Here is a 57,671-nt window from a genome sequence, read left to right as displayed (position 1 = left end):
AGCGCCTTGGCCGTGGCGATCGCGTCCTCGGGGGTGGAATAGAGCTTGTCGTTGATCTCGTTGGCGACGCCGTCCTCCTCGCCGCCGACCACACCGATCTCGACCTCGAGGATGATCTTCGCCTCCTGGCACAGCTTGTGCAGTTCCTTGGCGATCTCCAGGTTCTCCTCCAGCGGCACCGCGGAACCGTCCCACATGTGCGACTGGAACAGCGGGTTCTGCCCGTTCTTCACCCGCTCGGCGGAGATCTTGAGCAGCGGGCGGACGAACCCATCCAGCTTGTCCTTGGGGCAGTGGTCGGTGTGCAGGGCGACGTTCACCGGATACTTCTCGGCCACGATGTGCGCATATTCGGCGAGCGCGCTGGCCCCGCTGACCATGTCCTTCACGGTCGGGCCGGAGAGATATTCGGCACCGCCGGTGGACACCTGGATGATGCCGTCCGATCCGGCCTCGGCGAAACCGGCCAGGGCGGCGTTCAGCGTCTGGGAGGAGGAGACGTTGATGGCCGGATAGGCGAAGCCGTTCTGCTTCGCCCGATCCAGCATCTCGGCGTACACCTCGGGTGTGGCGATGGGCATGACTTGCTTCCTTCTGTCGTTCGGGCAGGCCTCGGCCCCAGTCTTTCACCCGCGGGTACGCCGCTGTCAGCGGGCCGGGCGTTCAGTCGTCGACGACGGTCAGGTCGACCCCGTGCCGTCCGGCCGAGTAGGCCCGAGTGGCCGAGTCGAGGCTGCCGGGCAGCAGGTTCAGCCCGTCCAACGGGAACGCGCACGCCCCCCGGTCGGCGGTGACGATGTCGAGCCGGTAGCCGTGACCCGGGCGGCCGTTCGCGACCGCGACCCGGGTGATGTCCTCCCACGGCATCGCCCCGTCGGCGGTCTCGATCCCGCGGTGGGACAGCAGCATCGCGAGCCCATCCCCCACCTCACGGCGGGCCGCCCGCAGCCGACGCAGCCAGAGCAACTGGATCAGCAGCATCACCAGGCCGATCACGGCGCCGAAGGTGAGCACGTATCGCAGCATCTGGCCCACCTCACCCGGCTGACCCTTGGCCACCAACCAGCTGTGCAGGAACAGCACCGCCAGGGCGGCCACCGACAGCCCGGCGCTGACGGCCTGCCAGATCACCCGGCGGCGGTACGCCCCGATGCGCTGCTCGACCCGCTCGGGGTCATAGAACACGGGTAGCTGCTGCACGGGAACAAGTGTAGTTTCCATCCGCTCATCGAGTGGTCGAGTTGAGATCAACTGGACCCGGTCGGCGTCACCGACATGTGGATCCGATACCGGTCCCCGCGATAGTGCGAGGTGGCGAACTCGATCACCTGCGTACCGGCCCAGGTGACCCGCTCCTGGACCAGCAGCGGCGCCCGCCGGGCGATCCCGAGCACCTGGGCGTGGGTGTGGTCGGCCGCGTCGGCCCGGATGGACTGCACCCCGGACGTCACGCGTACGCCGTAGTCGGCGGCGAACACGTCATAGAGCGAACCCAACGGCTTGTCCAGCAACCCAGGGAAGGAAGCCGCGGGATAGAACCCGACCTCGTACGCCATCGGGGTGTCGTCGGCGAGCCGCAGCCGCTCCACCCGCACCACCGGCTCCCCGTCGGAGAGCTGCAGCTGCTCGGCCACGGCGTCGGTGGCGGACACCTCGGTCGCCGACAGCACCTCGGTCCGCGGCTCCAGCCCGCGGGCACGCATCTCCCGGGAGAAGGACATCAGGTGCAGCCGGCTGTCGATCCGCGGACCGGTCACATAGGTGCCCCGCCCGTGCACCCGCTCCAACCGGCCGGCCGCGACCAGGTCGGCGATCGCCTGGCGTACCGTCACCCGCGACACCCCGAGCTGCTTCACCAATTCCCGCTCCGAGGAGATGGCGTCACCGGGCCGCAGCCGCGCGGTGATGATCTGATCCAGCAACTCGCGGACCTGGGCGCGCTTGGTGGTGGCGGGCACGATCGGCACGATCGTCGGTTCGAACGGGGCGGCCTCCAGGCCCTCGTCCTCGATACCCGGCACAGCTCCACCTTCCACGCGTCGAGGACCAGTATGTACCACTGAGCCCAGTGGTCTGGTCCGGCCGGATAGCGTGTGCCCGTGACCGAGCCGACCATGCCCGCCGAGCTGCTGCGCCACGCCCGGGCCGCCCGCGGGTTCCTGCCCGAGGACGAGGCGCTGGCACTGTTCGAGGAGGCGGCCGCCCGGTCGGTACGCCGGTCCTGGCTGATCGGGTGGTGGATGGTGGTCACCAGCGGCAGCACTCGCTGCACCTCGAGCAGCCCGCGGCCGAGCGTCTGGTTGTCGTGCACGACGTCGATCCGGCGGCCGGCGGCGAGCTGGTCGCGCAGCAGCCGGGCGACCCGCAGGCTGAACGTCATCGGCTCGGGAAACCCGCCGGTGAGCATGGTGGCGACCTCGAGGACGTCGATCGGGTCACGGTATTCGCGCGGGTGTGGCAGCCGGAACGGATCGGGTTCGCGATAGAGGTCGAGGCTCGGCACCTTGATCAGCTCGATCGAGCCGGGGCCGTCGGCCGGCGCGGGGTCGAGGTCGGGATAGGGCTGTCCGGAATAGACGGTCACCCGGTGGCCGAGGGCGGCGAGCTCGCGCGAGAGGTGGCGTACGTAGACGCCCTGACCGCCACAGTGCGGCTTGCTCCGATAGGACAGCAGCGCCACCGCCAGCCCACTCATTCCCACCACCCTCCGGTCGACCGTTGGGACCCAAGGTAGCGGGGCCGTGTCGACAAACGTCAGCTGACCAAGCGCTGCAGCCGCCAGGCATACATCGCGATCGCGGCGGCCGCGCCCGCGTTCATCGACCGGGTCGACCCCTGCTGGTCGATCGCGACCAGCTGCTGGCAGCCGACGACCAACGGCTCGGTCAGCCCGGCCCCCTCCGACCCGAACACCAGACAGCAGCGCTCGGGCAGCACGGCCGTCTCCAGCGGGACCGAGCCCGGCAGGTTGTCCACGCCGACGACGGCGTACGCCTCCCCCGCGGCCCAGGCGAGGAAGTCGGCCTCGTCCGGATGGTGCCGCACGTGCAGGTAACGGTCGGTCACCATCGCCCCGCGCCGGTTCCAGCGCCGCCGCCCGATGATGTGCACCCCGGCCACGTTGAACGCGTTGGCGGTGCGCACGATGGAGCCGATGTTGAAGTCGTGCTCCCAGTTCTGGATCGCCACCCGCAGCGGCGTACGCCGGGTGTCCAGGTCGGCGACGATCGCCTCCAGGCGCCAGTAGCGATAGCGGTCCACCACGTTGCGCCGATCCCCCGCCGCCAACAGCTCCGGGTCCAACCGCTCGTCGTCCGGCCATTCCCCGACCCACGGCCCCACGCCGTGTGTTGCCGGCTCGCGCGCAGCGCCATCACCGGCTCGGTCACCGGCGCGCGAAAGTTCGGTTTCCACAGGGTGGACGGTATCCTCAACGCGTGCTAGCCCTCACCACCAACGCCCTCATGCCGCTGCTGCTCCCGGAGTGGTTCAAGCCGGAGAACATCATCAACGCGGCCGGGCCCTGGGCCCTGTGGGTGGTGGCGCTCATCGTGTTCGCCGAGTGCGGCATCTTCTCCCTGCTGCCGGGCGACTCGCTGCTGTTCACCGTCGGACTGTTCATCAAGGTCCCCGTGGTGGCGGGTGCGCCTCCGGTGATCCACTACTTCGGCTCCGAACCGCTGACCCTGGTGTTCTGCTGCGCGGTGCTCACCGTCGCCGCGGTCCTCGGCAACATCTCCGGATACTGGATCGGTCAGCTGATCGGGCCGCCGCTGTTCAAGCCGCGCACCGGCTTCATGGGCAAGGTGTTCAACCCGGCCTACGTCGAGAAGACCCACGAGTTCTTCGAGAAATACGGCGCCAAGGCGCTGGTGCTGGCCCGCTTCGTGCCGATGGTGCGCACCTTCGTCACCCTGGTCGCCGGTGTCGCGAGGATGAACTTCCGCACCTTCATCATTTGGACCGCCCTGGGCGGCGTGCTCTGGGCGTGCGGGGTCACGGTGCTCGGTTATTTCCTCGGTCAGATCCCGTTGGTCCGGGACAACCTGGAGGTGGCGATCCTGCTGATCGTCTTCGTCTCGGTGCTGCCGATGGTGTTCGAGTTCGTGATGGCCCGCCGCGAGAAGGCTCGCGAGGGTGCTCAGGCCTGAGCCGGCCCTCGGCCGGGACCCCGACCGCGGGCTGACCCCGGCATCCACCAGAATCGCGTTCTGGCCGAGTTCTCCCCCCGGAAGCTGAGCGATGACCGAGCGACGAGATGGATTCCCCCGACCGGCCACCGGTCCCGGGAGCGATTCCCCTCGTCCCGGCGACCCCGGGTACGCCGAGGCCGCCCGCGCCCGTGAGGGCGGCGGCGAGGACTCCACCGTGCTCCGCTCCAGCCTGCGGCAGGGCCGTCCCCAGGGACCGGGTCGGCCCGGGCAACCCGGCCAGCCGCCCCAGCCCGCGCCGCGGCGTACCAGCGAGGACCACTGGGCCCCGCCCGCCCCCGGCGCACCGGCCAACCCGAACCCGCACGGCATCCGCTCCGGCAGCGCTCGGCTCCCTGCGGGGTACGCCGGAGCCGTCCCGCCCGGTCCGCCGCGCCAGCCCGGTCCGGTCGGGCAGCCCCCGATGAGCCAGGCGTCCGCCCCGATGAGCCAGGCGTCCGCCCCGATGAGCCAGGCGTCCGCCCCGATGAGCCAGGCGTCCGCGCCGCACCACGCGCCGTCCCAGCCCCCCGCGTCCCAGCCCCCCGCGTCCCAGCAGACCAAGGCCCCGCTGTTGCCCGAGGTGGAATTCGACGAGGACGACTCGGTCCCCCGCGGCTCGCACCGGGTGCGCACGAAGAGCGGTTACGAGCTGGTGGTACCGCTGCCGGGTCGTCGGCTGTCGGACGCCCGCAGCACCGCCAAGCTGTTCCGCACCGTGGCCGTCACGGCGCTGGTCCTGTCGGTGCTCGGCGCCGCCGTGCTGGGCGGGTTCCTGGCCGTGCTCGCCACCCGCGGGATGCCGACGGGTGGGCGTACCCAGGCCCAGGTCGACACGTTCAACGCCGACGCCGCCGCCGTCTTCGGCGGCCAATACCTGCGCGCCTGCCTGGCCCGCTCCGGCACGGCCGACGACCAGAACCGGGTGTCCACCGCCCGCGCCATGAGCACCGTCGAGGACCCGGCCTGTGCCGGCGGCACCGACACCAAACCGCGGCGGATCGACCAGGTCATCTTCAACGGCACCATCCAGTCGATTCCGGGGATGACCCGGGCCCGCTACGTCGGCTTCCTGACCACCGGCAGCGACGGCGCCGCGGCCTATCTGGTGCCGATCTATCTGGACGACCCGGCCACCGGAGCCGGCCCCAGGGTTACCGGCAGCATCGGCCAGATGCCGATCGGCGGCTATGGACAGCCCGTCGGCGACGAGGCCAACCCGGCTCAGCCGCTGACCGACCTCGACCTGGCCGCCCAGATGAAGAGCAGCTTCCTGCCCGAGTTCATGAGCGCCTGGACCGCCAGCGCGGACAGCCTGCCGCAGTTCCTCACCCCACGGGCCAGCGAACCGGCGCGGACCGGCCTGCGCGGGGGGCTGCGCCAGGTGCAGGTGACCGACGTGCTGGCGCTGCCGCCGAAGTCGGCGCACCGCGGCGGGCAGAACTTCGAATATGCCAACGGCACCCAGGTCACCCTGCAGGTGCAGGTCAGCGCGGCCAGCCAGACCCAGACCAACCAGCCGTACGCCTATCGGGTGGTGATTGAGCAGAACGGCGGGAAGTGGTTCGTCGCTGACGTCCAGGCCGGCATCGCCAAGGTACCCTCGGGCACGGCCCCCACCCAGACGATCCGCCCGAGCCGCACCGCGACCCCGACGTCGACCGGGACACCGACCGGGACGGGGACCCCCCGATGATCGCCATGCCTGAGCCGACCGGATCAGAAGGAGCCGCATGACCCAGCTGATCGACAACCTGTCCTCGCAGATCGCCGCCCTCGGCGGGGCCATCGCGACCCTCGCGTTCATCCTGCTCGGGATCAAGCTGATCATCACCTTCCACCGCGGCGGTGGCCTGCGCGAGGCGCTCTCCGGCGCGGGGGTGATCTTCCTCGGCCTGATGCTGATCGGCGCGGCCGGCGTCCTCGTTGGCGCGATCCAGCAGATCGTCAAGGGTCTCGGCGGTTGAGCCGCCGTCCGGACGCCAACCTGGACCGGGCCGATCCGGACCCGGTCTCTGGAAGGATCGGCCCTGATGCGTTCGAGTGACTACACCCGCCTGAAGCAGCGGGAGAACAAGCTCTGGGAGTTTGGCGGGATCGCCATCCCGGGGGGCCTCTCCACGACCCGGGCCGCCGTGGCCGGGGTCTGCTTCGCGCTCGGCGCCATCGTCGCCGCGATCGCGGGACGGGTCAGCGGCTCCCCACTCGTCGGCGTCGTCGGGATGCTGGGTGCCGTTGCGGCCGCTGCCGTCGGCTATCTGTGGGCCGGGCGCCCCAGCGTCGACCGGATGACGCTGCCGCAGCGGCTGTCGGTACTGCTGGACTACACCTTCTCCCAGCCGCGGCGGATCTCCGGGTTCAGCCGCGACTCCGAACCCGACCGGATCCACTGGCAGGCGATCATCTGGGAACCCCGCGACGACGCCTGGTTCGGCACCCGCGAGGTGTACGCCGACCACTACCGTTCCCTGCGCGAGCGAGGCACCCCCACACGTTCCCTGAGCGAGCGAGGAACGAGCGAGTCGAAGGGTCACCGCGGATGATCCAGACGATCCTGATGGTGCTGCTCGTCATCGCCTTCCTCGTCGCGGTCGGCGTGATCTGGTCGGCGATGACCGCCGGGCGGCGGCGTACCGCCTCCCGCGGCGGCGACTCCGGTACGCCGAAGCGGCAGGCCCGCGAGGATCTGCGGCTCGGCTACCGCTATGACGACGGGTCGGTGTTCGTGCACCAGAACACCGTGTGGACCGGGTTCCGGCTGGAGCCGGTCGGCGACATGTACATGGGCGCCGAGGACGTCGAGTCGCTCGCCTACCAGGCCACCCAGGCGCTGGTGCACACCGCGGCCGACGGCGAGCCGGTCCAGGTGCACTATCGGCTCACCCACCAGCCGTTCAACGTCGACGAGTGGAAGCACCAGCTGCTGCGCAACTCCTGGAACCCCTCACGGCTCTATCGCACCTATCTCGACGCGACCGCCTTCTTCCTGCGGCACACCCGCACGGTACGCCCGGTGGCCTACCTGCTGATCCAGATCGACACCCTGCCCACCTCCTCGCTGAACGAGATCAAGCAGTCCGCGAACGCCGCGCTGATGGGCGGGCACGACGAGTTCATCCCGCCGGATCTCGCTGCCCGCTGGGAGGTGATGGCCCAGCGCGTGCTGCGCAACGTCGCCAGCCTGGGTCCGGTGCAGCCGATCACCCGCGCCGACCGGATGTGGCTGATCCGCAAGCCGCTGGCCGGCCACTTCGCCCCGACCATGAACGACTTCCCGCAGTCCAAGCCGTGGGGTGAGGGAGAGTTCGCGCTGTGGGTCGACTTCACCGCCGAGAACCGCCGGCAATACCTGCACATCTCCACGCTGAACGAAAACGTCGCCGAGGCCGACCGTTCCGACGAGTCGGACGCGCTGGACTCCTACACCGCCTGCCTGGCGGTGGCCGAGTGGCCGGAGGAGACCGCCACCAACGCCGGGCAGGCGTGGATCCGGCACTTCGCGAACGCGGGTGTCGAGGTGTCCTATCGGATGGAACTGCTGCCCCCACGCAAATTCCGCGAACAGCTGGAGAAGATCAACAACAACCTGCGCGGTGAGCTGAAGAACATGGGCACCGCCACCGGCGGTCAGATCACCGACATCCTGGTCGCCGACGAGCAGGTGCGCGCCGAGGACGCCCTGGCGCGGGTCCGGCAGACCCCGAAACCGGGCGTGCTCGGGCAGATCATGGTGCAGGTGTCCGCCCCCACCCTGGAGGAGCTGAACGCCCGGGTCGAGTCGCTGGTGATCGACACCAAGAACACCCTCAACGACGCGATCCTGGTACGCCCCAGCCGTTACCAGTGGCGGATGCTCGCCTCCTTCCTGCCGGGAACGGGACCGAAGCTGCTGTCGGTCCCCTACGTCCGGCTCACCGATCCGGAACACTTCGGGGTGGGTTTCCCGCGCGCCGGTGTGGTGATCGGCGATCGCGAGGTGCGGTCGGCCGAGGGGCGCTCGCTGGGGTGGATGGGCAACTACATCGGGGAATCCCAGGGCGTACCGGTGTTCCACTCCCCGCACTCCGGGGTGGCCCGCAACTCCGGCGGCGGCGTGTTCATCGTCGGCGGATCGGGTGGCGGCAAGTCCTCGCTCGCCCTGCTGATGTTCTTCCAGGCCAGCGAATCCGGCGTACAGACCGTCGTCCTCGACCCGAAGGTCGACTTCGCCCAGTTCTGCTACTACCTGGCGTTCGGCCCGCAGGTGAACCACCCCGGCTTCCAGGCCGAGGCGGCGGCCGGAGTGCTCGGTACCGGGCGATCCCGTTTCACACCGGTGAACCCGGAGTTCTGGGCCGACACCGAGGTGATCGACATCGTCGCCTCCGCACCCGGCGTGCTGGACCCCTGGCAGGTGGAACCCAACCTCGAGGCCGGCGCCCTGCTCGCCGACGAGATGATCACCATGTTCCTCGGGCAGAAGGTGCGCGACCGCTTCGACGACGTGATCGTGCCGGCCATCGAAACCGTCAAGCAGCGCTACCAGATCCGGATCAACCAGCGGATGGCCGAGGTGCAGGCGCAGCGCCCGGTCGCTGACCACGAACGCGGTGAGGTGGCCGAGAAAGTGGCCCGCCAGGTCCGCCGGCCGACCCTGTGGGAGGTCGTGCAGGTGGTCGGCGAGGAGACCGCCCGGATCGAGCAGATGGCCGATGTCCCGTTCGAGATGAAGCGGGAGTTCTCCCGCGCGGCGATCCAGCTGCGGCAGCTGCTCGGCCTGCCGTACGCCTCGCTCGCCTTCGCCGAGGAGCCCGTCGGGTTCGCCCGGTTGCGCAAGCGGCGTACCGTTTTCACCTTACGTGGCATGAAAACTCCGAAATCGCAGATGGGCGAGGACACCTGGTCCAAGGAGGAGCGACTGGCCGCGGCGATCATGTATGTGCTGGTGAAATATGCCGCGCAGATGCTCGACAACAAGCAGACGGTGAACCCGGTCACCGGGCGCTCGGGTGACATCCAGCCGAAGATGCTGTTCGTCGACGAGTCCTATCTGGTCACCTCCACCAAGGGTGGCCGCGAGCTGCTGCTGACCACGCTGGCACAGGGCCGGTCCTACGGGTTGATCACGGTTCTGATCGATCAGCTCGCCTCCCGGCTGGGTCAGATCGAATCCTCCAGCCGCGAGGGTGGCGACGGACCGTCGGCCAACCAGGTGCAGTCGGTGTTCGCTTTCCTGCAACGCTCCGAGGGCGACGCCCGGCAGGTGGCCCCTCTGCTCACCCGGCACAACAGCGACGTGATCTCCACCGCCCTGCTGCCGGTCGGCATGGGCGGTCACCTGGAGACCGGCCGGTGCCTCTTCCGGGACATGGACTTCCACGTCGCGTTGACCGAGATCGACCTGCTGTTCAAGGAACTGCTGCGCGCCTCGGACACCAACCCGACCACCCGGGCGGGCTCGCAGCGGCACCCGATCTCCGCCGACCCGTGGGAGTGGGAGTTCATCACCAACGACGAGCGTGAGGCCGCCGTCGCCGAGGCCGGTGTGCTCGGTGCCGCCGAGGACGCCGAACAGCGGGCCGAACCCGTCGGCGGCCAGTCGTGACCGCCCCCCGGCTAAGGAAACTCCTGCTCGGAGTGGTGTTCGCGGTGGTCGCCGTCCTCGCGGTGCTGCCGACCGGCACCTCGCGCGCCGCCGAACCGCCGGAGTGCACACCACTGCCGCTCTTCTCCGCCAACCAGCCGTACGCCCAGGACGCGGCCTCGATGATGGCCGTCGGCCAGCTGTTCAACCCCCGCGACCGCCAGGTCGAGGTCTGGGACACCGCCCGCGGGCGCCCGGTCCCGGCGTACACGCTCTATGAGGCGATGGGCATGTCGGGGGCGACCTGGTCGCACACCAAACTCGCGCAACAGGAACAGTTCAAGGATTTCCCGCCGCGCACCGAATACGTGTGCGCCTATCTGCCGTCGGCGCTCAACATGGTCGCCAACTCCATCTTCGACCTGTCCAAACTGATCGGCGCCGGGGCGATCTCGTTCCGCTCCCTGGCCGCCAACCCGCAGCTGGTGGTGAACCTCCTCGACCAGGCCGCGGCCCCGGTGAATTCCCTGTCCACAGGGCTGTTCCTGTCGATGTCGGTGGTGATGATCATGCTCACCGGCCTGCTGGTCATCTTCACCGGCGGCATGCGCGGACCGGGCAAGCAGCGGGAAACCCTGCAGGCGTTGATCGGCGTGGGCATCTTCATGGTGATCGGCACCTTCCTGGTGCTGCCCTCCACCCAGGGCGGCACGGCCCAGTCGAAACCGAACTACTACTGGCTGACCACCTCGGCGTTGAACACGATCAACGACGCCAACGGCCAGCTCTCCTCGGTGCTGCTGCCCAACCAGACCAGCCCGTTCTGCTCCACCACCAGCCGTGATGCGCGCCGCAGCTTCGACTGCCTGATCTATCAGAACGTCGTGCTCGACCCGTGGGCCACCGGCCAATTCGGCACCTCGCTGAACACCTCGATGCCGTTCAAGACCGACGAGGTGAAGCGGTTCAAGGGTCCGGCCGAGAAGCTCATCCCGCCGCCCAACCAGAACGGCAGCGACGTACGCCTGGTCCAGCTCTGGACGCAGGGGCGGACCAGCACCGAGGCCACCTGGGGTGCCCGCCCGCCCGGCAACCCGACCGACCCGAACAACGACAAGATCGAAGAACGCCAAGGGCAGTGGAACATCCTGCGCGAGGTGGTCTGGTCGCAATATCACGACCAGTACCCGACCTGGCAGGGCAGCAACTCCGGGGAACGGGTCAACCTCGCCTTCTTCTCCATGCTGCTGGCGCTGCTGGTCGGCGCCTTCCTGGTGGTCACCTCGGGATTGCTGCTGCTGTGGAATTCGGTGCTCGTCGCACTCTTCTTCTTCCTGCCGGTGATCGCCCTGCTCGGGCTTTTCCCACCCACCCAACGGATCTTCCGCGCCTGGCTGATGACCTGGTTCAAGGCGCTGCTGCTCAGCTTCGTCTTCCAGCTGCTGCAGACGGTCGCGATGCTGCTGGTCACCGCGGCGCTGAAGCTGCCGAACACGGGCATGGGGATGAAGGCCGTGCTGATGGTGATGCTGCTGCTCGGTCTGTGGAAGGTGGTCTCGCTGATCCGCGGTGACGCACAGCCGGTCTCGGCCAGCGCCGCCGAGGTCCGCGCCGGCCGTCAGGAACCGACCGGCGTCACCGCGACCGTGACCAACCTGCCGGCCGTCGCCCTGGCCGGGATCAGCGCCGCCCGGAACCGGATCGGCGGGGGTGCCACCGAGAGCGGTGCGGCCGCCCGGGCCCCCGGGGTGAACCGGCCGGGCTCGATGGGCCGGACCCTGAACGCACCGACTCGACGCAAGCAGGACGCCCGGGTGGCCGCGGCGGTCACCGAGGCCGAACAGCGGTGGGTGGCCGAGCACGGCACCCCGATCGACGAGCGGAGCCGGGTCCGGCTGCGCGAGGAGGTGGTGCGCTCCCTCGGCGCCGAGGATTCGGCCCGCGCCAGCGCCTCGGCCACCGGCCCGCTGGCCCGGGTCCCGGGGCTCGGTTCGGCGCTCGGGGCGGGCGTACGCTCCAGTCAGGCCCGGGAGGAGGCGGCGGACAAGCTCGCCCAGTCCCAGCCGCAGCCGGGGGTGCAGATCACCAACTACAACTACTTCCGCGGGGGTCCGAACGTGGCCCGGGCCTCCGACGCCGGCCCCGACCCGGAGTCCGCCGAGGCGGCCCGGGCAGCCCGCGCCGAGGCGCCGGGACTGGGCCCGGCTGGTGCCGGGCTCGGTCCGCGCAGCGGTAAGGCCGCCGGCGCGAGCAACCCCCGGATGCGGGAGCAGGCCAACGAGGCGCGGGCGATGGAGGCCGCCTTTCAGCGCACCCTCACCGCCCCGCTGGACGACCGCGGGATGGCGCTGGCCCGGGCCGATCACTACGCCGGGCAGTTGCACCAGGCCGAGCAGGAGTTCGAGGCCGCCCGCCGCGCCCGCGACAACGCCAATCGGGAGTTCCAGCTGGTCACCGGCCGGCACGCCAAGAAGCTGGCCGGCGACGACGAACTGGCCGCCGCCCGCCGCGCCGCCCGTCACGCCTCGACCGGGTTCGACGTGGCCACGGGCCGGGTACGCCACCGCGCCCACCTCGCCCAGGTCGCCGAACAGGCCGCCAGTGAATACCGCTGAGCGGGTCGCCTGGTGGCGACGGGACCCGGTCATGGCCGCCGCCGCGCTGGCCGGCGGGTGGGCGTACCTCGCTCTCGCCGTCACCCCCTCCCTGCGCTGGGCCGGAGACCCCGGCGGCCTCCCGCTGGCCGCGTGGCTGTTGCCGATCGGCGCCGTGATCGCCCCGTGGGTGTTCGGCGGTGGCGTACGCCGCGGGCCTCGCGCCCTGCTCGGCACGCTCGGTTCGCTGATCGCCGTCGGGGTGATGATCTTCTCCCCCGTCCTCGGCGCCATCCTCGCCCTGGCCTGGCTCGTCGGGCTGAACACGGCCGCCCGCTGACCACCCTCGCCCGGTGGCTGAACCTGCCCCGGCCCGGTGGCTGAGCCTGTCGAAGCCCACCTCGCGTACCGAAGCTCACCTCGCGGACCCAGCACCACCTCGCGTGCTACCGGTGGTCCGCGAAGTGACGTTCGGCACGCGAGGTGACACTCGGTACGCGGAGTCGCGCGGGTGGACGCGTCAGGCGCTGCGGTTCTGGACGCGCGGGGCGTTCCGCATGGCACTGCTGATGATCTCGCCGAACTTGTCGGATCGAACCTCGGACCAGGTCCAGCGCACCACCCACAGCCCCTGCCGCCGGATCGCCTCCTCCCGATGCTTCTCGGCCAGCACGACATCCTGCACCGACTGCCTCGGCTTGAGCAGACGGCCATATTTCACGGCCCCGTCGAACTCCCCGACCAGGCCGAGTTTCTGCCACCAGAAGTCGCAGCGCGCCACATGCTCCCCGTGGTTGGTGCGGACCTCGTGCTGCAGCCCAGGTGCCGCGATCCCCAGCTGACACATCTGCCACCGCGACCAGCTCTCCCCGCGGCTCTCACTGAGGGGGTCGGCGAATTCGGCAGCTCGGCGCGCCAACCGGTTGCCCGGGATCCGTTTCCGAGCGGCGATTGCGGCCAGCAACTCGTCTGGGTCGAGGCCCTGACGCAGGGCCGAATCTGCCACGCCGACGGCGTCGGCGATTGGCAGTTGCCGGAGCAGCGCCACCGTGGTTCCCAGCAGGTCGGTCATCCGCAACTCACCGTCGGGCACGGGGACGGTGCTCGATTCTGGGTCGGGCCGGTGGACGTGCAGATGCCTGGTCACCGAGGCTCCGCCCTTGCCGTCGCGGCACACATGCACCCGCCGCAGCTGGTTGGCCGGCAACCACAGTCCGTGCAGGACTCCGGCGGTGGCGTGGCTGAGCACGGATCCTGAACCCAGGCTCGGCAGGGTCAGCTCGGGCAGCTCCCGGTGCCGCTGCTCGGGTGTCGCCAGAGGGTTGGGTTCGGCGTACCCGCCCCGGCGCAGCCGGACGAGTTGCCCACGACGGACGGACGCCGCCAGCTCGGTTGGGCTGTGCCCACGGTCCAGGTATTCCCGGCGAATGATCGGCATGCAACCATTCCAACAACTTGGCGGCGACCCCGATAGTCACTTATCCACAGGCAGGCGGTCTCGGTGCCACCGGTCCCGGCTCGACTCCGCGTCCCGAGTGTCACCTCGCGTGGCAAACGTCACCTCGCGGACTACCGGCACCACGCGAAGTCAACTTCGGCACGCGAAGTGACACTGGGTACGCGAAGTGGGACTGGGTACGCCGGGCTCAGAGGAGGCGGCCAATCACCATCACCAGCACGAACACGAGCAACAACACCCCGGCGCCGATCAGCTGCCACCTGACCGGTATGTTCTCCAACCAGCGGTCAGCCTGGGCGGACCCGGTGGTACGCCCCAGCCCCTGCCACCAGCGCCCGATGCGCGACCCCGACTCCTCATCCTCGTACGCCCCGAGAGCCCGCTCATCCGGTCCCTGAGCCTGTCGAAGGGACGCACCGTGATCTCCGTCGAACGTGGCGTCCACATCGTCGCGGCGGCGGCGTACCTCGGCCATCACCCCGAGCAGCTCCTCGTCCAGCGGGACCGCGATCCCGTCGATCGCCTCCCCGGACCAGATCACCAGCTCCGCGCTCCACGGGTCCCCGGGCACGTGCTCGATCACCTGCCATTCCACCGGGGACGGCGGCACGGCCCCGGGCACCTGGCCGGGATACTGCCCCGGCGGTGGGGTGCTGGTCATCGGGCACCTCTCGAGGACTGTGGCGAACAGGTCGCGTGGAACACTGGCCACGCACGGTTCAACCTAGCAACGAACGGAGTCCATTGGTGCAGGTACGCCGACTCAACCGGTTGGCCAACTGGGCCGCGTTGCTGGTGATCGTGCTGGTGCTCGCCGCAGCGCTGGCCCCCCTGCCGAGCTCGGTCGCCCTGATCCTGGGCACGCTCGGCGGAACACTGGCAGCGGTCGTGGTGCTCACCTGGCTCACGGCCGGCTGGCTGACCCGTCCGCGACGGCCGCTGTGGCTGGTCGGCGTGGTCTGGGCCCTGCTGGCGATCGTCGGCAGCTGGATGGTCGGGTACGCCCTCGCGTTGCGTGGCGACCCGTCCCGGTTCGTCGACGGACGCGTCGACCCCACCCCGTTCGGTTATGGCGCCTGGTTCGGGGTTCTGATCACGGTCGCCGGCGGATGGCACCTGCGTTGGCTGTCCGCCCGCCGCAGTGAGCTACCGCGGTGAATGACCGTGGGCACCCGAGCGGGCGGACCCCACAGCGATCAGGTCACTTCTTGAACAGGTCGAGCTTTCCGAAGTGGTCGGCCAGCATGTAATAGACCGTCGGGCGATACTTCCGCGAGGACCCCTTCAGCTTCTCCCCGACCGCCTTGATCGCGGCGTCGGCCTTGGCCTCGTCGGTGACGCCCAGCTTCTTGGTCAGGAAGCCGGCCTTCACCCGGTCGGTCTCGGCCTTGTCAGTGAACGACACCATCGAGGAATCCTGCCTGTGCAGCGAAATGCCGCAGTGCTTGATGATGCCGGCGATGGCGGCGTCATCGGCGTTGGTCACATGCTTCTTGATGTCGGCAGCCCAGTCGGTGGCCATGACAACCGTTCCTTCCGTCGCCCACCGTGGGCGATCTGACACGACAGTAACGGACCGGGCGCCACGGCAAACACCTACCCGCCCGGCGTGTCAAATCAGCACCTGCACCAGACCCGCCAGCGGCCGCGACCGATCCAGCAACGCAGCCACCTCGGCCCAACCGCTGGCCCCGAGCCAGGCGTCCACGTGCTCGTCCAGCAGTGCGAGCACGGGCAGTTCCCCGGCCCCACCGACCAGCCTGGCCCACTCCTCGGGCACCGGGTCGAGCACGATCGATCCCAACCCGGTAAGCACTTCCACGGCCCCGGCCCGCACCTCGACCCAGCCGCTGATCCGCTGCGGGGTGGCCGGCCAGGCCTGCCAGCCGGTGCCGTTCAGCAGGTCGGCCAGGGCGGGCCGCTCCCCGACGAACGCCGGGGCGTCCACGTCGGGGTTCACCAGCAGCGCCGGGCGCTGATCGGGCAGGGCCACACAGCCGACCCGATGCACGCCACGACTGGGATCCAACCGCTCCGGCCCGGGCAGCTCGACCAACTCCGGCCCGGCACAGTCGGGGTGCCGCGGCCGAAACCGCATCCACTCCCCGGCCCGCTCCACCAGCAGTGCCGCGCGGGCGCCAATCTCCGAACCGCACGTCTGACAGGGCACGTGCCCGTCCAGCACCCGCGACAAACCTGCGGGCAGGCGTACGCCCTCGGGCGCGATCAGCGCGACCTCAGTCAAAGCCCACTCCGTTCGCTCGCAGGAAAAGCACCGGATCCTGGGCCTTGTAGACGTCACCGGGTCTGACGCCGGGCGGGTAGTATTCCAGGTGCAGGTGTGGCCCCGACGAGTTGCCGGTCGAGCCCACCAGCCCGATCACGTCACCGGCGCGCACCTGTTGGCCGGGTTGCACCTGCGCCGACAGCAGGTGCGCATAGTGGGTGTGGATGCCGCCCGCATGTCCAACCACCACGTGATTTCCGTTCCACCCCTGCGGGATCGGCGCGCCCACCACACCGTCCATCACCGCATACACCGGCGTACCCAACGGGGCCGCGAAATCCTCCCCGGTGTGCGTGCTCGACCACATCGAGCCCGATCTGCCGAACGACCCCGAGGGACGGAAACCGGGCGGCAGCGGCGCGACCGCGCGTCCCGAACCGGTCGGCATCGGCTGCGGCATTCCCTTGCCTGCATTGCCAAAGGTGGTGACGTGCACGTGGTCGCGGTGGGCGGCGGTGTTGTCGGGCCCCGAATAGCAACCGCCCCCGGAGCCGCACTGCCGCCACCCCTCACCGGCCCGCCCGACCGACCAGATCTTCTCGTTCCAGATCATGTAGTCGATGCCCAGCGCCGCCGCATTCTGCTGCAGCATCGCCGCGATCTGGTTGCCGTATTCCACGGCCTGCGGGCTGCGGACGTCGGGGAAGGCGCTGGAGATCATGATGTCCAGGGCGCGCCCGCTCGGGTGGTCAGGCAGCGAATCCTCGCGTACGCCGCCGTAGACCTTGATCAGCGGAAACTTCGAGGCGACGGCCCCGGCGACCAGCATCGTGTCGGGTTGCACGCCCGGCAGCATCGCCGTCAACCACGGCGGCGGCGGACCGAAACCGCTGTACGCCCCGGGCCCGCAGCCGACCGGCATCGGCCCCATCGGCGCGATCCCGGCTCCGCCCTCGGCGGACACCTTGGCGAGCAGCTTCTGCCCGAACTCCTCGAACTGGGCGTAGCGCCCCGGGAACGCCGAGCGCTGCACCTCCTGGATCACCTCGCCGGCGGGACGGGTTTCCCAGTTGGGCTTGTCAAACAACCCGGGAGGCTCGGCGATCTGGCCGGGTCGTTCGCGCCCCTTGAGGAACAGCACGGTTGCCCGGTTGACGTCCATCCGTTCGGCGGGGGTGCCGTGCCAGTGCTGTTGCTGGTACATCCCGACCGAGCGGTGGTCCACCGACACCCCGTCGTTCGGGTGGTTCAGCGAATCCTCCTCACCGGGGGCGTCGGAGGCCAGGTTGTAGAGCCGGGTCTCCACCATCGCCGCCATCAGCGCCATCACCGCGGCCTTGTCGTTGGCGCCGACCCCGCGGGCGGCGGCGACAATCGTTTTCGCGTTGCGCAGTTGGATCTCGTTGAGTTGTTCGAACGTTTCCGGTGCCGTCAGTTCGGGGTTGCGTACGCCCGGCCCGCCCTTGTTGCCGGCGGCCGGCCCGGGCACGTTGCCGCCGCCGGGTGGCCCGGAGTGCGCGATCGGGGTGGCGCAGGTGCCGTTGCCGAGCATGCTGGTCAGCCGTGGCTGCGGCGGCGGCGCCACCTGCAACGCGGCCAGCGAGCTGAGCAGACCGCCGAGCAGCACCACCGCGACGGCGACCAGCAGCCACGGCCACCACCCGCGCTGCGGGCGCTGCGGCGTACCAGCGCCCGCGCCTGCCCCGAGGCCCAGCCCGCTGCCCGCCAGCACCCGCCGGGCGGCCGCGCCGGCCTGCCGACCGCGGGCGGCGACCGTCTGCGACTGGGCGGGCATCAGTGCCCCTCCTTCTCCACGAAGGAGACGCGCCACCCCTTCGGTGCCGTCAGGTCCTTGACCAGCCCGACCCCCCACCAGGAGTCGTCGGTCAGCTGGATGTGGGCGTACGCCTGATTGGCGCGCGCGACGGCCGGGTCGAGAGCGGCCGGGCCCTTCCGCTTCGCCCTGGGCAGCCGTTCGTTGGACACGAGCTTGGCCACGGCCAGGTCACCAGGGGTGGCCCAGTCCTTCAGCCGCGCCTCCCGCTCGGCCGGGGTACCGGGCTGCAGGAATGCGTCCATGTAGTTGTTCGCCACCGTGACCTGACTGGTCTGATCGCCCGGCATCGGCCGGTCCTCGTTGTGGTCGGTGGGCAAAGCGGTCGGATTCGGGGCCGTGGTTGCGGGCGGGTCGATCCGGACCGGGACGGTCGGCGGCGGGGGCGGTGCGGCGTTCTGCCGACCCTGACCGATCAGCAGGACGACCACCGAGGCGATGACGACCGCAGCCACGGCGGCCAGTGCGGCCACCAGCTTCCAGCGGGTCATCAGCGCTCCTGGCGGTTCGGGACGGGCCAACCCTACTCAGCGGCCCGGTCACCTCACTGCTGCGGCGGCTGCCCCTGGCCATACTGTCCGGGCTGGCCATACTGTCCGGGCTGGCCATACGGTCCCGACTCGCCGTACTGCTGCTGACCACCCTGCTGGCCGTACTGCCCGGGCTGGCCATACTGCTGACCACCCTGCTGGGGCTGCTGCCCGTACTGCTGCTGCTGGCCGTACTGCTGCTGCTCGTACTGCTGCTGCTGGCCGTACTGCTGCTGCTCGTACTGCTGCTGCCCATACTGCGGCTGGCTCGGCTGCTGCCCGAGCGCCGGCTGCTGGTTCTGCTGCGGGGCCTGCTGGTGCTGCGACGGCGCCTGCCGCTCGTCCCCGCGATAGGCGATCTCGCCGAAGTTCACGTCCGGGGCCTGGCGCACCTGCGGGTCGTTGACCTCGAAGTAGGTCGCCTTCTCGAACTTGAACATGCCGGCGATGATGTTGGTCGGCACCGAGTCGATCTTGGTGTTGTACTCACGCACGTTGGCGTTGTAGTAGCGCCGGCCGGCCGCGATCCGGTCCTCGGTCTCGGTCAGCTCCTTCTGCAGGTGCAGGAAGTTCTGGTTGGACTTGAGATCCGGGTACGCCTCCACCGAGACGAGCAGGTTGCGGACCGCGCCGGAGAGCGCCTCCTCGGTCTGGGCCCGGTGCTCGGACGGCATGTCGCCCTCCTGGCTGGCGACGGCGGCCGCCTGATTGCGCAGCCGGGTGACGTCCTCGAGGGTGTTCCGCTCGTGCGAGGCGAACGCGCGCACGGTCTCGACCAGGTTGGGGATCAGCTCGTAGCGCCGATTCAGCTCGACGTCCACCTGCCGCCAGGACTCCTGGATCATGTTGCGTTGCTTGACGAAACCGTTGTACATGCCCATGGCCACCAGACCGAGCACGATGACGATCGCCACAATCGCCAGGATGATGAACAGAGCGGTCACAACTTCTCCTTCGGAGTCCGGATCGGTTGCGGCCAGCCTAGACCAGCCCGAGTTCGGCCGCGCTGATCGCGTACCGATACTCCAGTCCGGCCTCGGCGATCCGGTCGGCGGCCTCGGTGTTCCGGTCGACCACGACGGCCACCGCGACCACCTCGCCGCCGGCCTGGCGTACCGCCTCGACCGCGGTCAGCGCCGACGCCCCGGTCGTCGAGGTGTCCTCCACCACCAGCACCCGCCGCCCGGCGACCTCGGTGCCCTCGATCCGGCGCTGCAGCCCGTATGCCTTCTCGGCCTTGCGGACGACGAACGCGTCCAGCCGGCCTCCGGCGTACGCCGCCGCGTGCAGCATGGAGGTGGCGACAGGGTCCGCGCCCAGGGTCAGCCCCCCGACGGCCTCGAAATCGAGGTCGGAGACCAGGTCGCGCATCACCCGCCCGACCAGCGGCGCGGCCGCCCCGTCGAGGGTGACCCGTCGCATGTCCACGTAGTAGTCGGCCTGCTGGCCAGAGGACAGGGTCACCCGTTGGTGCACCACCGCGAGTTCGTTGATCTTGTCGATCAGCTGCTGCTTGTCGGCCATGGCTCCAACCTATCCGCCTCGCTGCGCTTGCCCGACCACGCGGGGAACGTGGCCCTACTTGTTGCGCGTGTTCGCCAGGTGCCCGAACCCGACCGACCGGTCGGCGGAGTGGAACAGGTCTTGGCAGGTGGTCAGCGTGATGATCGGCTGGGTGGCCGGCGCGCCCGGCTTCCCCGGGACCGGGTCGAGCACCCAGGTGTCCCGGTCCTGCACGGTGAGGTCGGCCGGCGAGGTGTCCAGCACGTAGGTATGGACCGCCTCCCGGGTCTCCACGATCACCTCGTCGCCCTTCTTCAGCTCGAGGATCCGCGCGAACGGCTCGCCGTGGGTGACCCGGTGTCCGGCGAGCGCGAAGTTGCCGACCTGCCCGGGGCGCACCGACGACTCGTACCAGCCCACGCCGCGGGCCAGGGTGCCCGGATCGGTTCCGGTCATGATCGGCACCTCATAGCTCGCCCCCAGCCTGGGGATTCGCAGCAGTCCCATCGCCCGGCCCGGGATCCGCGCCTCGGTCGCCGCCGAGGGCTTCTGACCGCCCTGACCGGCCTGACCGGCCTGACCGGTCTGACCGCCCTGACCGGTCTGACCACCCAGCTGCTGTGGCGGCGCGGTCTGCCACTCCTGCTTCAGCGTGTTCTTCTCCTCGGCGAACGCCTTCTCCGACACGATGTTCGTGCCGAAGTACTGATAGGCGTACACCCCCAGGAAGGACAGCCCGACCACCAGGAAGAGGATCCCCACCACGGTGAATCCGGAGATCCTGCGCCGCTTCGTGGGCCGCTCGTTGTCGGCCAGCGCATCCATCAGGTCAGAGCTCATGGGTCACATTCTCGCCCGGGGCCGGGTCCGGAACAAACACCCGCGGCTCCGGCCCGCCGCCGGCTCAGCGGAAGGTGGCCGGCCCGTCCGGTGGTTCCGGCGACCGCTGGGCGTCGGACCCGGTGAACGGGCGCGCCTCGGCCGCGAAGTGGGCCAGCTGCGGGCCGTGCAGCAGCCGATACGGGAAGACCGACCCCGCCGCTCGCCGGGTCAGCGCCGACAACGGCAGCGCGACCGACGACCCGACCAGCAGCACGTTCCCGAAGCGGCGCCCCTTCAGCGTGGCGGGTTCGGCCGAGAGCAGGCACTCGGCGAACACCGCGCGCAGCCCACCCAGCACGCGTCGCGTGTAGCCGAAGGGCGCCCGGTCGGTCAGGTTGAGCACCACCGCCCCGTCGGCGACCAGCACCCGGCGCAGGTCCGCCAGAAACTCCAGCGTGGTCAGCTCGGCCGGCACCCGCGCCCCGACGAAGGCGTCGACGATCACCACATCGGCGTACGCCTCCGGCATCGCGGCGATCCCGCCCAGCCCGTCGACCGGGCGTACCTTGATCCCCGAGCGCTTCGGCAAGGGAAGCCGTTCGCGCACGGCCGCGGTCAACTCGGTATCGGGTTCGAGCACGATCTGCGCGGACGTGGGTCGGGTGGCGGCCACATAGCGCGCCAGGGTCATCCCGGCGCCACCGACGTGCACCACCCGCATCCGCCGCCCCTGCGGCGCGTGGCAGTCGAGGACGTCGCCGATCCGTTGCATGTAGTCGAACTCGAGCCGGGTCGGGTCATTCGGGTCGACCCAGGACTGGTCGGTGCCGCCGACCCGGACCGAGTATGCGCCGGCGTGGTCGGGGTCGGGAACAAGCGCGTCGGTCATGCGCGTCCGGCTCAGCCGACGAACGGGGGCGTACGCCGCAGCTCGCCCTTGGCGATGGTCCGGCGGTGCACCGCGTCGGGACCGTCCACGATGCGCAGGGCGCGGGCCCACGCATAGAACGACGCCAGCGGCACATCGTCGGAAATCCTTGCCGCACCGAAGATTTCGATCGCCCGGTCGATCACCGTACAGGCCACCTGCGGGGCGATCACCTTGATCGCGGAGATCTCGAAGCGCGCATCCTTGGCGCCGTGGTCGTCGATCATCCACGCGCAGTGCAGCACCTGCAGCCGGGCCTGGTCGATCTCGATCCGCGAGTTTGCGATGTGCGCCTGCACCACGCCCTGCTCGGACAGCAGTTTCCCGAACGCGGTGCGCGACTTCGCCCGGTCGACCATCAACGCCAGCGCCCGCTCGGCCATCCCGATGGCGCGCATGGCGTGGTGGATCCGGCCGGGTCCGAGTCGCGCCTGGGCGATGGCGAACCCGTCCCCCACACCACCGAGCAGGTTCTCCGCCGGCACCCGCACGCCGGAGAACACGATCTCCGAGTGGCCGTGCTGGCTTGTCGGCGTCGGTGGTGGCGTACCCCTCGGGAGCGTGTCCCGGACGACGTGCCCGACGACCTTCTCCATCACGTAGTAGGGCACGCCGAGGTCCGCGCCGCTGGGTTCGGTGAGCAGGATCGTAGCCACCGGGACCCCAGTGCCGGTCAGACCGGTCTGGATCCGCGCCTCGCGCGCCATGTCGTGGGCGCTCGGCAACAGCTTCCCGGTGGGTGGGCGGCGGAGGATCAGCTCGCCGTCCGTCGAGGTGAGCGTGAACGTCAGGTTGGACTTGCCGCCGGCGATCAGCTCGGCGGTGAAGTCGGTCCACGCCAGGACGCCGGTGGCCGCGGCGATCCTGGGACCGACCCTGTCCGGTCGGAGCAGCTCGTCGAACCTGGTTCCTGCGGGAGTCACGTCCCCAGACTAGAGGGACCGATCGGTGCGCCGTCCACGCCTCATCCGACCGACGAGCCGGGGATGGCGGCCAGCAGTTCTTTGGTGTACGCCTGTTGGGGCGCATGGAAGATCTGCTCGGGCGTACCGGACTCGACCACCCGGCCGTGCTGCATCACGTGCACGAAGTCGCTAATCATCCGCACCACCGCCAGGTCGTGGGAGATGAACAGGTAGGCCAGGCCGAGATCGCGCTGCAGCTCGTCGAGCAGCTCGAGCACCTGTTCCTGCACCAGCACGTCGAGCGCCGATACCGCCTCGTCGAGCACGACCAGCTCGGGGCTGAGCGCCAGCGCCCGGGCGATCGCCACCCGTTGCCGCTGCCCGCCGGAGAGTTCGTGCGGCAGCCGCTCGGCCATCGCTCTCGGCAGCGACACCAGCTCGAGCAGCTCGTGCACCCGCGCCTGCTGTTCCCGCTTGCCGCCGATCCGGTGCACCTGCAGCGGTTCGGCGATCGAGCGGGCCACGGTGTAGCGCGGGTCGAGGCTGGCGAACGGGTTCTGGAAAACCGGTTGCACGCGGCGGCGGAAGGCGCGCAGTTCGGCCCGCCTTGTCCCGCGTTCGGCGCCGTCGAAGCGGATCGTGCCGCTGGTCGGCTCGAGCAGGGCGAGCACCAGGTTGGCCACGGTCGACTTGCCCGATCCGGACTCGCCGACCAGGGAGACCGTGGCCCGGCGGGGGATGTCGATGCTGACGTGGTCGACCGCGGTGAACGTGCTGCTGCGGAAGCCGCGTTCCCTGACCTCAAACGTTTTAACCAGCTCGGTCGCCTGCAGCAGCAGGTCCTTCGCGTCGTGGGCGAAGGCGCCGCGCATCGCGGTGTTCAGCCCCGGGATCGCCTCCAGCAGGGACTTGGTGTAGTCGTGTTGCGGCTGCTCCAGCACCTGGCGGGCGCTGCCCTGTTCGACGATCCGTCCCCGATACATCACTGCGACCCGGTCGGCCCGTTCGGCGGCCAGGGCGAGGTCGTGGGTGATCAGCAGCACCGCGGTGCCGAACTCACCGGTAAGCTCGTCGAGTCGGTTCAGGATCCGCCGCTGCACGGTGACGTCCAGCGCCGAGGTCGGTTCGTCGGCGATCAGCAACCGCGGCCGGCAGGCCAGCCCCATCGCGATCAGCACCCGTTGCCGCATGCCGCCGGAGAACTCGTGTGGATACTGCCGAATCCGGCGTTCGGGGTCGGTGATACCGACCAGGTCGAGCAGCTCGATCACGCGCTGGCGCAGTTCGGCGCCGTGGGCCAGGCCGTGCACCTCGAGAGCCTCGGCGATCTGGTCGCCGACCCGCATCAGCGGGTCGAGGTTGGACATCGGGTCCTGCGGGACCAACCCGATCGAGGCGCCGCGCAGCATGCGCAGGGCGGATTCGCCGAGCCCGGTGAGGTCCTTGCCGTCGAAGCGGACCACCCCCCGGTCGATCACCGCGTTGTCGGCCAGCAGGCGGTTCACCGCCGCGGCGGTGGTGGACTTGCCGGAGCCGGATTCGCCGACGATGGCGACGGTTTCGCCCTGGTGCACGGTGAGGTCGACCCCGTGCACCGCGGCCACTTTTCCTTCTCCGGTGCGGAAGGAGACCGCCAGGTCCTCGATCTGCAGCACCGGCTGCCGCTCGCTCATCGCGCAACCTCCTGCAGGAACCTGCTCCACAGCTGTTCGGTGCTGACCGGCTCGGCCTCGGTCATCCACCGGTTGGCGCACTGGGCGTACGCCCGGTCGCTGCCGGCGACGAAGCCGAGGGCGCACCCGGTGAACCCCGGGTGATGGTGCAGCTGCGTGCCGTCGGCCAGCTGGCGCGTTCGGAACCCCAGCGGCTTGGTGAGGAAGCGGTGCAGCACCTCGGGGCGCCAGCTCGCGGGCGGTGCGGGGTCGGCCAGGGCGCGGCCGACCGCGAGCAGGTCCGGCACCGTGGCGAAGATTCCCGCGTGGGCGGAGATTCCGCCGAGCGTACGCCGGGCGTTCCCGTCGTGCACCTCGCCGCGGTAGGGGGTGTCCCGCCACCGGGGTGCGGGGCCGTCGAGCAGGATCGGGTAGGGCTGGCCGGTGTCGAACATGCGCCGTTCCACCCGGTCGTCGGGGGCGGAGTCGGCGACCGGTTCGTCGACCGGGCCGTACCGCAGGTCCACCTCCAGCGGCTCGTTGATCCACTCCTGAACAAGTTCCGGCAGGGTGCGGCCGGTCAGCCGGGTGAGCAGCACGCCCAGGCTGATCATCCCCAGGTCGCTGTACGCGAACTCGCCGGGTGTCCCCATCGGCAGGGAGGCGACGGTCGCCATCGCAGCGTCGGCGCCCGTCCCGGCCAGGTCGAGCGGCTGCCACGGCAGCAGTCCGGATCGGTGCTGCAGCAGCGATTCCGCGGTGATCCCGAGACCGGCGAGCTCGGGCAGCCACTGGTCCACCGGCCGATCCAGGTCGAGGGTTCCCGCGGAGACGAGGCCGATGCAGACGGTGGTGGTGACGAGCTTGGTGACCGAGGCGACGTCCCAGCGGGTGTCGGCGGTGACCGGTCGATCCGGCGTACCGCGGTGTCCGGCGACAGCGATGCACACTAGGGCGGCGTCGGCAACGCCCAGCGCCACCCCGGCCGGCGGGGTCAACCCGTCCGAACACCACGCGGGGTCGATCAGATCGTCGGCGACTGCCTGAAGTTCGGTGGCGCTCATCGGCGGATCTCCCACCGGGGCGGCAACTGCAGCGGTTCCGGCAGCCGCAGCGGATCGCGGCCGGGGGTGATCGCGCCGAGCACCCGCGGTCCGCTCGCCCCGGTCGCCGAGGCGACGTTGCCCGGCATCCCGTGCCAGGTGCACCACCCCAGCAGCGCAAACGCGACCGCCTCCTTGGTGGCGGCGGGGATGCCGAGCTGCTCGGTGCGGATCAGCTCCACCCCGGGGCACAGCTCGGTCAGCCAGCCGATCAGGGTCGGGTTCTCACAGCCCCCGCCGGCGGCGACGACGCGGCGTACGCCGGCCCGGCGCAGGTCGGCGGCGACGGTCTCGGCCGTCAGCCGGGTCAGCGTGGCGACCAGGTCGGTGTCGGACACGGTTCTGTCGCCGACCTGCTCGGTCACGTAGGCCAGGTGGAAGTGCTCCTTGCCGGTGCTCTTCGGGGCCGGCAGCCGATAGTAGGGATCGGCCAGCAACTGCTGCAGCAGTTCGGAATCCACGCGTCCGCCGGCCGCGATCCGGCCGTCGGTGTCGTATCCATTCGGGTCGAGCCCACGGTCCTGCACGACGGCGTCGACCAGCGCGTTGGCCGGGCCGATGTCGTGGGCGACGCTCGGCCGGCCGGGTCGGACCAGGGTCAGGTTGGCGATGCCGCCGAGGTTGAGCGCGGCCGCCGGCCCGGTGGAACCGGCGAGCAGCAGCTCATCGAGCAGCGGCACCAACGGGGCACCGTGTCCGCCGGCGGCGACGTCGCGGGCCCGCAGGTCGGCGACCACGGGTACGCCGGTCCGCTCGGCGATCCAGGCGGGCTGCCCGATCTGCAGGGTGCCCAGGGCGTGGTCGTCCTGCACCCAGTGGAACACGGTCTGCCCGTGCGAGGAGATCAGCTGCAGCGGACCGTGCCGTTCGGCCATCGACTGGGCGACGTCGGCGAACGCCTGCCCGATCAGCGTGTCCAGCCGGCACAGCTCGTCCACCCCGGACCGGGCCGGTGGCAGGGCGGCGACGAGTCGGGCGCGCAGCTCTGGGGCATAGGGGACGGAGTCGGAGCCGACCACGCGCAGGCCGACCCTGTCGGAGCCGCCCGGGCCGAACTCCACCACCGCGGCGTCGATCCCGTCGTGCGAGGTGCCGGAGATCATCCCGAGGACGTGCATGGATTCCCTTTCGGAGCTGGGGTTCATCGGCCCTCCCGCGGATCGAGCACGTCACGCAGGCCGTCGCCGAGCAGGTTGAGGGCGCTGATCAGCAGCACCACCACCACGCCCGGGGCGATCATCGTCCACGGGGCGACATAGACGGTGCTGCGCGCCTCGAAGATCATCGACCCGAGCGAGGGGGCCGGCGGCGGCGTGCCCAATCCCAGAAAGGAGAGCGACGCCTCGGTGAGCACCGCCCAGGACAGCGACAGCGCCACCTGCACCACCACCAGCGGGGTGATGTTGGGCAGCACGTGGCGGAACATCACCGCCCACGAGTTCTGTCCGGTGCTCACCGCGGCGCGGACGAACTCCACCTCGCGCAGCGACAGCACCGGTCCGCGGGTGACCCGATAAAAGATCGGCACATAGACCACGGCGATCGCCACGGCGACGGTGATCCAGTTGCGCTCGAGCACCGAGGCCAGGGTCAGCGCCAGCAGCAGCGGCGGAAACGCGAAGAGCACGTTGGCCACGCCACCGATCACGGTGTCGGTAGCCCGGCGGAAGTAGCCGCCGACCAGTCCGGCGAGGGTTCCGACGGCCGCCGACAGGGCGACCGCGAGCAGGGCGATGCGCAGCGAGTTGCCCAACCCGGCGCCGACCCGGGAGAACACGTCGCGGCCGAACTGGTCGGTGCCGAACAGGTGCTGCGCCGACGGCGGCCGCAGCCGCTGCGGGGCGTTCTGGGCCAGCGGATCCGCCGGTGTGAGGTGCAACCAGGCGAGCACCGACAGCACCAGCAGCAGCACGCCGAGGACGACACCGATCATCCCCGGCACCGACCGCAGCAGTCGCCGCCAGGGTCGCCGGGGCGTACCGGCGATCGGGTCGAGCTCCGCCTCGGTGGTGGTCACGACGCCCGCACCCGCGGGTCGATCAGCCGATAGGTGAGGTCGGTCAGGAAGTTGACCAGCACGAAGGCGAGCGCGATCACCAGCACGGTGGACTGCACGACGGCATACTCCTTCTGCTGGATGCCGAGCAGCACCTGACGTCCGATTCCGGGCAGCGAGAACACCTGCTCCACCACGACCGCGCCGCCGAGCAGATAGCCGAACTGCAGGCCGGTCATGGTGACGATCGGCACCAGCGCGTTGCGCAGGATGTGCCGGGTCTGCAGCCGGCGTGCGCCGACCCCCTTGGCGCGCACGGTGCGGACGAAGTCGAGGCCGCGCACCTCCATCACCGCGGTGCGGGTGGTGCGGATGATCGGGGCGGCGATACCGATGCCGAGGGTGAGGGCCGGCAGCAGCAGCTGCTGCAGGTTGAGTCCGAGGTCGACCCAGGGGGCGGCGTACGGTTTGCCGTTGGGGTTGAACCCGAACGCGCGCGAGGTCCAGGCCAGCAGCACGGTCGCCAGCAGGAAGGCGGGCACGCTCAATCCGAGCAGGGCAACGGATTGCCCGGCTCCGTCACGCACCGCGGCCGGCCGGGAGGCGGCGAGCATGCCGATGGGTACGCCGATCAGGATCGCCACCAGGATGGACAGCACGGCCAGCTCGACGGTCACCGGCAGGGATGCGCCGACCAGGGCGGCCACGCTGGTCTGGGCGCGGCCGGAGAAGCCGAGGTTGCCGGTGAGCAGTTGCCCGAGCCAGCCGAAGAACTGGCCGATCAGCGGCTGGTCCAGCCCGTAGTAGGCCTCCATCGCCTGCCGTTGCTCGGGGGTGAGCGCGGCGGCCTCGATGCCGAGGTTGGCGGTGATCTGGTCGCCGGGGATCGCGCGCAGCATAATGAACACCAGCACCGCCACCCCGAACAGGGTGGCGATGCCGGAGATCACGCGCCCGGCCAGCGGGTGCTTGACGATGGTCCGCATCCGGCCGCTCGTCAGTTGACGGTGGTGGTCCGCAGGTACTGCAGGCCACCGGTGGCCATCGGCTTGAACCCGCCCACCTTGTCGGTGGTGGCGGTGTAGGTGTAGCCGGTGAACAGCCAGATCCAGGCGGCGTTGTCCTCCAGCTCCTTGCCGACCTGGTTGTAGATCGTCTTGCGCTGGGCGGTGTCCTGGGTGGTGCGGCCCTTGGCGAACAGTTCGTCGAGGGTGGGCGAGGAATAGCCGGCCACCTTGTTCAGATTTCCTGTGCTGGTGAAATAGCGGCCATAGGCGCCGTCGGGATCGGGGCGCCCACCGTTGAGCGCGACGGCGGCCTCGAAGTCGGCGGCGGTCCACCGCTTGACGAAGGCACCGGACTCGAGCACCTCGAGCTGCAGGTCGATGCCGGCCTCGGCGAGCTGGGCCTTCAGGTTCTGCGCCTCGTTGACCGAGGTGGCATATTCGCCCTGGGACACGATCGTCTTCACCGCGACCTGCGGTTTTCCTGCCTTGGAAAGGTATTCCTTGGCCTTGGCGACGTCGCGGGTCGGGCACGGGCGCGCCTTCGGGTCCGACTTGTAGGCCGGGGAGGTGATCGGCCCGGTGATCTCGCCCTCACCGAGGGCGGCGGTGTCGAGCACCTGCTGCCGGTCGATCGCGCACTGCATGGCCAGGCGTACGTTGAGGTCGGTCAGCGGGCCCTTCTTGGCGTGCAGCTGCAGCACGTGATAGTTCAGCTGGGCGGTCTTGGTGACCCGCAGCTGACCCTGGGCATTCTTTGCCACCAAGGGATCGTTGATCACCGCGAGCTGCACGTTGCCGGCCTGCATGGCGGACACGATCGCGTTCTCCTCGGGGATCACCCGGAACTCGACGGCGTCCAGGGCGGCCTTGGTGCCCCAGTAGTTCTGATTCTTCTTCAGGCTGATCGACTGGCTGGGCACACGCTTGTCGAAGCTGAACGGGCCGGTGCCGTTGGGGGTGGTCTTCAGCTTCTCCTCGGTGTCGTCGGAGGACAGCATGGCCATGTTGAGGGTGGCCAGGTTGGCCGGCAGCGAGGCGTCGGGCGCCTTCAGCTGCAGCACCACCGTCTGCGGGTCGGAGACGGTCACCTGGTCGACGCTGGCCAGCGAGGTACGCGAGACCGCGGCGGTCTTCTCGTCCTTGATCCTGTCCAGCGAAAACTTGGCGTCGGTCGCGTCGAACGGGCTGCCGTCGGCGAATTTCACACCCTGGCGGAGTTTCAGGGTGAGCTGCTTGCCGTCGCCCGAGGCCTGCCACGATTCGGCGAGGCCGGGCACCACGTTGAGATTCTCGTCAAACTCGGTGAGCGTGCCATAGAGCTGCTGCAGCACGTTGACCGCCTGGAACTGGGTCGCCTTCCACGGGAACAGGGTGTCCGGGTCGGTGGTGACGCCGACCACCGCGGTGCCGCCGGCCGCGCCGGCCGCCCTGGGCGCTTGGCTGTCGGTGTCACCGCCACCACCGCCGCAGCCGGCAGCGGTCATGGTGATACCGCCGGCGACCGCGAGAGCGGCGATCTTCCGCGCGGTGGTGAGTCGCAATGCAGGCATCGGGATCCTCCTTGGTCACGTCCCCGGATGAAATATCCTTACATACTTCCGCTCAGATATGTAAGGATTGTTTTCATTCTGAGACAAGGGGGTGGTCGGTGGCGAAGCGAGTAGAGGCGCCGATGGTGCGGTTGCGCGCCGTGCTGCCGACACTGAAGCCCGCCGAGGCGCGGGTGGCGCGCGCGGTGCTCGACCTGGCGGGACAGGAACCGCATCCGACGATTCAGGCGGTGGCCGACCGGGCGGAGACGTCCACGGCGACGGTGGTACGCCTGTTCCAGCGGCTCGGTTATGGGAAGTTCAACGCGTTCTGGATGGACCTCACCCTCGACGCGCGCCGGGACGAGGCGGTCGGGGCGTCCGTCGAGACCACCGGCGACGTGGATCGCGAGGACTCGCTGGCCGACATCGTCGCGAAGGTCTACACGAACTCCTGGTTGTCGCTCGACGACACCGCTCGGCACCTGGACACCGAAGAGCTGGCGCGGGCAATCGAGTTCATCACCGGTGCGGTGCGGGTCGACCTGTTCGGCGCCGGCGCGGGCGCGGTGGTGGTGCACGACCTGCAGCAGAAGCTGGCCCGGATCGGGTTGACGGCGTTGGCGTGGCCGGACGCCCACGCGTCCTGGACCGCGGCCGCCGCGCTGCCGCCGGGGGCGGTCGCGTTGGGGGTGTCGCACTCCGGGGAAACCCGTGACACGGTGGAGTTTCTGCGGATCGCCCGCGGTCGCGGGGCGCGCACGATCGCGCTCACCAACCATCGTGAATCGGCGCTGTGCGAGCACGCCGACGTGGTGCTGCTCACCGCCGCCCGCGAGGAACCGTTCCGCTCCGGCGCCCTGGGCTCCCGGACCGCTCAGCTGATGGTGCTCGACTGCCTGTTCATCGGGGTGGCCCAGGCCAACTATGACGCGTCCATGGACGCCCTGCGCAGCACCTTCGCCGTGCTGCGCCCCCGGCGTACCTGAGTTTCCTCGAGCAGCGGAGGCACCCCCGACGTTCCGCGAGCGGAGGCCCAGACGCTCCTCGAGTAGCGGAATCGGGCGGAGCCCGGTGCAGCGTGTCGAGCGGAACCCGATCCCGACGCCGGCCCGCTCCCGACGCCGGCCGAGAGCGCTCCTGCTGCTGGCCGACCCTGTCGAAGCCACCTCGCCCCGAAAAGTGATCGGGCATCCGACCAGTTCATCGGGCGGGGCAATTGGACATCGGGCGGCCGAAATTGCCTGACAATTTCGGCCGCCCGATGACGATCTGGTCCGCCCGATGAACCGTTCGGATGCCCGATCAAATTCGGGAGGGCGATCCGGCACCGCCAACCGGCGGGCGGGAGCGGGGTCAGGCCTTCTGGACGGTGATTGTCCAACCGGCGTCGCCGAGCTTGCGATAGTCGGTCACCGGATAACCGGACTCGGCGGCCCACTGCGGGATCGAGTCGGTGGCCTGGGTGCAGTCGAAGTTGATCACCAGCTCATCGCCGTTGGGGAGATCGGCGATCGCCTTCTTGGCCTCCACCAGCGGGAAGGGGCAGACCTCGCCGGCGGTCTCGAGCACGTGCTTGGACATGGGATTTTCTCCTCTGGTTGATGTTCGTGGCTTCGACAAGCTCAGCCACCGTGCGATCAGGCGTTGACGAGCTCGCCCTGGGTGGCGCCGGCCTTCGCCTTCAGGGCGCCGAGCAGGAGTCCGGTCAGGGACATGGGGGTCAGCTCCAATGTGCGGAGTCAGTTGCGGCCAGCCATAGGAACGCACAATGGAACTATAGGCAATCCCGAGGTGTTCCCCGCAATCGGCCCACCCCGTGAAATCTGGTCGACGCCGGTACGCACGAGACCCCCGGTTCCGCGCAGGAGCCGGGGGTCTGGCGTACGCCGCAGGCTCAGGCCACGGGCTTGGTGGGCAGGTCGACGTCGGTGTCGTCGGCGGTCAGTTCGCCCGCCTCGACCACGTCGCCGCGGTCCTTCTTCAGCGAGTGACCGGTCAGCAGGCCGACCATGAACACGCCGATCGCCAGCGCGCCGATGCCGAAGATGATGTCACCGGGGATGCGCAGCCAGCGGATCACGGTGAGCGCCGGGGTGTACAGGAACTCGTCGCTGCGGGCGTACCAGAGTCCGTGCTGGATGGACGCCCACGCCTGGGCCAGGCCCAGCGGCAGCAGGGACAGGAACGCCATCAGGAACAGCCCACCGTTGAGGCACCAGAACCCAAACGCGATCGGCTTGTCGTTCCACTCCCGGCCCGGCATCAGCGAGCGGACGCAGAACAGCATCAGCCCGATGCCGAGCATTCCGTAGACGCCGAACAGCGCGGTGTGCCCGTGCAACGGCGTCAAGTTCAATCCCTGCACATAGAACAGCGAGATCGGCGGGTTGATCAGGAAGCCGAAGATGCCGGCGCCGAGCATGTTCCAGAACGACACCGAGACGAAGAAATAGATGGCCCACTTGTAGCCGGCGACCCATTCGCGCACCTTGAGCAGCTTGAGGTGCTTGAACGCCTCGAACCCCATCAGCGCCAGCGGTACCACCTCGAGGGCGCTGAACGCCGCGCCCAGGGCGAGCACCGACGAGGGGGCACCGGTGAAGTAGAGGTGGTGGAAGGTGCCGAGGATGCCGCCGGAGAGGAAGATCACCGTGGACGCGAGCACCGCACTCTGCGCGGTGGCCGCCTTGACCAGCCTGAGCCGCGAGAACAGGAACGCCATCACCGCGGTGGCGAACACCTCGAAGAACCCCTCCACCCACAGGTGCACGACCCACCAGCGCCAATATTCGGCGATGGACAGGTGGGTGCTGTGGTTGACGCCGAATGCCGCGCCATAGAAGCCGGCGATGGCCAGGCAGGACATCAGCAGCATGATGATCAGCGACCGCTGCGACCCGCTGGCGAGCGGGGCGGAGTCGGTCGGGTCGATCGTCCTGCCGTCGGTGGAGCGGGCCCGCTTCAGCGCCGGAGCCATGCCACGCCACATCAGCGCGAACCACAGGAACAGCCCGATGATGAGACCGATCTGGAAGGCACGGCCCAGGTCGACGTATTCCATGCCCTGGGTGCCGAACCAGAAGTTCAGCTTGTTGCCGTAGCCCATCTTGCCCATGATCGACAGCCACTCACCGGCCATCGACCCGAGCACCACGACCAGCAGCGCGCCGAACAGCACGTTGACGCCGAGCCGCTGGAACTTCGGCTCCTTGCCGCCGACGGCCGGGGCGACGTAGAGGCCGGTGGCCAGCCAGGCGGTGGCGATCCAGAGGATGCCGAGCTGGGTGTGCCAGGTGCGCACGACGGCGTACGGCAGGATCTGGTCGATCGGGATGCCGAACAGCGCACCGCCCTCGACGCCGTAGTGGGCGCCGATGATGCCGAACGCGATCTGCAGCACGAACAGCAGTCCCACGACGAAGAAGTATTTCAGTGTCGCCTGCTGTGACGGCGTGGATTTGAACCCCAGCAGGGGATCGCGGCTCGGGACGTCCTCGGGGACCTCCTCGTCATCCTGGGAGGAGTGGTAGTAGACCATGCCGGCGATACCGGCGAGGAGCAGGATGAAGCTGATGATCGACCACAGGATGTTGTCGGCCGGCGGCACGTTGTCGATCAACGGCTCATGCGGCCAGTTCTGGGTGTAGGTGACCTCGTTGTTCGGCGCGTTCGTCGACGCCGCCCAGGCGGTCCACCAGAAGAAGTTGCACATCTGGCGGGCGAGCGCGGGATCCTTCATCGCGTCCTTGGGGATCGCGTAGTGCTCGTGCCCGTCACGGAACATCTGCGTGTAGTGGGCGACGTTGTTCTCGTACGCCTGGACGCGGACCGGCGCCAGGGTGATCACGCCGGTCGCCTTGTCATAGGTGTTGGTACGCAGGGTCGACTTCAGCCGCGCCTGCAGGGCGCCCTGGTCCTCGGGCTTGAGCTGGTCGAAGCTCGCGACACCGCGCTCCTTGGCCCACGTGTCCAGGATGAACATCGCCTCGCGGTGCAGCCAGTCCGCGGTCCAGTCGGGGGCGACATAGGCGCCGTGGCCCCACACCGAACCGATCTCCTGCCCGCCCATCGACTGCCAGATCTGCTGGCCCTTGACGATGTCGGCCCCGCTCATCAGCTGGCCGCTCGGGCTGGTCACACTGCTCGGGATCGGCGGCTTGTCGCGGTTGATCGCCATGCCCTGCTGCAGCAGGACGGTGAAGGACGCCACGACGACGATGATCAACGCGATCCACCACCGCCTGTCCCGCTTCTGGTGGTCCTTCGGCGCCCGCCCGGCCCGGGGACGCTCCGACACCGTGGTCATGAATCCTCCTCGTTAAATACGGTTCTTCCGTAACAATAAGGCCGACGCAGTCTCGCGTCCATCTCGATCGGAGTGGTGGGCATTGTGATCTTCACCCCACGCAACGCCGGCTGAGTGAGGGCGTCGCAGCCCTTTCACAACAACCCCCGGATCGGGGTCATTTCTGCACTGCGCAAGAACACAGCCGATCTGGTCATGATCATTTTCAGACCCGCCAGGAGCCCCGCAGCCACTGCGGACCGAAACTGTCCGCCATCGGCGATGGAGTGGGAGGCGAACCCCACCAACCGAGCAAAAATGGAGAAGCGCGATGTCGGCGTACGAATCTAGGGTTGATCCCATGAAGCAGTTCCACCGCGTGTTGGCCAACACCCTCGTCGCCAACCTGACCAGCAGTTTCCTCTGGTTCGCCCTGACGTTCTGGGTCTATCTGGAGACCAGGTCGGTGCTGGCGACCTCGATCGTCGGCGGCCTGTACATGCTGCTGGTCGCCCTGCTCGGCATCCCGTTCGGCGTGCTGGTCGACCGGCACAAGAAGAAGCGGGTGATGATGGCGTCCAGCGTCGTCACGTTGAGCACATACGCCCTGGCCGGCGGGCTATTTCTGCTGGTGGACAAGGAAACCCTGCTCGACTGGACCCGACCGCTGTTCTGGGTGTTCACCGGGGTGATCCTGATCGGCGGGGTGGTGGAGAACCTGCGCAACATCGCCCTGTCCACCACCGTCACCCTGCTGGTGCCGGACGAGCAGCGCGGTCAGGCGAACGGCATGGTCGGCGCGGTGCAGGGGATCGCGTTCACGCTCACCTCCGTGTTCAGCGGGCTGGCGATCGGCCTGCTCGGCATGGGGTGGACCCTCGGCATCGCGGTGGTCGCGACCGCCGGGGCGCTGCTGCACCTGGTCACGGTGGCGATCCCGGAGCAGGGCGTGTTCCACGATCCGGAGCTCGGCACCAAGACGATCGACCTGGCCGGGTCGCTCGCCGCGATCCGCGCGGTGCCGGGGTTGATGGCGCTGATTCTCTTCGCCTGCTTCAACAACCTGGTGGGTGGGGTGTTCATGGCGCTGATGGACCCCTACGGCCTGGAACTGTTTCCGGTCGAGGCGTGGGGCATCGTGCTCGGGGTGACCGGCTGCGGGTTCATCGTGGGCGGCACCCTGGTCGCCAAGCGCGGGATCGGCGCCAACCCCGTCCGCACCCTGCTGCTGGTGAACGTGGGCATCGCCCTGCTCGGCATGGCGTTCACGATCCGCGAGTGGGCGTGGTTGTACGCCGTCGGCATCTTCGTCTTCATGTGCCTGATGCCGATCGCCGAGGCCGCCGAGCAGACGATCATCCAACGGGTGGTGCCGCTGCACCGGCAGGGCCGGGTGTTCGGCTTCGCCCAGAGCGTGGAGTCGGCGGCCACCCCGGTGTCGTCGTTCCTGATCGGACCGCTCGCGCAGTTCTGGCTGATTCCCTACATGAACACCGATTCCGGGCGCGCCACCTGGGGTTGGCTGCTCGGTGGCGGGCAGGCCCGCGGGATCGCGCTGGTGTTCGTGCTCGCCTCGCTGGTGATGCTGGTCGTGGTGCTGCTCGCCTTCCGCACCCAGGCGTACGCGCTGTTGTCGCGGTTCTACGCCGACTCCGCTCCCCCGCCCGCGCAACCCGTGCAGGCCTAGCCCGCGGCGTCAGGCTAGCGAGAGGAACAGCTTCTCCATCGCGGCGACGTCCAGCTCGCCGCCGTCCGGCTGCGCCATGCACTCGCGCAGGCCGACGGCGATGGTGGCGAACCCGGCCCGATCGATCGCTTTCGAGACGGCGGCGAGCTGGTTGACGATGTCCTGGCAGTCGCGGCCCTCCTCGATCATCTTCACCACCCCGCCGATCTGCCCCTGAGCACGCTTCAGCCGCCTGACCACCGCGGTCATCTCCTGCGGATCCAGTTGCACCATGGCCCACTCCCGTGTTGTCCACCGATACCCTAGGGGGGTATCATCATCCACAACCGGCAACCTACTGAAGGAGAATGCGACATGTGTCGTGCAGTGGCCTGCCAACAGTGCGGCAAGACCACCTGGGCCGGCTGCGGCCAGCACGTCGACCAGGTGAAGCGCGGCGTGCCCGCCGCTCAGTGGTGCGACGGGCACGAGGGGGATCCGGGCAGGAAGCCGGGCTTCCTCAAGCGTCTGATCGGCTGACCCGGCAACCGCGGGTTCGGCCCCGGCGGGACACCATCGCCTGCAGCACCTTGTGGGCGGAGTGCATGCTGAGCAGCCCTTCGACGGCGTACGCCGCCACGACGATCTCTTCGGGCTCGGCCCAAGCGATCAGCAGCACCGGCTTCAGGTGCTTGTCCAGATAGCCGATGCGGCTCGGCCTGCCCGTCGGGTCGAGGAGTTCCTGTCCTTCCGGAAGCAGTTGCCGCAGGGCGGCGTACGGGTCGGTGCCGGGCGCCATCGGCAGGGTGACGGTCGCCCCCTCGACGTGGAGCTGAGTGCGCGAGTTCTCGTGGGCCGCGCCCTGCCGGGCCAGCATGGCCCGGTCGAGCTCGAACTCGACCTGCTCGGGGGTCAGCACCGGGTTGGGCGGGATCGCGGGTGGCTCGGGCCGGTCTCCGCGCACGGCACTGACCAGAAAGACGACAGCGCACGCGCCGAAGAACACCGCGGCGATCACGCCGATGATCGTGGTGATGGTCTCGCCCTGGAGCACCATCAGCAGACTGCTGGCGGCGACGCCCAGAGTCGCGATTCCGGCGACGAGCCTGGGCCAGCGACCCAGGGCACGATCCCGGCGGATCGCCTGCGTGGCCACCCAACCGCCGCCGAAGAACAGCGCCACGACGAGCCCCATCGGCTCCCGACCGATGACGAGCATGGCGATGCCCACCACGGTGAAGCCGAGGGAGATCAGGTGGAACCAGATCGAGTCCGTGCGCATTCGTCCAGTGTGACCGAACCCGGGGGCCGCTCCAGCCGGGTGCGGGGCCTTTGATTGAGTGGAGTCCATGACCGAACAGCCGCAAGACGCAGCGCCGCAGCAGCTCTTCTTGGCCCACGCCGGCGACGGGGTCGTCGCCACCTGTGAACTGGACGCCGACGGCACGCTCACCGAGACGGCCCGCTGCGAGGTCGGGCCGGGCGCGACCGCCCTGGTGCTCGACCGGCCGCGGGACCGGATGTTCGTCTCGGTCCGCTCCGATCCGCCGACGGTGGTCACCGTGCGGATCGATGAGGCGGGCCGGCTGACTCCGGTGTCGCGGACCGAGGTGGCGGATTCGCTCACCTATCTGAGCGTCGACCCGAGCGGACACACGCTGTTGGCGGTCAGCTATGGCGGCGGATTCGGTGTCAGCATGCCGATTGCAGCCGACGGGACCGTGGGCGCGGTCGCCTCGCGGGTGGAGCACGCCAACCTGCACTCGGTGATCGTCTCGGACGACGGAAGGTTCGCCTATCTGGCGTCGCTGGGTGAGGACGTGATCGCCCAGTGCTCCCTGGTCGGCGGGAGGTTGGAACCGCTGGACCCGCCGACGGTCGCGGCGCCGCCGAAGTCGGGACCGCGACACCTGGTGCTGAGTGCTGACGGCCGCAATCTCTACTGCAGTACGGAATTCTCGGGGGAGGCGATCCGCTTCACCCGCGATCCGGAGACCGGTCTGCTCACCCGGGCCGAGGCGGTGTCGGCGATCGACGAGTCGCGGGGGCTGATGCACAGCGAGCTCGGCGCGGATCCCGTCGAGGGGCACCTCATCTGGGGTGCGGACCTGCACCTGTCCCCCGACGAGCGGTTCCTGTTCGTCTCCGAGCGGTGCGAGTCGACGCTGGTCGGTATCGCGGTGGCCGAGGACGGGGCGCTGCAGGGTCAGGTGTCGATCACCGAGACCGTACGCCAACCGCGCGGCTTCGGCATCACCCCCGACGGCCACCTGATCGCGGTCGGTGAGAAGAGCGATGAGGTGGTGGCGTACGCGATCGAAGCCGACGGAAGCCTCACGGTCACCTCGCGCATCCGCGGTGGCAGGAAATCAAACTGGGTGGCGATCTGAATCGCCGATCCTGTGGCGGGTCCCGTTGCCGGTCTGGGTGTTGCTGAATGCGCCTTCCGTTCTCGCCGGTACGATTCCCGCATGGCGAATCCCGGCACTTGGCACGTTGACGCACCAGAGAAACAGGTCCCGTGGCAGGAAGCGATGGACGCTTGGACCGACGCCACCATTCCGGTGCTCTCTCGAGTGGCAGAACGGCCCTACGGGCACATCACCTACAAGGATCTCGCCGAGGAGTTGCAGCGGACCACCGGATACCGAACCCGAACGCTCCTCGGCAACTGGATCGGGAGAGTTTTGGAACCGGTGATCGGCTCCTGCTTGGACCAAGGACTTCCACCGCTGACGTCGCTGGTGGTGCACACGAGCACCGGCGACGTGGGCGACGGGTATCACAATCCCCAGCACCCCTACAGATCGTTGAGTGGTGACCGGCTGGAAGCCGTTGCGGCGGCGGACCGGCTCGCCTGTTACCGCTTCTTCTGCCCCGACCTCCCAGCTGACGCCGAACCCCGACCGACGAGCCTGCACAGCGAGATCGAAGAGAGCCGCCGGCGATCCGCTGCAGCCACTCGACCAGAACGCCAGGTGTGTGACCAGTGCTTCATGGAAGTGCCTCGAACCGGCGTTTGCGACAACTGCGGCTGACCAACACAGCCCGCACTCGTCGAGGCGCAGGATGGGCGCTGACGACCGCGCTCGAGCTGCAAACCGCGGGCCGTGAAGCCGTGGACCGCCCCGCCGCGCGGTGGAATCTCAGCGAGACTCGATGAGCCTGTGGAGCTGTTCCAACTCCCCGTCGCCCACCACGGCCCACGGCTGCCCCGGGTCGAGCGGGCAGGCGTACCGCCCGTCGGCGGTCAGATAGCCGTACACCCCGCCCGACATCTCCTCGGGGTCGAACAGCCAGGGCGGGTCGGCGTACGCCGCGCCCTCGCTGGCCAACCAGGCGACCTTCGCGCCCTGCTCGCGGATAGAGGTGAGCAGGTGGGAGATCGCCGACTGCCAGGCGGCGCCGGTGAGCCACTCGGTCACCGGCAGGGTCCACAGGCAGACCCGCCAGTCGTCACCGTCCAGGTCGTAGCGGCGGGCGAGCGCCTCGGGCGGCAGCGCCGATGGCCACGGGTCCGCGTCGGCCGGGAACAGCCCGTAGAGCAGGAATCCCGGGCGCTCCTCCCCGTTGAGGAAGATCTGCATCGTGTCCTTGGCTGCCATCATAACCCCCAGTTGATCATCTGTTGCGGCGTGGGGTGTACCGCGGTCGCGAGTTTGCCCGCGTTCTTGCCACCGTCGTAGACGAAGACGACCACGTCCTTGCCGTCGATCTTGGCGGCATAGCCGGTGACGGCGTCGTTGCCCAGCTTGTGCGGGAACACGCGATCCGGCTTGGTCAGGACCGGCCCCAGGGTGTCCTCGATCGCCTTGGGACTGGTCTTGCCCGCCCACTTGGGCAGCACGTTCGACTCGGGGGGTGAGAGGTGCCGGGTGCCGTGCTGCAGGCGTTTCGGGTCCAGCACCTTGGCCACGTCGTCGGGATGGATCCCCTTCGGCTTGGGCAGCGCCTTGGGCGGCGGGTCCAGGGACTTCGCCTTCTTGGACAGCTTCTTGGGCAGACGGAGCAGCCGTTCGACCAAGGGTTTGATGAACCCCTTCAACGCTTTGGCACCTGGCGGCATGTGCACCTCCGATCGAAGTAGCGTAGGGCTTGGCAGGGCCACGGATGCTCCATCGACCGGCGCACCCACGGCCTTCTAGGGTTGCCACCATGGGTTACAAGTGCAGCTTCACCGCCATCTCCCCACGAATCCCGCGCGAGGACATCTGGGGCCAGCCCGAGGGCGGCCCGGATGCGGCCACGGCGGCCGTGCGCGAGTTCTTCGGCGACGCGTACGCCTATGACCGCGCCGGATCCTCGGACGAGACGTACCCGAGCGACGAGGGGATCTGGGTCGCCACCTGGGGCGACACCGTGCTGTTCTCGGCAGACCCGGTGCTGCTCGAGGGCGCCCGCTGGGAGCTGCAGGACGGGATGGGCCGCTGGGACCTCAACATCCACTCGGTCGTCGACCTGTGCCAGTTCGAGGTGACCGGCGGACCGTTCGGCGGACGCTCCGTCGCCCTGTACGCCGACATGGAGACCACGTTTGAGGAAGCGTGCTCCGGTCGGCCGCTGCCGTTCGAGAAGCCGTATCTCGCCGGAGAGCACGGCGAATCACTGGGGGAGGGAGATCCCCAGCCTGCGATCTCATTCCACCCGCTGGAGCTCGGAAACTCTGCTGTGCTGTGGATGTTCGGCATCCTCGGTGAGACCCCACCGCCAGACGCGGTGACGGGGCCGTTGCTGGAGCAACGGCCGGACTACTGGGAGGTACCGATGCATCGGTTAGAGCCGGTGCCGGACAAGCCAAAGAAGCGGTGGTTCGGGTTGCGGCGCTGAAGACGACTTCCCAAAATCTGAATCGTTCAGAGATCAGCGCCGGCGTCGAACTGGCCCGCGTAGCCGCAAGCGCGTGCACCAGAACAATCTTCAACGGCTGCAGACCTGCTGCCCACAGGTGCCGTTGAATCTCCAGCAGAAGCCCTTCACGTTCTCCGAGAATTCGCTCGGGTTTCCTAACAGGTTCAACCGGCCTACACCTGCCAAGGACTGACGACAGTTGAGCACGACAATAATTGGCTTCCCTAAACCAAACGCCGGTCACACAGGTCATATTGACATGGGGCCAACCTGAATGCGACAGAACCGGGCATTTCGTGAGTTCCGAGCGTTCTCAGATGAGGTGGCCTCCGCCGCATCGGACTCCGCTACGATCACTTGAAGTCGACTAGGAGACCGTATGGCCCACCCCCTCAACGTCGCACCTGGGAGCGTCGTCATTGTCCGCGACGAGGAATGGCTCGTCACGTCGGTCGAGATGACGGTCGATGGGCAGCTCCTGCGGGTTCAGGGCCTGTCTGAGCTCGTCCGCGGCACCACGGCGTCCTTCTATGAGTCGCTCGATCACATCGAGACGCTGGACCCAGCCGAGGCGAAGCTGGTGGCCGATGATTCCCCGCATCATCGGCGCGCCCGCCTCTGGCTCGAGTCGATGCGGCGCAAGACAGCTCGACCCCTCGGTGACACCACACTCACGGTCTCTGCCGAGGCCCTGTCCGATCCGCTCAGATACCAGCAGCAGGCCGTGGCCCAAGCGCTCGACCCGGCGAACCTGCGGCCGCGCATCCTCCTGGCCGATGCCGTGGGCCTGGGCAAGACGCTCGAGATCGGCATGATCCTCGCCGAACTGGTACGCCGCGGCCGCGGCGACCGCATCCTCATCGTCTGCCCCCGTCACGTCCTGGAGCAGATGCAGCACGAGATGTGGTGCCGCTTCGCGCTCCCGTTCGTCCGCCTCGACTCGACCGGGGTCCAGCGCGTCAAGCAGAAGCTGCCGGCGACCCGCAACCCGTTCACCTACTTCAAGCGCGTCATCATCTCGATGGACACGCTCAAGCAGGCACGCTTCGAGCGCGACCTGCGCAACCACACCTGGGACGCCGTCGTCATCGACGAGTCCCACAACGTCACCAATACCGAGGCACAGAACAACCGGCTCGCGCGCATTCTCGCCCCGACCACCGATGCCCTGATCCTCGCGTCGGCGACACCCCACAATGGTCGTAAGGAGTCGTTCGCCGAGCTGATCCGCTTGCTCGACCCGACGGCGGTCAGCCCGCAGGGCGACCTCGACCCCGAGCGCATGGAGCAGCTCGTCATCCGGCGCCACCGCCATTCACCGGCCGTCGCGCAGGAGGTCGGTCACAAGTGGGCGGAGCGGCAGGAACCCAATAATGTGCTCGTGCCGGCCAGCAGCTCCGAGAATGCCGTGGCTCGCGAGCTGGACGAGGTCTGGCTCCACCCCGCATCGAAGCAGACTCCGCACAGCAAGGGCGACCGACTCTTTGGCTGGACCCTGGCGAAGGCGTTTCTCTCGTCCCCGGCGGCGCTCGACGAGACGATCAAGGGCCGCATCTCACGCCTGCCGCATCCCAACGAGGCCGAACGCGAGGAGATCGCCGCCCTCCAACGCCTGCGTACGCTGAACCAGGAGTCCGCGACCGGCCAGTCCGGGAAGTACGCGGCGCTGCTGGTCCTCCTCCGCGACATCGACGTCGCCCGATCCAACCGGGCCGTGGTCTTCGCCGAGCGGGTCGCCACGCTCCACTGGTTGAAGGACCGCCTCACACGCGACCTCAGGCTCAAGGACGAGAACGTCGTCGTGATGCACGGCGGTCTTGGTGATGACGAGCAGCAGGCGATCGTCGAGTCGTTCAAGCAGGAGACATCCCCGATCCGCGTTCTGGTGACCGGGGATGTGGCGTCCGAGGGTGTCAACCTGCACCGGCAGTGCCACGAGCTCATTCACTACGACATCCCGTGGTCGTTGATTCGCATCGAACAGCGCAACGGCCGCATCGATCGCTACGGTCAGGAGCATCCCCCGCGGATCACCACGCTGCTGCTCGACCCCGATACCGAGGAGTTCGCGGGCGACCTGCGAGTCCTGTCGCGTCTCATCGAGCGGGAGGATGAGGCCCACACCGCCCTCGGCGATTCGGCCTGGCTCATGGGCAAGCACTCGGTCAAGGCCGAGGAGGACGAGATCCGCGACGTCCTTGCGGGCAAGAAGCAGTTCGACGAGGCCGTGCCCGAGGTGGGCGATGCCTTCGCGCTGGACAGCATCGACGAGTTCCTCAAGCGCCTCGCCGAGGGGTCCACGGGACCAGCCGCGCCGCCGACCGAGCGCGAGTCGCTGTACGCCCAGGAGTCCGACTTCCTTCGCGAGGCCGTTCACGAGGTCTTCGTGAAGCCCGAGGCACCCCGCGGCGCGGGCGGGATCGAGTGGACCGAGCACCGTCAGCAGCAGATCGTCGAGTTCACCCCGCCTGGCGACCTCGTGCAGCGTCTCGAGGCGCTCCCCCAATCCTATCTGGGTGACCGCAAGGTCAAAGAAACGCTCAAGCTCGCCACCACCCGCGACCGCGGTGGTCTCGAGCTGCGTCGCGCGCTCACCGACGAGTCATCGTCCACGTGGCCGGAGGCCCACTTTCTGGGGCCGCTCCACCCGGTGCTGGAGTGGGCTGCAGACCAGAGCCTGGCCAGCCTGGGACGTGGCCAGGTCTTCGTGGTGCGGGGGACGCAGGTCGACTGCCCCACGATGCTGCTCACCAGCACGCTGACCAACCGGCGCGGCCACGTGGTCTCCGCGTTCGCCGCGACGGTCGAATTCCCCGACCTCGACAACCCGGCCGCCGGCTTCGCCACCCCGCGGGCGGGGGTCGCCGACGCCGCGGCGGCCCTGGGTTTCGGCAGCGACGTCACCAACCCGGGCCCCGTCGACCCGGCCCCCTTCCAGCACCTCGTCCCCCACGCCGTACGCATCGCCCAGAACACGGCTCGGATGACCCTGCGGTTCGCCGAGCAACAGATCGAGGAGCGCGTCGCCGCATGGGCGCGGCGTACGGAGCGTTGGCAGCACGAGGCGGACGCCCTGATCCAGCGCAGCGAGGTCAAGAGCCGGCGTACGCGGGTGGCGAGCCAGGCCGAGCTGATCGACGCCATGCGTCCCTCGCGGACGCTGGTGCGGCCGTTGCTGCTCGTCGTGCCGCAGGACACCCCCACGAAGGGAGCCGATCATGGCCAGCAGTGACGCCCTTGTGGTGGTCGAGGACTGGATCTCCGAGCACTACTTCTCCACCGATGCCACCAAGGAGTCGTTCGCGGCTCGGGTGATCGCGCGCCGCAAGGAGTGGGACGCCGAGGAGTCGTCGGTGCGGACGCGGTTCGTCGGCGCCCGCAACCAGTTGGGCCTCGACCTCGCCGCCCTGTATGCCGAAGACGCCACCGACCCGGCCCTCGCCACGGAGGTGCAGGACGATCTGCTGCGCGTGCTCGGCTACCGCGAGGGGGCGTGGACGACGGCGACCGAGGGCCCGATCACGCGAGTGTCGTCACCCGGGCTGGATGACGCCGCCTCGTCGCTGGCGATCATCCGCTCCCGGCCCCTCCAGACCGTCGAGCAGGTCTTCGCCAAGGACGAGGAGACGCTCGACCCCACGACCGTGGGCGACCAGTCCTTCACCAGCGTGGGACGCCTGCTGTCGTCGCTGTTCGTCGACGACGATTCCCCTGGGTGGGCCCTGGTGATGGGGGGCCGCTGGCTGGTCGTCGCCGAGAAGGGCCGCTGGGCCGAGGGGCGCTGCCTCGGGATCGACATCCAGACCGTCGCCGACCGCAACGACACCAAGCGCGGGGGCGAGATCGACCGCGCCCTCACCTGCCTCGAGGCCCCCTCGCTCGCGCCGGACGCCGATGGCGCCATCTGGTGGGACGGCACCCTTGAGGACTCCGTCAAGCACACCGTCGGGGTCAGCAAGGACCTGCGCGAGGGCGTACGCCTGTCCATCGAGATCATCGCCAACGACGTCGTCGAACGCCGCGCCGCGAAAGGCCTCCCGCCGTTGGGGGCCGACGAGGCGCAGCCGTTGGCCATCGAAGCGCTGCGCTACCTCTACCGCATCCTCTTCCTCCTGTACGCCGAGGCCTCCCCCGAGATGGGCGTCCTCCCGGCGGGGGACGACGCGTACGACCAGGGCTACTCGCTCGACCGCCTGCGCGACCTCGTCCTGGTAACGCTCAGCACGCCGCAGGCGCTGGCTGGCACGCACTTTCACGACTCGCTCGGCGTGCTCTTCCGCCTCGTCGACCAGGGCCACGACGGCGGACTGCGCGACGAGGACGCCGAACGCGAGGGCACCGACGGGCTGACGTTCCACGGGCTTCGCGCCGACCTGTTCAAGCCCGAGGCCATCCGGCGCATCGACGAGGTGGGCCTGTCGAACCAGGCCCTCCAGCGCGTGCTGCAGAAGCTGCTCCTCAGCAAGGAGTCCCGAGGCCGCGACCGCGGCTTCATCTCCTACGTAGACCTCGGCATCAACCAGCTCGGCGCCGTCTATGAGGGCCTGATGTCCTACACGGGTTCGTTCGCCACCGAGGACCTGTACGAGGTGGCGCCCGGCGGGAACCCGGAGAAGGGGTCGTGGGTCGTGCCCATCGACCGGGCCGACGACCTGGGGGATGAGCACTTCGTCCGCACCGAGAACCCCGACACCGGCGAGTGGGAGCGAGTCGTGCACCGGCGCGGCACCTTTGTCTTTCGCCTTTCGGGTCGGGACCGGCAGCAGTCGGCGTCGTTCTATACCCCCGAGGTGCTGACCCGGTTCACCGTCGGTCAGGCGCTCGAGGAGCTGCTCGACCAGGACGGCCACACGACGACGGCCGAGGAGATCCTGAGCCTGACGATCTGCGAGCCGGCGCTGGGTTCGGGGGCGTTCGCCATTGAGGGCGTACGCCAGCTGGCCGAGCAATACCTGCGCCGGCGCCAGGAGGAGCTCGGCACCCAGGTCGACGCCGACGAGCGACCTCAGGTGTTGCAGCGCATCAAGGCCCACATCGCGCTGCACCAGGTCTATGGTGTCGACCTCAACGCCACCGCGGTGGAGCTGGCCGAGATCTCGCTCTGGCTCGACACCATGGCGGCAGGGCTGCAGGCGCCGTGGTTCGGTCTGCGACTGCGCCGCGGTAACTCCCTTATTGGCGCCAAGCACGCCGTCTACACCGTGGACGAGGTCAAGAAGAAGCAGTGGCTCACCGCCGCGCCCGCCGACGTGCCGCTGGCCAACCTCGTCGCGGCGGCAGGGGAGGACTCGCCGCACGTCTCGGGCGTCGAGGGCCGCATCCACCACTTCCTGCTGCCCGCCGAGGGCTGGGGCGCCACGGCCGAGGCGAAGGAGGCCAAGGCGCTCGTCCCCGACGCCGTGAAGCGGGTCCGCGACTGGTCGAAGTCGCTGCGCCGCGCCCCGTCGACCCAGCAGATCAAGCGACTTGTCGCCTTGAGTGAGCGTGTCGAGGTGCTGTGGCAATACGCGTGGCGCCGTCTGACGATCGCCGAGCGCGAGTCGCGCCGGGCGATCGAGCTCTGGGGCGACCGGCGAACGGAAGCAGAACGGCACGCCGGAGGCGTGCCCGTCACCCGCGAGCAGATCGAGGAGTCTCTCGCGAACCCTGACGGCGCCTATCGCCGGCTGCGGCTCGTCATGGATGCTTGGTGCGCCCTGTGGTTCTGGCCGCTGGTCGGCACCGAGGGGGCCGAGCCGCCGACTCTGGACGCGTGGCTCGACGCGCTGGAGGGCATCCTCGGTCGGCCGGTGCAGTCCTCGACGCGCGACCGGGCCGCGGCCCGGGCCGGCCAGGCGGTCCTGTCGGGCGGCGACTGGGAGGCGCTCGGCGAAGCGGAGGCGCTCGACCTGAGCTTCGCCGGGGCCCAGCCGGTGGCCCGAGTCATGGCGAAGTCCCCGTGGCTGCGCGTGGCCCAGCAGGTGGCGGAGCGTCAGGGCTTCTTCCACTGGGAGCTGGACTTCGCCACGGTCTTCGGCCGCGGTGGCTTCGACCTCCAGGTGGGCAACCCGCCGTGGGTGCGGCCAGACACCGACGTCGACGTCTTCCTAGCGGACTTCGACCCGTGGTGGGTGCTCGCCCACAAGCCCAGCGAGGCGCAACGCCAAGCGCGCCGGCTGCGCACTCTGGACCGACGGGGAGCCCAAGACAAGGTGACGGACGATGCAAGCTCGGTAGTAGCAGTCCGTGAATTCGTGGGCGCGCCGACGAACTACCCTGTCTTGACCGGTCTCAGGCCGGACCTGTATCGCTGTTTCATGGCGCAGGCGTGGGACCACATGTCCCGTAACGGTGTTGCAGCACTCATCCATCCTGACTCGCATTTCGTCGACGAGAAGGCCAACCGCCTGCGCCGCGAGACCTACCAGCGACTCCGCCGGCACTGGCAGTTCGTGAACGAGCTCCAGCTGTTCGAGGTGCACCACCTCGTTACTTACGGAGTGCACACGTACGGATCTCGGCGCTCACCGCGATTCCTCAACGCGTCCACGCTGTACCACCCCGACACGGTCGAGCGATCGCTGCGCCACTCTGGCGACGGGCCGTCCCCTGGGTTCAAGGACGACGATGGGCGGTGGGACCTGCGTCCGCACGCCCAACGAATCGTGACCGTCACCGAGAACGAGCTCGCCGTCTGGCGAGACGTCCTGGAGTCGGACGAGGTCCCAGCGGCCGACACCCGGATGCTCTACACGGTCAACAGCGACGTGGCAGCCGTGCTGACCAAGCTGGCCAACGCGCCGCGGATCTCGTCCCTCGGCCTGCATTTTTCGCAGGGCTGGAACGAGACGACCGACCGACAGAGGGGCCGCTTCGAGCAGCGCTGGGGGGCGCCCGAATCGTGGCAGGACGTCATCCTCCAGGGCCCGCACCTGCACGTGAACAACCCGGCGTACAAGGTGCCGAACCCCACGATGAAGCACAACCAGGACTGGTCCGAGGTCGACCTCGAGACCTTGGCCTTGGACGCGATCCCGGTGACGGCGTACAAGCCGGCGGGCGACCGGTCGGTCTACGACGCCCAATACGGCACATGGAACGGCAAGCCCGTACGCGACCACTACCGCGTCGCCTGGCGAGCTATGGCCGCCAACACCGGAGAGCGCACGATGATCCCGGCCATCATTCCGCCCGGGTCTGCCCACCCCAACGGCGTGTTTGCGATGGGCGGGGCCGGCGCGCATCAGATAGTGAAGGTTCAAGCATTTGCCGGGTCGCTTCTGGCCGATTTCGCGGTTCGCGCCGCTCCCAAGAGTGGCATTTACGCTGGCGTTTTTGGTCGGCTGCCGTACGTGCCAAGCCATCCGCTGGACGACGCCCTTGTTCTGCGCTGTCTGCGTCTCAACGCTATTACTGCTGCTTACGTCACGTTGTGGCACCAAGCATGGCGGCCCTCCATGGCGCGGGAACCCTGGGTACTCTGGCGCGGAAGTGAAGCCCTCGGTACAGGACCGGTGTGGTCGCCAGATACACCGTTGCGCTTGGCGCTTACTCGCCGGGATGCATTGGTTGAGTTGGATGCCCTGGTTGCTGTCATGCTGGGGATCTCTGCTGACGAACTCTGCACCGTGTATCGAACCCAGTTCGCCGTGCTTCGCGGGTACGACCAGAACACCTATCTGTACGACAAGAACGCTCGACTGGTGCCGTCACGGGTGCTTCAGATCTGGCGGAAGAAGGGCGATGCCATCAGCATCGAGGATCGCACGCACACCAATGCTGCCGGCAACACCTATGTCTACGAGTTGCCGTTCACCGCGTACGACCGGGAGGCCGACATGCGAACGGCACATGCCGAGTTCACTCGCCGGCTGCGGGAGACTGAGGGATGAGTGATCTGCTGCCGACTACTCAGGTGCGTCGGATCCAGGAGGCGCTGACCGCCTACTTGGCCACGACGTTTGCCCTGACCGACGCGGACGCCCAGGATGCACTCTCGGAGTTCCTCGCCCACGAGCAGACCGGCATCTTCAAGGGCCCGTGGGTACGCCTCCGCGTTCCCTTTGCGCCGGCGGAGCCGGGTTGGCAGCAGCACCTCGACTGGATGCCCGAGGGATTCACCCCGCACGGGCACCAGGCCGAGGCGTTTGCACGCCTCAGCACCAAACCGACCGCCGGGCTACCGGAACTCCGACACCCCGAAGCCACCCTGGTCACGACCGGTACCGGCTCGGGCAAGACCGAGGCCTTCCTCATCCCGATCCTCGACCACGTCCTCCGCGCCCGATCCCTGGGGTATCGCGGCATCAAGGCGCTCATCCTCTATCCGATGAACGCCCTGGCGAACGATCAGGCCGGCCGTCTCGCCGAGTTGATCGGCACCGACCGGCGTCTGAGATCGGTGACCGCCGGCATCTACACCGGCGAGCAGGGCGAACGCACCACAGTCAGCGTCGACGGGCTGATCACCAGCCGGCGCACCATGCAACAGGACCCGCCCGACATCCTGCTCACCAACTACAAGATGCTGGACCAGTTGCTGCTGCGCCGCGACGATCAACCACTGTGGCAGGCCAGCGCCGACAACCTCACCTACCTGGTGTTGGACGAGTTCCACACCTACGACGGCGCCCAGGGCACCGACGTGGCCATGCTCCTTCGCCGCCTCGGACTCACATTGGCGGCCTACCGGAACGACCCGGACACCCAGGCCGAATCAGGCCCACTAGGTGCAGTGACGCCTGTCGCAACCTCCGCCACTCTGGGCGACGGAGGCGATCCGAGCGCCATGCTGAGCTTCGCCGAAACCGTATTCGGCCGGGATTTCCCACGCGGCTCCATCATCACCGAGACCAGGCTCGATCTTGATGACTGGGCACGAAGATGGACGGGCCAAGCAGATGATCCCACAGCGACTCTGAACGTCGGCGGCATGGCCGATTCCATGAGCGAACTCGAAGCGGCCACACCCGCCGAAGTCGGCCGTCTCCTCGCCCGCCAACTCGGCGTCAACGTCCACGCCGAGGCAGGCGCCGAAGAGGTCGCTGGAGCACTGCTCAGCGCGCCAGCTGTGCGAAAGGCAATCGCCATGGCTCGAGATGCCACCAGCCTCGACTCCCTTGCCCGCTGCATCGTGGCCCGTCCCGATGCCTCGGGGATTGCCGCTCGCTGGGTCGGTCACCTCGTGGCTGCGCTCAGCCATCTGCGTACCCGACTCGGCCAGGACTTCCTCAACGTCGAGACCCACCTCTGGGTTCGCGAGCTCACCCGACTCGATCGGCTGGCGACCTCTGCGGCCTCTTTTCGCTGGAGCGACGACGCCGAGCATGTCGTCGACTCCATCGGCGCTGCAGACATCGCATACCCAGCCCTCTATTGCCGGTATTGCGGACGTTCGGGATGGGGTGTATACCTCGAGCCCACTGGTACTCACCTCGCCCAGTCGCGCGACATACGACGCCGTCACGCCCAGCATGAGAAGTATTTCCGTGCACTCTTGTATGCCCCGGCCGAGGGCGAGAGGGGCGGTGTAGAAGGCCTGCACTGGTGGGACGTGGCTCAACAGGAACTCACCCGGCTGCCGCCGGACGAAACATCCGAGGCGTACCGAGAGGGACGCGTTCTCCCTGTGCTCACGCACGATCGACGCGACGATGTGCCGGCCAGCAACGACGACTGCCCCTCGTGCCAGAAGCGCGATGGCATCAGATTCCTCGGATCGGCTATTGCCACCCAACTGTCGGTGTCCCTCTCCGCGCTGTTCGGCTCCGAAGAGATCGACTCCGACGACAAGAAGGCACTGGTCTTCACCGACTCTGTCCAAGACGCCGCCCACCGGGCCGGATTCGTCGAAACCCGGAGCCACACGTTCACGCTCCGCGCGGCCATCCGCGACTCTCTCGAGTCACACGTGACCGACCTCGCTCATCTCGTCCCCCGTCTGGTCGAACGCGCCGGCAACGACCCGTTCGCCCGCTACCGCCTGTTGCATCCGGCGATCGCCGATAGGCAGCGGTTCAAGCCCTACTGGGATGATCCGAACCGCTTGGACCAGGTCACGCGGCGCAGCGTCGAGACCCGGCTGGCGTTCGATGTCGCCCTGGAATTCGGACTCCAATCCGGCTTCGGCCGCACCCTGGAAAACACCGGCACCGCGGTCTCGGCCGTGGAGATCGGCACCCCTGCTCAGATGGGGAAAGCCGCGCGCCGATGCCTCGACGCCGCGGAGTGGCAGCCCGAGCTCGGCGATGGACCCGCTGAACAAGACCTCGCCACGTGGGTCCGCGGCGTCGCCGAGCACATGCGGGCCAGCGGTGCGATCGATCATCCGTGGCTGACTCGGTTCATCAAGAGCGACGGCAATCGCTATGCGATCTGGGGCGGGCGTCCGCGTGGAGAGGGAATGCCCGCGTTCCCCACGGGTCGTTCTGCGCCCGAGTTTCCCCGCGTCGGCACCCGACTCAACCGCGCCAGCGAGGTCCTGCTCGAGAACGCCACCTCACCCCAGGGCTGGTATGCGTCGTGGGCTTCCCGCGTGCTGGGCGTATCTGCGGGGATGGGCGCCACACTCACGCGTCTCCTGCTCCGGGAGCTCGCCGAACGTGGAGTCCTGCTCGAGAAGCAGACCGAGTCCCACGCGATGGTGTACGCGATCTCCCCGGACCGGGTGCTGGTGCGCATCCCGACCGACACCGAGCTGCGCGAAGCTCGAGTCGCCCTGCGGTGCACCGTGTGCCACGGAAGAAGACATGGGACTCCTGAGGTCATCGACCAGCTCGAGGGGGCGCCCTGCTTCCTGGTCCGCTGCCCTGGGCGTCTGGGCCGCATCGATGTGGAGCCGAACTTCTACCAGGCGCTCTATGGTCACGGCGACATGCGCCGCATCGTGGCGCGCGAACACACATCCCTGCTCGAGACAAAGACCCGTCTGGCACACGAGCGGGGATTCAAGTCCTCGGGTCAGAAGGCTGGCGCTCCAAACGTCCTGGTCGCCACACCCACCCTCGAGATGGGCATCGACATCGGCACGCTCTCGGCCGTATTCCTGTCCTCGCTCCCACGAACCACGGCCTCCTACCTCCAGCGCGTGGGCCGCGCCGGTCGGCGTACCGGCAACGCCCTCGACGTCACCTACATCACCGGTCACCGCGCCAACCTGCCGCGGTTGCTCGATCCGTTGGCCATGATCAACGGGGCCGTACGCCCGCCCGCCACCTGGCTGTCGGCGGAGGAGATCCTGCGGCGCCAATACCTTGCGCACATCGTTGACAAGACCGCGCGAGACCACCCCGATCTGCTCCCGCGGGTGGCACCAGAAGCCCTCGCTCCCGGTGAACATGACACGTTCCTCGGGCACTTGATCACCCAGGCGGAAAAGCAGCACGAGCAACTGCTGGCCACGTTCCTCGGCACGTTCTCCAGCCTTCAGGACGACGCGATCACAACCCTTCGTGAGTGGGCCACCCCGCCGCAAGGACCCGGCTCCAGCGGTCTCGCCCGCCAGTTGTACGCCGCTGCCAACCGCTGGACCAACCAGGTCGAGGCACTGCAGCGCAGGCTGACGTCCATCCAGCAGGCACTCCCCGACCTGCAACAACGTGCGTCACTGCCCAATCCGGATTCGGAGGACAGCAAGGCACTGCGTTCGGCCCGTGCTGCGCTCCACTACACCATCCAGGAGATCTCCGACTCCAACCGGCAGCACTGGGTGTCGGCGCTGGAGGAGGTTGGCCTGCTGCCCAACTACACACTCCTGGACGACTCGGTGAGGCTCGAGGTGCTCGTAACTTGGCTCGATCCCGATTCCCAGGAATGGAAGGAGGACGGCGCCACCATCAGCCGTCCATCGGCACGTGCATTGCACGAGTTCGCACCCGGCAATACGTTCTATGCGCGGGGGATGGAGATCGCGATCGATGCCGTCGACCTGGGGCCGAACACGGAGGCGGTTCATCCGTGGTCGTACTGCGCTGACTGCGGGTGGGCCGTCGACCTGATGTTGGCCGATGCGGGCGACTGCCCACGCTGCGGGAGCGACACTCCGCGTGATGCGGGTCAGCGGCTCAACGTGGTCGAACTGACCAAAGTCTCGGCCCAGCTCAATCGCGATGAGGCGGTCATCACCGACAGCGGCGACGAGCGCAGGCGCACGCGGTTCAGTGTGGTGGCTGCCCCGGACATCGACCAGGGCCACGTGCGCCGCGAGTGGTACGTGCAGGGCTACGACTTCGGCGTGCAATACCTCGACCGCCTCACCATGCGCTGGGTGAACGTCGGCCGCATTTCCGCCGGAGGCGACATGCAGCTGGCTGGCCAGAAGGCGAGGGCCCCGCTTTTCCGAGTCTGCAGGGCCTGCGGCGTACTCGATCAGGCAGCGCGAGCGAACTCCCCCAGAGAACACCGGCCGTGGTGCCAACACCGCCAATCCACGGACGAGAACCATGTCGTCAACGTTGCCCTTTCCAGGACGCTCACCACCCAGGGCGTCGTGATTCCGCTCCCGCACCAGGTGACCCTCGGTGACTCGTTCGCCGTTCCCAGCCTGACCGCGGCACTCCTTCTCGGATTGCGAGAACAATTCGGCGGATCCCCCGATCATCTTGGAGTCACCACGTGCGTGGCCCCGAACCGTCGTGGCTCGAACCACCAGGCCCTGCTCATCCACGATGTGGTGCCGGGTGGCACCGGTTATCTCGCTGATTTGGCCTCACCGGAGAGAGCGTGGAACCTGCTGCTTCGTGCCTGGCGGATCGTTCGGGACTGCCCGTGCCAGGCCGAGGGGCAATTGGCTTGTCCCCTGTGTCTGCTGCCGTTCGCACCCGGGCACGAGGTGCATCTCGTCTCCCGCTCAGCTGCGGAGCGCCACCTGCGGGACATTCTGACCGGGGGCCATTCGTCTCGAGAGGACGAGCTGGACGACCCGATGTTGTGGCAGGTGACCCAGCAAGCCCACGAGGTGTCGGACGATGGCGCGTCGTGGTTGGAGAAGAAGTTCTATGTGCAGTTGAAGAGGCTCGCGGAATCCCTGTCAGCGCAGGTGACAGAGCAGCCCGGCCCGCGCGGTAACCAGCTGCAGCTGTCTTTGCCGGGGCAGCGACGAACGTGGACGCTCAAGCCACAGGTCGATCTGCTTGGCTGCCGCCCTGACTTCCTCTTGAGCACTCCCGACCCGAACGTGCCAGACATGGCCATCTTCACCGACGGCTACCAGTTCCACGGCACGGCGGCCCACAACAACCTGGCGGACGATGCAACCAAGCGGCAGGTGCTTCGAGACCACGGCCTATTCGTCCTGTCCGTGACAGCCGAGGACGTCCGACTGTACGCCGACGAGCAGCCGGCTCGCGCGCCGCGGTGGTATCCGAGCGCGGTGGAACCAGTGATGATCGCCAAGTTTCCGCGCTGTTCCTCCCTGCTGCCCACCGTGACCGGTGGGCCGTTCGCGATCCTCGAACGATGGCTCCGCGAACCCGATCGTGAGGCATGCGGCACGCTGGCCCAGGCGCTGTCGACCGCCCTGTTCGGGGTCAACCAACGCACCGTCCAGCCATTGGAGGTGCGGCAGTTGACCCGCGCCCTCCTGACTGGCGAGTCGATTCCCGGGCAGACCGCAATCGGATGGTGGAGTGAATCGACTTTGGGAATTGCGGTGGTGCGGGATGGATCCATCCTGACCACATGTGCCGCCGTCGACGATCGCACCCACGCTCTCGGGAGCGAGGAGGCCAAAGAGGCATGGCGGGACTGGCTCGCCCTGGCCAACGCGCTACAGTTCGGCATCTTCCCGGTCTTGGCGACCACCGTGCGGCAGATCATCAAGGGCACTGCACGCGTCGTTTCGGCCGATCCGGCCCTCGTCAAGCCCCAGGTCCCCGGGTGGGATGAGGCGTACGACAACTCGCTCAGCGACGACGAGCGGCTACTCGTTGTGGCGCTGGCTGATGCCGGGCTGGCCGTTGCCGAGCAGGGGCACGAAGTTGGTGACCAGCCCATCGACTTCGCCTGGCCGGACCAGCAGATCGCAGTCTTCATCGATGGTCACACCGACGACACACTGGTGGAGCGGGGCTGGACCGTCCTTGGACCCGACATCGACCGTATCAAGGCGGCGCTCAGCGGAGGTGGACAGTGACCGAGTCGAACATCATCCTCACCAACCAGGTGAACAAGATCGACCCCACGATCCGGTCGAAGGCGATGGCCTTCCTGCAGAAGCTGGCCGACGACGACGCCGCCCCAGGCATCCACATTGAACCCATCAACGGGGTGGTCGATTCCCGCGTACGCACTGGCCGTGTCGACCTCGCGTGGCGCGCAGTCCTCTTTCAACTGGATGTGGGCGAGGTGCGGTCTTACATCATTCACGGCGTGTGGCATCACGACGAGGCCATCGCACGGGCCAAGCGGGCCGTCCTGAAGCTCAACCCGTTCAACGGTTTGCCGACTGTGGAGGATGAGGACATGGCGACCCCGGCTGCCAAGTCGGAGCCGGAGCGGTCCAAGCCCAAGCCGACGGCCAAACCTTCACTACTGGGTTACACCGCCAAGGAGCTCGTTGAGGGCCTGGGGCTGTCTGAGGAGGCGGCCGAACGCGCCGCCGTGTGCACCGAGGACGACGATCTGCTCAATCTCGGCCATGAACTCGGAGGCTGGCAGGAACTCGCCCTCATCGCGCTTGCCAGCGGCCAGAGCATGGATGAGGTCCGCCAGGAGTTCATGCTCGAGAAGCCCTCCGGCGACACGTCGTCGTCGGAGGAGATCATGAAGAAGATCCGTACCAACCCGACGTCGAAGACCCTCTTCCACTATGTCGAGGACGCCGAGGATCTGCGGCGCGTCATCGAAGGTGGGAGCTTCAGCGCTTGGCGCACCTGGCTGCACCCGACTCAGCGACGACTGGTGGACGCCAACTACCACGGAAGCTACCGACTGGCCGGAGGTGCCGGCACCGGCAAGACCGTTGTCCTGCTGCACCGCGCCCGCAGGCTCGCCAAGCAGGATCCCGCCGCTCGCATCGTGCTGACCACGTTCACCACCAACCTCGCCGAACAGATGCGCGAAGGCCTGAGCAACCTGGACCCACAGATACCGCTGGCCAAGTCGCTGGGCGAGCCGGGCATCCACGTGGTCGGGATCGACTCGTTGGCCAGCTCGGTGCTGCAGAAGGCCAGTAACGTGGACCAGGCGGCGGTAACCGTGTTCGGGACCTCTGGGATCGGCGTCAATGGTCGGACGCAAACTGACCTCACGTGGCAGTTGGCGGCCGGACAGGCGGGAGTCGATCTGCCGGCCGAACTGCGTACCTCGAGCTTCTTGGTCGCCGAGTACGCGATGGTTGTTCTTCCGCAGCGGATCACGACTCTGGAGGGGTACGCACGGGCCCCCCGTGCGGGCCGCGGCGTACGCCTCACTCGACCACAGCGCATTGCAGTCTGGGGGATCGTCGCGGCGTACCGATCGCTGTGCCAGGCGCAGGACACCGTCGACTACGCGGAGGCCGCCGGCCTCGCAGCAGCGAGTCTTGATCTCGTGGCTGCTGAGGGCTCGGGACGGCCCTGCGACCACGTTCTCGTGGACGAAGGACAGGATCTCGGACCCTCTCACCTTCAACTGGTGCGAGCCTTGGTGAGCGATGGCGACAACGACGTATTCATAGCCGAGGATGCACACCAACGCATCTATGGAAATCGAATCGTGATGTCGCGGTATGGGCTGAATGTACGGGGCCGCTCCAGCCGGCTGAAGGTCAATTACCGAACCACTGCGGAGAACCTTGGTCTTGCACAGCGCATTCTTGAGGGTGCCACGTGGATCGACTCCGATGACGCTCCCGAGAAGACTTCGGACTACCGGTCCCTTCGGAACGGCCCCACCCCCACGGTGAAGCAGTTCCCCAACCAGTCGGCCGAGTATGACTTCGCGGCGCAACAGATCAGCGCCTGGCTGGAGGGGACGCCTGAGCCCGAGACCATTGGAGTGCTGGTACGGGACAAGAAGCACCGGGATCAAGTGGTAGCGGCCCTGGCTGAGCGGGGGGTGAAAGTAAGGGCGGTTGACCGCGGCAAGGTCCCAGCGGGACAGCCAGTCGTCCTGACGATGCATCGCTCCAAAGGAACAGAGTTCGCAAAGGTCATGCTGGTTGGCATTTCTGAAGGAAATCTCCCTGCGTTGTTCGCCGTCCGAAACCAAGCCCCTGAAGAGAAGGAGGACGCCATATTGCGGGAGCGAGCACTGCTCTACGTGGCCGCGAGTCGAGCCCGTGACGAGCTGGTGATCTCGTACGCGGGTAACCCCAGTATTCTCCTCCCGGCCTGACGAGCCGGTGACGCAGATGACGGCTTATCAACTTGCCGGCTATTAAAACAGGAATCCTCGCACAATGAACGAAGTGCTTGTCGCCATCATCACCCTCACCGGAGCCCTGCTGGGCAGCCTCATCGGGGCATAGACGACCATGCGGGTAACCAAGCAAGCCAATCGAGCGGCACGGGTCAACACGCATTTCCGTGACACACGCGATGCCATGTGTGACGCATTGGACAGCCTGCTTCAGTACCGATCCAGAGAAATCGCTAGGTCCATCGAGGTTGCCTCTTCCGGTTCGACAAATGATGAGGTTCCAAGCGTTGAGATGGCCCGCGAACTGAGGGGAGTCTGCAGGTACCACCTCCTGAAGCTGCGGATCCTCATGCCGGACGAAGAGATTCCGGATCGCTACGCGCGTCTGTTGGACTACGCCCATCGGATTGGCGACCTGGTCGGAGACGAAGGTGCGGAGCTCGCTCGATCAGTTCGGCTCGGCGTCGATGCGCTGGCGGCCGATTACGGCCGAATGGAGGCCAGTGCTCGAGACTAGCTGGACATCGATTCGATGACTCGTCGCGCGTCGGACCTGAAGCCATGGGGTCGGCAACGCGCCGGAGGTGTCGGCAACGCTCGAAAATGGGGCCGATCCGACGCTCGAAAACGAGGCCACCGGTTCGTAGTTGTTCAGTCTGCCGTGTCTTGGGTCTTGATGCTGGGCAGGGTGTCGATTCCGCGGTTGCGTA

Annotated in this window: 47 protein-coding genes (1 of these 47 running past the window's edge); 19 read left to right on the top strand and 28 right to left on the bottom strand. The window is 68.4% G+C overall.

Annotation, left to right across the window (positions count from 1 at the left end; all coding sequences use genetic code 11):
• The 5 genes from fbaA to CGZ93_RS05915 all read right to left on the bottom strand — a co-directional run.
• Nucleotides 1–581, bottom strand: the 5' portion of a protein-coding gene (gene fbaA / locus CGZ93_RS05935) for a class II fructose-bisphosphate aldolase (protein WP_094363236.1). It extends 448 nt beyond the left edge of the window; 581 of the gene's 1,029 nt are visible here — the first part of the coding sequence; its start codon is at nucleotides 579–581; its stop codon lies off the left edge, out of view.
• Nucleotides 582–663: 82 nt separating this feature from the next.
• Nucleotides 664–1,200 (bottom strand): hypothetical protein, encoded by a 537-nt coding sequence (locus tag CGZ93_RS05930; protein ID WP_094363235.1) that lies wholly within the window; start codon nucleotides 1,198–1,200, stop codon nucleotides 664–666.
• 47 nt (nucleotides 1,201–1,247) lie between these two features.
• Nucleotides 1,248–1,958, bottom strand: a complete 711-nt coding sequence (locus tag CGZ93_RS05925; protein WP_229117234.1) for a GntR family transcriptional regulator — start codon at nucleotides 1,956–1,958, stop codon at nucleotides 1,248–1,250.
• Nucleotides 1,853–2,695: a glycosyltransferase family 4 protein gene (locus CGZ93_RS05920; RefSeq protein WP_229117233.1), complete on the bottom strand. Its 843-nt coding sequence runs from the start codon at nucleotides 2,693–2,695 to the stop codon at nucleotides 1,853–1,855. Before CGZ93_RS05920 ends, CGZ93_RS05925 begins: the two co-directional genes overlap by 106 nt.
• Nucleotides 2,696–2,754: 59 nt before the next feature.
• Entirely contained in the window at nucleotides 2,755–3,342 is a 588-nt protein-coding gene (locus CGZ93_RS05915; RefSeq protein WP_176451652.1) for a TrmH family RNA methyltransferase, read from the bottom strand.
• Nucleotides 3,343–3,464: 122 nt separating this feature from the next.
• On the opposite strand from CGZ93_RS05915, the gene CGZ93_RS05910 reads away from it, so the two are divergent.
• The 7 genes from CGZ93_RS05910 (at nucleotide 3,465) to CGZ93_RS18800 (ending at nucleotide 12,687) form a co-directional block, all read left to right on the top strand.
• Entirely contained in the window at nucleotides 3,465–4,151 is a 687-nt protein-coding gene (locus CGZ93_RS05910) for a DedA family protein (RefSeq protein ID WP_094363293.1), read from the top strand.
• A gap of 91 nt (nucleotides 4,152–4,242) precedes the next feature.
• Nucleotides 4,243–5,886, top strand: a complete 1,644-nt coding sequence (locus CGZ93_RS05905; protein WP_141211095.1) for a conjugal transfer protein — start codon at nucleotides 4,243–4,245, stop codon at nucleotides 5,884–5,886.
• A 37-nt stretch (nucleotides 5,887–5,923) separates the two neighbouring features.
• Complete coding sequence (locus CGZ93_RS05900; RefSeq protein ID WP_094363232.1) at nucleotides 5,924–6,157, top strand: hypothetical protein; 234 nt, start codon at nucleotides 5,924–5,926, stop codon at nucleotides 6,155–6,157.
• Nucleotides 6,158–6,223: 66 nt separating this feature from the next.
• Nucleotides 6,224–6,733: a hypothetical protein gene (locus tag CGZ93_RS05895; protein ID WP_094363231.1), complete on the top strand. Its 510-nt coding sequence runs from the start codon at nucleotides 6,224–6,226 to the stop codon at nucleotides 6,731–6,733.
• Nucleotides 6,730–9,774: an ATP-binding protein gene (locus CGZ93_RS05890; RefSeq protein ID WP_094363230.1), complete on the top strand. Its 3,045-nt coding sequence runs from the start codon at nucleotides 6,730–6,732 to the stop codon at nucleotides 9,772–9,774. Before CGZ93_RS05895 ends, CGZ93_RS05890 begins: the two co-directional genes overlap by 4 nt.
• Entirely contained in the window at nucleotides 9,771–12,368 is a 2,598-nt protein-coding gene (locus tag CGZ93_RS05885) for a type IV secretion system protein (protein ID WP_141211094.1), read from the top strand. The genes CGZ93_RS05890 and CGZ93_RS05885 overlap by 4 nt, the downstream gene beginning before the upstream one ends.
• Entirely contained in the window at nucleotides 12,355–12,687 is a 333-nt protein-coding gene (locus tag CGZ93_RS18800; protein WP_176451646.1) for a hypothetical protein, read from the top strand. Before CGZ93_RS05885 ends, CGZ93_RS18800 begins: the two co-directional genes overlap by 14 nt.
• Before the next feature lie 180 nt (nucleotides 12,688–12,867).
• Here the strand turns inward: CGZ93_RS18800 and CGZ93_RS05875 are convergent, their stop codons facing one another.
• Nucleotides 12,868–13,785 (bottom strand): hypothetical protein, encoded by a 918-nt coding sequence (locus tag CGZ93_RS05875; protein ID WP_094363227.1) that lies wholly within the window; start codon nucleotides 13,783–13,785, stop codon nucleotides 12,868–12,870.
• Nucleotides 13,786–13,993: 208 nt separating this feature from the next.
• The gene (locus CGZ93_RS05870) at nucleotides 13,994–14,467 is read right to left on the bottom strand and encodes a hypothetical protein (RefSeq protein WP_094363226.1); all 474 of its coding nucleotides are present in this window, start codon (nucleotides 14,465–14,467) and stop codon (nucleotides 13,994–13,996) included.
• An 86-nt stretch (nucleotides 14,468–14,553) separates the two neighbouring features.
• Between CGZ93_RS05870 and CGZ93_RS05865 the strand changes: the two genes are divergently transcribed.
• A complete protein-coding gene (locus CGZ93_RS05865) occupies nucleotides 14,554–14,964 on the top strand; it encodes a hypothetical protein (protein WP_094363225.1) in 411 nt (136 codons plus the stop codon).
• 43 nt (nucleotides 14,965–15,007) lie between these two features.
• Here CGZ93_RS05865 and CGZ93_RS05860 read toward each other — a convergent pair whose 3' ends face one another.
• The 15 genes from CGZ93_RS05860 to CGZ93_RS05790 form a co-directional block, all read right to left on the bottom strand.
• On the bottom strand, nucleotides 15,008–15,328 hold the full coding sequence (locus CGZ93_RS05860) for a DUF2853 family protein (protein WP_094363224.1): 321 nt from the start codon (nucleotides 15,326–15,328) through the stop codon (nucleotides 15,008–15,010).
• A 90-nt stretch (nucleotides 15,329–15,418) separates the two neighbouring features.
• A complete protein-coding gene (locus CGZ93_RS05855; protein WP_094363223.1) occupies nucleotides 15,419–16,051 on the bottom strand; it encodes a hypothetical protein in 633 nt (210 codons plus the stop codon).
• Nucleotides 16,044–17,828: a M23 family metallopeptidase gene (locus CGZ93_RS05850; protein WP_094363222.1), complete on the bottom strand. Its 1,785-nt coding sequence runs from the start codon at nucleotides 17,826–17,828 to the stop codon at nucleotides 16,044–16,046. Before CGZ93_RS05850 ends, CGZ93_RS05855 begins: the two co-directional genes overlap by 8 nt.
• Nucleotides 17,828–18,358 (bottom strand): hypothetical protein, encoded by a 531-nt coding sequence (locus tag CGZ93_RS05845; RefSeq protein ID WP_094363221.1) that lies wholly within the window; start codon nucleotides 18,356–18,358, stop codon nucleotides 17,828–17,830. The genes CGZ93_RS05850 and CGZ93_RS05845 overlap by 1 nt, the downstream gene beginning before the upstream one ends.
• A gap of 53 nt (nucleotides 18,359–18,411) precedes the next feature.
• Entirely contained in the window at nucleotides 18,412–19,341 is a 930-nt protein-coding gene (locus CGZ93_RS05840) for a LemA family protein (protein ID WP_094363220.1), read from the bottom strand.
• A 37-nt stretch (nucleotides 19,342–19,378) separates the two neighbouring features.
• A complete protein-coding gene (gene pyrE, locus CGZ93_RS05835) occupies nucleotides 19,379–19,921 on the bottom strand; it encodes an orotate phosphoribosyltransferase (protein WP_094363219.1) in 543 nt (180 codons plus the stop codon).
• 54 nt (nucleotides 19,922–19,975) lie between these two features.
• Nucleotides 19,976–20,740 carry a class E sortase gene (locus CGZ93_RS05830; RefSeq protein WP_094363218.1) on the bottom strand — a complete coding sequence of 255 codons (765 nt, stop codon included), beginning with the start codon at nucleotides 20,738–20,740 and terminating at the stop codon, nucleotides 19,976–19,978.
• Nucleotides 20,741–20,804: 64 nt separating this feature from the next.
• Complete coding sequence (locus tag CGZ93_RS05825) at nucleotides 20,805–21,611, bottom strand: spermidine synthase (RefSeq protein ID WP_094363217.1); 807 nt, start codon at nucleotides 21,609–21,611, stop codon at nucleotides 20,805–20,807.
• A gap of 11 nt (nucleotides 21,612–21,622) precedes the next feature.
• Nucleotides 21,623–22,573: an acyl-CoA dehydrogenase family protein gene (locus tag CGZ93_RS19320; protein WP_094363216.1), complete on the bottom strand. Its 951-nt coding sequence runs from the start codon at nucleotides 22,571–22,573 to the stop codon at nucleotides 21,623–21,625.
• Nucleotides 22,574–22,614: 41 nt separating this feature from the next.
• Nucleotides 22,615–24,228 (bottom strand): ABC transporter ATP-binding protein, encoded by a 1,614-nt coding sequence (locus tag CGZ93_RS05815; protein WP_094363215.1) that lies wholly within the window; start codon nucleotides 24,226–24,228, stop codon nucleotides 22,615–22,617.
• A complete protein-coding gene (locus CGZ93_RS05810) occupies nucleotides 24,225–25,271 on the bottom strand; it encodes a serine hydrolase domain-containing protein (protein WP_094363214.1) in 1,047 nt (348 codons plus the stop codon). Before CGZ93_RS05810 ends, CGZ93_RS05815 begins: the two co-directional genes overlap by 4 nt.
• The gene (locus tag CGZ93_RS05805; protein WP_229117231.1) at nucleotides 25,268–26,455 is read right to left on the bottom strand and encodes an anhydro-N-acetylmuramic acid kinase; all 1,188 of its coding nucleotides are present in this window, start codon (nucleotides 26,453–26,455) and stop codon (nucleotides 25,268–25,270) included. The genes CGZ93_RS05810 and CGZ93_RS05805 overlap by 4 nt, the downstream gene beginning before the upstream one ends.
• Nucleotides 26,452–27,327 carry an ABC transporter permease gene (locus CGZ93_RS05800; RefSeq protein ID WP_229117230.1) on the bottom strand — a complete coding sequence of 292 codons (876 nt, stop codon included), beginning with the start codon at nucleotides 27,325–27,327 and terminating at the stop codon, nucleotides 26,452–26,454. Before CGZ93_RS05800 ends, CGZ93_RS05805 begins: the two co-directional genes overlap by 4 nt.
• Complete coding sequence (locus CGZ93_RS05795) at nucleotides 27,324–28,292, bottom strand: ABC transporter permease (protein ID WP_094363212.1); 969 nt, start codon at nucleotides 28,290–28,292, stop codon at nucleotides 27,324–27,326. The genes CGZ93_RS05800 and CGZ93_RS05795 overlap by 4 nt, the downstream gene beginning before the upstream one ends.
• An 11-nt stretch (nucleotides 28,293–28,303) precedes the next feature.
• Nucleotides 28,304–29,863, bottom strand: coding sequence for an ABC transporter substrate-binding protein (locus CGZ93_RS05790; protein WP_229117229.1), 1,560 nt, complete (start codon nucleotides 29,861–29,863; stop codon nucleotides 28,304–28,306).
• Between the two features lie 98 nt (nucleotides 29,864–29,961).
• On the opposite strand from CGZ93_RS05790, the gene CGZ93_RS05785 reads away from it, so the two are divergent.
• Nucleotides 29,962–30,831, top strand: coding sequence for a MurR/RpiR family transcriptional regulator (locus CGZ93_RS05785; RefSeq protein WP_212753622.1), 870 nt, complete (start codon nucleotides 29,962–29,964; stop codon nucleotides 30,829–30,831).
• Between the two features lie 367 nt (nucleotides 30,832–31,198).
• Here CGZ93_RS05785 and CGZ93_RS05780 read toward each other — a convergent pair whose 3' ends face one another.
• Together CGZ93_RS05780 and CGZ93_RS05775 are read right to left on the bottom strand one after the other, a co-directional pair.
• Nucleotides 31,199–31,426 (bottom strand): sulfurtransferase TusA family protein, encoded by a 228-nt coding sequence (locus CGZ93_RS05780; protein ID WP_094363210.1) that lies wholly within the window; start codon nucleotides 31,424–31,426, stop codon nucleotides 31,199–31,201.
• Between the two features lie 313 nt (nucleotides 31,427–31,739).
• Nucleotides 31,740–34,151 carry a nitric-oxide reductase large subunit gene (locus tag CGZ93_RS05775; RefSeq protein ID WP_094363209.1) on the bottom strand — a complete coding sequence of 804 codons (2,412 nt, stop codon included), beginning with the start codon at nucleotides 34,149–34,151 and terminating at the stop codon, nucleotides 31,740–31,742.
• 340 nt (nucleotides 34,152–34,491) lie between these two features.
• Between CGZ93_RS05775 and CGZ93_RS05770 the strand changes: the two genes are divergently transcribed.
• A complete protein-coding gene (locus tag CGZ93_RS05770) occupies nucleotides 34,492–35,817 on the top strand; it encodes an MFS transporter (protein ID WP_094363208.1) in 1,326 nt (441 codons plus the stop codon).
• 9 nt (nucleotides 35,818–35,826) lie between these two features.
• Here CGZ93_RS05770 and CGZ93_RS05765 read toward each other — a convergent pair whose 3' ends face one another.
• On the bottom strand, nucleotides 35,827–36,090 hold the full coding sequence (locus CGZ93_RS05765; RefSeq protein ID WP_212753621.1) for a metal-sensitive transcriptional regulator: 264 nt from the start codon (nucleotides 36,088–36,090) through the stop codon (nucleotides 35,827–35,829).
• A gap of 81 nt (nucleotides 36,091–36,171) precedes the next feature.
• Here CGZ93_RS05765 and CGZ93_RS18785 point away from each other — a divergent pair, with 81 nt between their 5' ends.
• Nucleotides 36,172–36,336, top strand: a complete 165-nt coding sequence (locus tag CGZ93_RS18785; RefSeq protein WP_094363207.1) for a hypothetical protein — start codon at nucleotides 36,172–36,174, stop codon at nucleotides 36,334–36,336.
• Here the strand turns inward: CGZ93_RS18785 and CGZ93_RS05755 are convergent.
• Entirely contained in the window at nucleotides 36,317–37,078 is a 762-nt protein-coding gene (locus CGZ93_RS05755) for a hypothetical protein (RefSeq protein WP_094363206.1), read from the bottom strand. The two genes, CGZ93_RS18785 and CGZ93_RS05755, sit on opposite strands and share 20 nt — an antisense overlap.
• Nucleotides 37,079–37,145: 67 nt before the next feature.
• Here CGZ93_RS05755 and CGZ93_RS05750 point away from each other — a divergent pair, with 67 nt between their 5' ends.
• Together CGZ93_RS05750 and CGZ93_RS05745 are read left to right on the top strand one after the other, a co-directional pair.
• A complete protein-coding gene (locus CGZ93_RS05750; protein ID WP_094363205.1) occupies nucleotides 37,146–38,186 on the top strand; it encodes a lactonase family protein in 1,041 nt (346 codons plus the stop codon).
• An 81-nt stretch (nucleotides 38,187–38,267) separates the two neighbouring features.
• On the top strand, nucleotides 38,268–38,834 hold the full coding sequence (locus tag CGZ93_RS05745; protein ID WP_141211092.1) for a hypothetical protein: 567 nt from the start codon (nucleotides 38,268–38,270) through the stop codon (nucleotides 38,832–38,834).
• A gap of 108 nt (nucleotides 38,835–38,942) precedes the next feature.
• On the opposite strand, the gene CGZ93_RS05740 is transcribed toward CGZ93_RS05745, so the two are convergent.
• Together CGZ93_RS05740 and CGZ93_RS05735 are read right to left on the bottom strand one after the other, a co-directional pair.
• Nucleotides 38,943–39,404 carry a hypothetical protein gene (locus CGZ93_RS05740; protein WP_094363203.1) on the bottom strand — a complete coding sequence of 154 codons (462 nt, stop codon included), beginning with the start codon at nucleotides 39,402–39,404 and terminating at the stop codon, nucleotides 38,943–38,945.
• Complete coding sequence (locus CGZ93_RS05735; RefSeq protein ID WP_094363202.1) at nucleotides 39,401–39,862, bottom strand: hypothetical protein; 462 nt, start codon at nucleotides 39,860–39,862, stop codon at nucleotides 39,401–39,403. Before CGZ93_RS05735 ends, CGZ93_RS05740 begins: the two co-directional genes overlap by 4 nt.
• A gap of 89 nt (nucleotides 39,863–39,951) precedes the next feature.
• Here CGZ93_RS05735 and CGZ93_RS05730 point away from each other — a divergent pair, with 89 nt between their 5' ends.
• The 6 genes from CGZ93_RS05730 (at nucleotide 39,952) to CGZ93_RS18280 (ending at nucleotide 57,478) form a co-directional block, all read left to right on the top strand.
• Entirely contained in the window at nucleotides 39,952–40,623 is a 672-nt protein-coding gene (locus CGZ93_RS05730) for a DUF6928 family protein (protein WP_094363201.1), read from the top strand.
• A gap of 400 nt (nucleotides 40,624–41,023) precedes the next feature.
• Nucleotides 41,024–43,876: a helicase-related protein gene (locus CGZ93_RS05725; RefSeq protein WP_094363200.1), complete on the top strand. Its 2,853-nt coding sequence runs from the start codon at nucleotides 41,024–41,026 to the stop codon at nucleotides 43,874–43,876.
• Complete coding sequence (locus CGZ93_RS05720) at nucleotides 43,863–48,515, top strand: DNA methyltransferase (protein ID WP_094363199.1); 4,653 nt, start codon at nucleotides 43,863–43,865, stop codon at nucleotides 48,513–48,515. Before CGZ93_RS05725 ends, CGZ93_RS05720 begins: the two co-directional genes overlap by 14 nt.
• Nucleotides 48,512–54,754 carry a DEAD/DEAH box helicase gene (locus tag CGZ93_RS05715; protein WP_094363198.1) on the top strand — a complete coding sequence of 2,081 codons (6,243 nt, stop codon included), beginning with the start codon at nucleotides 48,512–48,514 and terminating at the stop codon, nucleotides 54,752–54,754. The genes CGZ93_RS05720 and CGZ93_RS05715 overlap by 4 nt, the downstream gene beginning before the upstream one ends.
• On the top strand, nucleotides 54,751–56,937 hold the full coding sequence (locus CGZ93_RS05710) for a 3'-5' exonuclease (protein WP_094363197.1): 2,187 nt from the start codon (nucleotides 54,751–54,753) through the stop codon (nucleotides 56,935–56,937). The genes CGZ93_RS05715 and CGZ93_RS05710 overlap by 4 nt, the downstream gene beginning before the upstream one ends.
• A gap of 139 nt (nucleotides 56,938–57,076) precedes the next feature.
• Nucleotides 57,077–57,478: a hypothetical protein gene (locus CGZ93_RS18280; RefSeq protein WP_141211091.1), complete on the top strand. Its 402-nt coding sequence runs from the start codon at nucleotides 57,077–57,079 to the stop codon at nucleotides 57,476–57,478.
• The last annotated feature ends 193 nt before the right edge of the window (nucleotides 57,479–57,671 follow it).

Source organism: Enemella dayhoffiae (assembly GCF_002250625.1).
GTDB lineage: Bacteria > Actinomycetota > Actinomycetes > Propionibacteriales > Propionibacteriaceae > Enemella > Enemella dayhoffiae.
Note: the sequence above shows the minus strand (reverse complement) of the source record. Positions and strands in the feature narration are given on the sequence as shown.

Excerpts from the sequence above, each read along its gene's own strand:
- CGZ93_RS05810 (WP_094363214.1), bottom strand. The coding sequence starts at position 25,271 with ATGAGCGCCACCGAACTTCAGGCAGTCGCCGACGATCTGATCGACCCC.
- CGZ93_RS05725 (WP_094363200.1), top strand. The coding sequence starts at position 41,024 with ATGGCCCACCCCCTCAACGTCGCACCTGGGAGCGTCGTCATTGTCCGC.
- pyrE (WP_094363219.1), bottom strand. The coding sequence starts at position 19,921 with ATGGCCGACAAGCAGCAGCTGATCGACAAGATCAACGAACTCGCGGTG.
- CGZ93_RS05920 (WP_229117233.1), bottom strand. The coding sequence starts at position 2,695 with ATGAGTGGGCTGGCGGTGGCGCTGCTGTCCTATCGGAGCAAGCCGCAC.
- CGZ93_RS05755 (WP_094363206.1), bottom strand. The coding sequence starts at position 37,078 with ATGCGCACGGACTCGATCTGGTTCCACCTGATCTCCCTCGGCTTCACC.
- CGZ93_RS05900 (WP_094363232.1), top strand. The coding sequence starts at position 5,924 with ATGACCCAGCTGATCGACAACCTGTCCTCGCAGATCGCCGCCCTCGGC.
- CGZ93_RS18785 (WP_094363207.1), top strand. The coding sequence starts at position 36,172 with ATGTGTCGTGCAGTGGCCTGCCAACAGTGCGGCAAGACCACCTGGGCC.
- CGZ93_RS05830 (WP_094363218.1), bottom strand. The coding sequence starts at position 20,740 with ATGAGCTCTGACCTGATGGATGCGCTGGCCGACAACGAGCGGCCCACG.
- CGZ93_RS05890 (WP_094363230.1), top strand. The coding sequence starts at position 6,730 with ATGATCCAGACGATCCTGATGGTGCTGCTCGTCATCGCCTTCCTCGTC.
- CGZ93_RS05780 (WP_094363210.1), bottom strand. The coding sequence starts at position 31,426 with ATGTCCAAGCACGTGCTCGAGACCGCCGGCGAGGTCTGCCCCTTCCCG.
- CGZ93_RS05815 (WP_094363215.1), bottom strand. The coding sequence starts at position 24,228 with ATGAGCGAGCGGCAGCCGGTGCTGCAGATCGAGGACCTGGCGGTCTCC.
- CGZ93_RS05875 (WP_094363227.1), bottom strand. The coding sequence starts at position 13,785 with ATGCCGATCATTCGCCGGGAATACCTGGACCGTGGGCACAGCCCAACC.
- CGZ93_RS05790 (WP_229117229.1), bottom strand. The coding sequence starts at position 29,863 with ATGCCTGCATTGCGACTCACCACCGCGCGGAAGATCGCCGCTCTCGCG.
- CGZ93_RS05770 (WP_094363208.1), top strand. The coding sequence starts at position 34,492 with ATGAAGCAGTTCCACCGCGTGTTGGCCAACACCCTCGTCGCCAACCTG.
- CGZ93_RS05745 (WP_141211092.1), top strand. The coding sequence starts at position 38,268 with ATGGCGAATCCCGGCACTTGGCACGTTGACGCACCAGAGAAACAGGTC.
- CGZ93_RS05775 (WP_094363209.1), bottom strand. The coding sequence starts at position 34,151 with ATGACCACGGTGTCGGAGCGTCCCCGGGCCGGGCGGGCGCCGAAGGAC.
- CGZ93_RS05850 (WP_094363222.1), bottom strand. The coding sequence starts at position 17,828 with ATGCCCGCCCAGTCGCAGACGGTCGCCGCCCGCGGTCGGCAGGCCGGC.
- CGZ93_RS05740 (WP_094363203.1), bottom strand. The coding sequence starts at position 39,404 with ATGATGGCAGCCAAGGACACGATGCAGATCTTCCTCAACGGGGAGGAG.
- CGZ93_RS05735 (WP_094363202.1), bottom strand. The coding sequence starts at position 39,862 with ATGCCGCCAGGTGCCAAAGCGTTGAAGGGGTTCATCAAACCCTTGGTC.
- CGZ93_RS05895 (WP_094363231.1), top strand. The coding sequence starts at position 6,224 with ATGCGTTCGAGTGACTACACCCGCCTGAAGCAGCGGGAGAACAAGCTC.
- CGZ93_RS05860 (WP_094363224.1), bottom strand. The coding sequence starts at position 15,328 with ATGGCCACCGACTGGGCTGCCGACATCAAGAAGCATGTGACCAACGCC.
- CGZ93_RS05905 (WP_141211095.1), top strand. The coding sequence starts at position 4,243 with ATGACCGAGCGACGAGATGGATTCCCCCGACCGGCCACCGGTCCCGGG.
- CGZ93_RS05805 (WP_229117231.1), bottom strand. The coding sequence starts at position 26,455 with ATGAACCCCAGCTCCGAAAGGGAATCCATGCACGTCCTCGGGATGATC.
- CGZ93_RS05825 (WP_094363217.1), bottom strand. The coding sequence starts at position 21,611 with ATGACCGACGCGCTTGTTCCCGACCCCGACCACGCCGGCGCATACTCG.
- CGZ93_RS05795 (WP_094363212.1), bottom strand. The coding sequence starts at position 28,292 with ATGCGGACCATCGTCAAGCACCCGCTGGCCGGGCGCGTGATCTCCGGC.
- CGZ93_RS05730 (WP_094363201.1), top strand. The coding sequence starts at position 39,952 with ATGGGTTACAAGTGCAGCTTCACCGCCATCTCCCCACGAATCCCGCGC.
- CGZ93_RS05910 (WP_094363293.1), top strand. The coding sequence starts at position 3,465 with ATGCCGCTGCTGCTCCCGGAGTGGTTCAAGCCGGAGAACATCATCAAC.
- CGZ93_RS05750 (WP_094363205.1), top strand. The coding sequence starts at position 37,146 with ATGACCGAACAGCCGCAAGACGCAGCGCCGCAGCAGCTCTTCTTGGCC.
- CGZ93_RS18280 (WP_141211091.1), top strand. The coding sequence starts at position 57,077 with ATGCGGGTAACCAAGCAAGCCAATCGAGCGGCACGGGTCAACACGCAT.
- CGZ93_RS05720 (WP_094363199.1), top strand. The coding sequence starts at position 43,863 with ATGGCCAGCAGTGACGCCCTTGTGGTGGTCGAGGACTGGATCTCCGAG.
- CGZ93_RS05870 (WP_094363226.1), bottom strand. The coding sequence starts at position 14,467 with ATGACCAGCACCCCACCGCCGGGGCAGTATCCCGGCCAGGTGCCCGGG.
- CGZ93_RS05715 (WP_094363198.1), top strand. The coding sequence starts at position 48,512 with ATGAGTGATCTGCTGCCGACTACTCAGGTGCGTCGGATCCAGGAGGCG.
- CGZ93_RS05845 (WP_094363221.1), bottom strand. The coding sequence starts at position 18,358 with ATGACCCGCTGGAAGCTGGTGGCCGCACTGGCCGCCGTGGCTGCGGTC.
- CGZ93_RS05765 (WP_212753621.1), bottom strand. The coding sequence starts at position 36,090 with ATGGTGCAACTGGATCCGCAGGAGATGACCGCGGTGGTCAGGCGGCTG.